The following is a 57,007-nucleotide window of genomic DNA, read 5'->3' as shown; positions in this document are numbered from 1 at the left end:
CAGACAAAAGCACCCATTTCAATCTTGTCCTCAGATTGCCAGTCGGCCCCCCAGGCTGCGCCCTTGGCTAATGTTTTAGCCAGCCCTGCAATGCCGGACTGCTGGCCGAGGCCGCTGGAGTACAGCCGGTTACGGAACTGTTCAATAACGGCCTGCTGGGTTTGCTTAACGGCCTGGCGCATGGGGCTGCGGTCAGACAGATCGGAGTAGCGGCGGTCAGTCCGGTTACCGGACCGGCGGGCCTGGTTTTCCGGCCGGTTGGCCTGGTCTTCTATAGAGCCACTCTGTGGCGGGCTGGGGCCGATGGAAGAGCCCCCCGCGTTAATGCCGTCTTCATAAGGATTGCCCGGTAGCACGCCCCAGAGGCCGTCCCCGCGGGTTTCGCCCCGGCCGGTGGGCGCATCGTCTTCGTAGGGATTGCCGGGTTGCTCCCAGGCTTCCGGTCGGTCGGGCGCCTTGCCGCGTTTGCGCATGATTTCCCGGCCACTTTCAGAGCCGGCTTCACGGGCGAAAATGAGGGATGAACCGCCGGTTTTATCGATAGCGACCTGAGCCATACCTGGTAAAGCGGGAGGCACAAAGGGCGGTGTGCAAGGTGGCGTGACGTAGACATCGAGGCGATCATCCGCACCAGGGTTGAGGGGGATTGGCGCCAGCGGCAAGAGGCCCGGGGGCGTGGGCACCATCTGGAAGCAGGCCCGCCAGGCTCTTTCCCACACCATGAATCTCTCATCGTCGTAGAAGGTGATAGACCCGTTGATCAGGCGATGCATTGGGCTCAGAGACACCCCACTTGCTCGTTTCAGGGCACCTTCGCCGCCGAGAGCGCCCAGAGCGAGCCTTGATACTATCCCTGCGATGCCACCGAGCGGATTGCCCGTGGAGACCGCCCGGTCACCAATATGTTTGCCGAGGTTGAACTTGAAGGTTTTGGGAATGCTGATGCCAAAGCCGTCGATGCCGGGGCGCACAGGCAGCATCCAGGCGTAGATGTCCGAGGTATTGTCATCGGTTACCAAAATGTCGTCACCGTAGCCTGCGGCGACCTGAGTCATGGTGCCATTGACGGCATTGCTAATGGCTGCGTATTCGGCCAGTTGGATACCGGCGTAGGCGGTGTTGAGCAAGTCGGTCAGCGGAATGGTGCCGTACCCGATGGTGGTGGCGAGCTTGTCGAGCACTGCGCCACCAAAGCGTCCGGCGCGCTGGAACTTGTTGCCCGCTACGCTGTTATTGTCTTGCTGGGTCTGGTTGGCTTCGTTCTGCAACTGGTCCTGCTGAGCCGCATCGGGGCCGAAGGCCGGATCATCGGAGCGCGGGGCGTCCGGGTCCAGCAGGGGTTCCAGCATCGGGTCCTGGACGTCGTCGTTGGTGTCATCGGCTTTGAAATCTGCAATCCCGGTGACCTGTTCCTTGAACGAACCGGCGGCAAAACTGGCCACTTTGGCCAGCAACTGTCTGGGTTTTGTGAGTTCATCAATGCCGGCAGCCAGGTGTCGTAGATGGCTGATGTAAGAGACCAGATAGCCAGCAGCGATGGTGTTGGCGATCATACCCCGACTGGTATAGGCCATGAAATTCATCGATCGGGCGGTTTGCAGGGCCCCGCTGTAGGCGGCGCCATCGGCAGCATTGATCAGTTCCATTTTAGAGACGGTGGCCCGGGAAGCATTGTAGGAAACCACTGCCACTATCAGCACCGCCAGTACCACAAGCAACAGCACTGGCATTACCTGTCCGTTCTGGATTTTTTTCATTGATTGACCCCGCCGATTTGCCTTGATATGAGGTTAGCGGAATGGTCTCGTTACTGCTGTGCAAATATTGTTCAATGCTTATCAAAAATTGACCGGACGTCCTCAATTAATCATGCATTGCAATCATCGGTGTTTTGTCAGCTACCCGGAACTCGGAGGGTGCTTTGTTCAAATATTTTTTGAAGTTCCGGTTAAAATTTGAAATATTGCAGAATCCGCATTCGTAACCTATTGACGAAATTGCTTTATCTGTCTTGGTAAGCAGCAAGCACGCCTTTTCAACTCGGAGTTTATTTACATAGTCCAGAAAACCGATATCAAAACATTTTTTGAACACCCGGGAAAAGTAAGATGGGCTCATATTTGCGAATTCAGAGACTGATTCGAGAGAGATGCCCTCATGAAAATGGTTGTTTATATAATCGAGAGCCTTGTTCAGAGCTTCACTGGCTGTATTGTCTTTTCGATGGATCAGCCGAGACGAAGCAAGTTTTTTATAATCACACTGCATTAATTTATCAAGTATCGAGAAGAACTGAACAAGCTTGGCGCAACCCTCCGTTTTGTTATTCAATTCCATCATAAGCTTACCCACTTCTATCACATTGGGGCAGTTGACAAATTCGATGCCAAATTTCGCGTCTTCTAGCATGCCTTCAAGCTGGCTAAGCTCTGGAAATATTTGATATGCATTTGAAATCATGACTTCGGAAAATAAAATAAGGAAGTCTGATGGGGGGCTTTCCTGGCCTGTATCTGCGTTGGCCTTTCTGATCCAGCTGTGTGGCAATTTTGGTGCGATAAGAAACAATGTTTTTGGCTGAACGGGACCGACATAATCACCGACGTAAGACTCTCCTGAGAATTCCAGGAAGTAATGCAGCTCAAATTCTTCGTGGTAATGCCATCGCTTTATCAAGGCATTATCATTACAGTTTATATAATGAAATGAAGCTTCATCTCCCCACCGCAATAGTTCATATTTCGGATGCATTTTTTCACCAATATTCTAGTTCTTATTACAGTTAAAAATCGAAATATAGAGTGTTTGTAATACGTGAATCTGCACTTTTCATTGGTGGAATCCGTTCTCAGGAAAATTTGTTTTTATAATTATCAACTTTAAGCTAAAAGAAAAAGCCGGGTAGGGGAATGCAAAAACCTCCTGAATATTTACAAAAAGCTCCGATTCTTCGTCACACAAAGGGGCATTATTTTTATCCTCTTAAATCTTTGTATGCTGCCTAAAATACTTTCCATTCTGTCAGGCGGCTTTTTTTCAGTTGGGAATGCTATTTTTTTATGTTGTGTATCAGCAGTCTGACAGGGTTGTGGTGGGTACGATCTCCGTTCTTTTTATGCTTTCGGTAAGGTCTTAAAAAAATGCATGTCAATTTTTCGCAAGCATTGGACAAATTTTGTGTAGCTGCGTGACCCGACAATTGCCTAACCTTTAGATACGGAAAATGCGCAATGGCTTACATGAAAATACGAGATGTTACGTAGTCATGAGGCATGAGCTTTTGTTCCGGAAGTGGGTGCCGACTTCCCCCAGGGCTCTGGGAGCGGTTGGCAACAATGTCAGGTGGTCCTCCGGGTCACCTGAAATACCCGAGGAAACTCAGGAGTTCAACATGAAAAAGACTCATAACCATAAAATCGTGGGCGGGCAGGCCGGTCAAGGAATGTCCGAATACATCATTGTGGTGGCCCTCGTCGCATTGGCTGCAATTGCGGTGGTCAGCATGTTCGGTGGTGTTGTCAAAGGCCAGTTTTCAAATATGGCCGCAGCATTGTCGGGTGACGGTACTGGCGAAGCGGTTGAAAGCGAACGCGACGATGAGGCTTCAGACCTCACGGACTATTTCGACGGCGACTAGCATTAGCCTGTAACGGGCGCTGGAGGTTTTCGTGGGGTCAACCTCCAGTGTTTTTTGACAGTTTGGCGGGGTAACAGAGATGTACCGACAACAGCATGGTCAGGCTCTGGTTGAAATGGTCGTAGTAGCGCCTCTGATCATTGCAATTGCAGCCGGTATTATGGCTATAGCGATGTATCTGCAGGCCAAGACCACAACGGTTACCACTGCCCGATACTCCGTCTGGGAGCGCGCTGTCTGGGCCGACCCGGAGCACCCGTGGAGTGGCGGGGACAGCGATGAATTAGGCGGCAGTGCCAGCACCGTGATTCGATCTGAATTTGATATTTTTCAGGCGGGCCTGGCTTATACCACCAACCCCAACCTTCGAATCCGATCCGATCGCAATATGGCTGAAGTGGCGGCTTACAGCGGAAGCGATAATGACAACCCGGATGTTCTGTCCTGGGGCGGAACCACACACTCCGGGTATAGGACTTTTGGTGGCAATGTCGGTGCTTTTGTTCAGGGCACACGGGGAGATGACAGCCGGTCGGCTTGGGAAGGTCTGCGTTCGCGGTACTTTCACACAATGGAGCGGAATGAACAGGACGTGTACCTGGCCTCTGATTCGCTCCAGAATTTCGGTATTGAGCCGCTGGCCAACCGGGGGCTGAAGTTACCCCAGGATTCTGTTATCAGCGCACAGGCTACTCTGGCCTTGCCTAATGTTTTTCACGCTTTTTGGTCATTGGGGTGGCTCGATTTTAACGAGGCTGACGGTCAATCCGAGTTGAGGATCAGCTCAACCGCGTCGTTATTGACGAATTCCTGGGCGCCGAAAAATGAAGACGTTTTCGTGCGCAAAGTGCATGGGTTGGACGTCAAGCCACTTGCGGATTACATCACCGTCGCCAATCAGGCGATCTTCGACGGCATAAATTCAAGAATGGGTGCGCAGAGCGATCTTCTCACGTGGGTGCCAATTTTCGGTGACATTTTGCTGGCAAAGAACCCATTGCTCGACGCCAGTTCCGTGGCCTTGCCCTTCACACGCGCCATTCCGGAAGTGGATAGCGTCAAACCTGAGGTTAACCCGTTGAAATGTCAAGACTCCTATCTCTGTTAGTTATCGTGGGCCTGTGGTCCGCCTCGATATTGGCGGCGCCATTCCCTGGAGGCCGGGTGCCGGAGTTGAGCTTTCCATCCTCGGTTGAAGTAACCGAGGTATCACCGGACCTGATCAAGAATGGCATGCCGATGCGAATCTACGGTTTTCGTTCGCACCGGCGCATTGACGACGTAATGGTGGAGATGGGTTTACACCTTGAAGAGCGGGATTTCCTGGTAGGAGACGTTATGACCCTGGGTGATCTGCAGACATTGGGCGTGTCAGACGCCAGGCATTTCATCAATGTACAGGGTCAGCGTTCGGAATACGGCCAGGGTAGTGCTGGATTTGTAGTGATTACGCCACGCCCCGATCTTTTCCAGCCCGAGATGTCCACGCCGACGGTGCCGGTGCCAGACAGTGTAGACATACTCTCCCACGAGTTTTACCGGGACGGTCAAAGAGTGGGAGAGGCGGTTCTCGGAGTGTCACCGCAACGGGCAGTGGATGTGGGTAGTGCCTTGGTAACAGGTTTTGAGGATGACGGCTGGAAGCCAGCGCCGGACGAGGTGAAGGTGGGGTCGGAGGAAATCGCCGTTTATCGGGTTTTGAGCAAAGGGGAGCGCTTATGTCGACTGATCGCGATGGATCAAACCATCGATGGCAGTGCAATGGCCACCGTCAACGTCAATTGCCACAACTGAGCCGCAAGCTCATGAGCGGGCGCCAGAGTGGGAATGTGATGGTGGAGTACATCGTCATTACCTCATTCTTGCTGATGAGCTGGTTTACGGTGGATCTGTTCATCAGGGGGGCTGAGAGTTATCAGCGAGGGTATTTTCAGGTGCTTGGGGGCAGTTAATTCTGACCCGACAATAACCGGCCGGGCCCCGCCCCGTGAACGCCAATAGCAAAGGTAAATAACAACAATGAAGCTGAACCCGAAACGTTCATTAATGATTATCGCAGTCGTATCGGTGCTGGTGGGCAGCGTGGCGGTCTGGTTGTCGGCGGACTACATACAGGGGCGGGTGTCGGGCATACGTACACAACTTGAAAGCGAGTACGAGATGATGCCGGTGGTCGCTGCCAGTGTCGACCTTGCCAGAGGGGGGGAGGTTGCCCGTAGCAATCTTCGGGTAGTGCACCTCCCCAAGCGTTTCGTCCCCAGCCAGGCAATTCATCCCAAACAACTTAACCGTATAGAGGGGGCCAACCTGGTAGTCGATGTGGCCGCAGGCCAACCAGTGTTGACCAATTATGTGACCCGAGGGGTGATCCGGACCGGAACTTTCTCAAGCCAGATTGGCGAAGGAATGCGCGCTGTCACCTTTCCAGTAGATATGGTGTCTTCTGTGGGTGGGTTGCTGAACCCCGGGGACAAAATTGATTTGTTAGCTACCATGCGAATGCAAAACCGGGAAGGACTCGTGACACTGCCCCTGCTGGACAACCTGGAAATTCTCGCCGTTGGTGAGGTCTTTCAGGGTGCCAATGACCGTCGCTACCAGCACATCACTCTTGAGCTTTCCCCCAAAGATTCTGCACGGCTTTTGCAGGCCCGGCAGGAAGGTTCGTTGACAGCCGTGTTGCGCTCGCCTGAGGACGAAAGCGAGGGCTTTGCAAAAGCAATGACAATGGAAGGGCTGTTTGACGATCCTTTCGGTCGCTATTTTGATGCACCTTCACCACCGGCTTCAAAGTTGCCACTTCAACCAATGATGCCTACCAGGCCGCCGATCGTGCCACCCAGAAATATTCACGTGATTATTGGAGGGCGAGGTTGATGAGATATCCCGTCAAGCAGTTGGGCAACCAACTGGGTTTTCTGACTTGTGTTCTGATTGCCTCATTTCTGTTCTCGACAGTGGTGGCCGCACATCCACTTAAGGTATCCGTTGGGTTCACAACGCTTGTTGATGCGCCTGGTGTTACCCGGGTAGCGCTAGGAAACGGTGAACTCGCTGAAGTACACGCGCTGAGTGAAACCGACGAGGTATTGGTTATCGGTCTGGTGCCCGGTTCTACCGATCTTCGGGTATGGACGGATGATGGCAAGCAACATCGATATAGCCTGACGGTTGGATCGTCTCGTGTGAAGATCGCGGAGGATGAGCTCGCCGCTCTCATATCGGATCTGGAAGGTATTGAAATGCGGGCATTGGGCAATGGCGATCTGCTGCTTTTCGGTCAGGCATTGCGGCCCAGGGATGCAGCATTGGCAGAAGCTTTGTCTGAGCGTTACAGCGAAATCATCAGTGAGGTGACGATATCGAAGGTGGTTGCCCTCCCCACCATTAACCTGAACGCCCGCATCGTCGAAGTACGCCGTAGTGGCCTGACCGAAATTGGTGTTGACTGGGCCGATACCTTTGCGGGGCCTGAAGTTGGACTGATCAGTGACTGGAGTACCAGTTCGTTTTTTCGTCCGGTCTTGCCAGACGGTTTTGAATCGACTAACGGCATGATGCTGCCATTGGATATTGGTACCCAGACCTATACAGGTTGGGGAACGCGAATTACCTCAGCTATTGATCTGCTGGCGCAGGATGGTGTGGCACGGTTGTTGGCTGAACCCCAGGTATCGGTGGTCAGCGGACAGGAGGCCCGGTTTGTGGTCGGTGGAGAATTACCGGTTAGTTTTCTGGATGAGAACGGGCAGCCCAGAATCGAATATAAAGATTACGGCATCATTCTGGAGATCGAACCCATTGCAGACGGGGCAGACGGCCTGATCAATACCCGCATTGCTGTTGAGGTAAGCTCCATCGACCCGTCTGTGTCAATCAACGGTATCCCCGGTTTCGTGTCCCGCAAAACCAATACCCATGTGAGCCTTCTTAACGGAGAGAGCTTCGTGGTGTCGGGCCTGTTGAGTAATGAATCATCCAAGGATGTGAGCAAGGTTCCCGGGTTAGGGGACATCCCCATTCTTGGTGAGTTGTTCAAGTCCAGAGCCTTCCAGAATCGTGAGACTGAGCTGTTGGTGATGGTTCGTCCAACGTTGGTATCGGCCATCGATGAGGTCAACAAACGCCGGCTTGAACAGTTTGAAAATCTGTTGACGGAATCCCGTAAAGCGGTCCAGTTCAGTCTGTTTGACTGATTTTACTACTGAAGGCGCTCAAATAGGGAGCGTTTGCCAAGCCTGAAAGGAACGACGTATGTGGTCGATCAAACTGTACTCTTCAACCGGCAGTGTTTTGCATTCCTGCCAGCTCGACAATGGGGCGTATGTGTTGGGTAAGGCCCCGGAGTGCGAGCTGCAGATCGATGATACGTTTATCTCTCGTCAGCACGCTCGTCTTAGGATTGAAAGCGATGGGGTAACGATTGAAGATCTCGGCAGTACCAACGGCACCTGGCGTGGCAAGGCTCAGATCACGAGCGCTGAGGCGATTATAGAGGAGGGTCGGTTTTTGTTGGGCCGCCAAGTTCAGTTGCATGTGCAATCGGTGAACGATGTGACAGCACAAACTGGCGTTGGTGCCTGGGATGAGCCTGTGCCCTTCGAGACCGCGAAGGTTACTCGGGAAGCTCAGGAAAAGATTCTTGAATATCTCAATCTGCGTAAGCGGGGGGATCTCAGCAAGCTGGATTACAACCAGCTCCGGGACGAAACCCGCAAAGCGGCGGAGGCGTTGATCAAGTCCGGTGATATACATTTGCCACCGAGAGTGGACCGCGAAGTTCTGATCGCCGATATCGTGTCTGAGGCCATTGGTTTTGGGCCCATTGAGCCCTTTCTGGAGGACGAAGAAGTTACCGAAATTATGGTGAATGGCCCGGATAAGATCTACCTCGAGAAGCGGGGAAAACTTACCAAGTCCAATGCCAGTTTCTCCAGCGTCCAGGCGTTGATGAATGTTATCGAGCGGATTGTCAGCCCCCTCGGGCGGAGAATTGATGAAGGCAACCCCATGATTGATGCCCGTCTGCCGGATGGCTCCCGGGTGAATGCCATTATTCCTCCCCTGTCGCTCACCGGGCCCACACTTACCATCCGGAAGTTCGCCAAGGAACGATTTGTTATCAGTGATCTGGTGGGCTTCGGGTCAATGAGTGAAGAGATGGCCCAGTTTTTGGAAATTTGTGTGAAGTATCGCCAGAACCTGGTGGTCAGCGGCGGTACTGGCTCTGGCAAAACCACCACACTGAACGTGTTGTCTGATTTTATCTCCGCTGACGAGCGCATCGTTACGATTGAGGATTCAGCTGAACTTCAACTGGCACAGCCCCATGTTGTTTCGCTGGAATCCCGCCCCAGCAACGTTGAAGGCAAGGGCGAAGTCGCCATTCGGGATCTGGTGAGGAATTCACTCCGGATGCGCCCGGACAGGATCGTGATAGGGGAATGCCGGGGCGGTGAAGCTCTGGATATGCTGCAGGCCATGAACACGGGCCATGATGGCTCCCTTACAACCGGTCACGCTAATAACCCCCGGGATATGTTGGCACGTCTTGAAACCATGGTGTTGATGGCTGGTCTTGATCTGCCATCGAAAGCCATCCGGGAACAGATTGCCTCAGCCATACAGATCATTGTCCAGCAAATGCGCATGAGTGACGGTCGTCGTCGCATTGTGTCTGTCGTGGAGGTGGGCTCGTGGGAGGGCGATATCATTGCGCTTCAGGAGATATTCCGTTTTCGCCAGAAAGGTCTGGATGCCGAGGGCAACGTGTTGGGCGTGTATGAGGGCTGCGGTTATGCGCCGTCGTTCTACCAGACCCTGAGCGACGCCGGAATCAGCCTCGACTGGGATATTTTTGCGCCGGAAAGCACAGAGGAGAAAATCCTCTCATGATTCTTGTACTGGTATTGATCGCCATTACGGTGGTCACTCTTTGTTTAACGATTTACCTACTAGGCCGACAATCCCTCGACTGGTATAGCCGCAAAGTTGTCAGCACGGCGGTATCAGACCTTGAGGGTGCTTTCATGTTTGTCAGCCCCGCCAAATTGTTGGTGATCTGCGGTGTCGTCACCGTGATTGCCACAACTGGCGGCTTTTTATTGATGTCTGTTCCGGGGGCCTTGTTTGGTTTCGTAGGCGGGGTTGTTGCCTTACCTGTGTTTATTATCCAACTCAAGAAGCGACGCCGTGATCAGTTTATTTATCAGTTGCCCGACGCGCTGCGTTCTATGGCCGGGGCCATGCAGGCCGGGGCCACCGTGGTCCGGGCAATTGAGCTGGTGGGAACCCGTCAACCCAAACCTCTGGGCCAGGAATTTTCCCTGGTGTTGTCCGAATACCGGATGGGGCGTGATCTGGAAAAGAGCCTTGAAAACCTGAAGGCCCGAGTGGATTGCGAGGAGTTGGAGCTGCTCAACGCTGCGGTGCAAGTCAGCCGCACGGTTGGCGGTAATCTGTCGCAAAGCCTTGAGTCTCTTGCCTCAACACTGCAGAGCAAAGCCCAGACCGAGGGCAAAGTTCGGGCCCTGACTTCCATGGGCAAAATGCAGGGGTGGGTGCTGTCGATGATGCCGGTGTTCGTGGGTATCGCGCTGTATGCCCAGAAGCCGGACGAAATGAGTCTGATGTTTACCACCGGGATCGGCTGGTTGCTGTTGTTTGTAGCAACCCTGTTGTTGATCTCAGCCATTTACACCATCCGTAAGATCGTAACGATTGACGTGTAGCTGGAGCGAGCATGTTTGACGGTGCCAATATCACAATTCTGGGTTGGATATTGCTGGTTGTTTTCGGGCTGCTCGCGGCTGCCTCGACGGCTATGTTGCTAAAATTGTATGCAGTTGTTCCGGAGAAAACCGAAGCCCAGGCTGAAATAGACGATCTCCGTGATTCCGCACCCGCAGGGTTTCGTATGGCGCTGGCGGTGGCAGATCCGTTTGTAGGCCTGATTGATCGTATGTCCTCTGCGCGTCAGCGAGATTACGTTCGGTCCAGACTGGCGATGGCTGGTTTGAGTTTTTCGCTGCGCCCTGAAGACTTCCAGGCCACCCGTGTCGTGGGCCTGTTGTGTGGCATTTCATTTTTTGCCGTTGTCTCAATCAGCCTTGAACTGACCGGCACCAGCTTCGTTATGACGCTCATCTTTTTCGTGCTGATGGGAACCTTCTACCCTGATATCGCGCTTAACGATCTGATCAAGCGACGGCGCAAGAAAATCACCAAGTTGTTTCCCTTCTTCCTCGATTTGCTGGTGCTTTCCCTTCGTGCTGGTTTGACGTTTACCGTGGCGCTTCAGCAGTCAGTAATCAAGCTCCCTGCCGGGCCGTTGAGGGTTGAACTGGACCGGTGTCTCAGTGATGTTCGGGCTGGTATGCCCCGCAGCGGTGCCCTGGTGAAATTGGCAGACCGGGTGCAAGTGGCTGCCGTCAGCAATTTTATGGCTTCGGTGAACCAGGCAGAAGAAACCGGGGCAGCTATAGCTAAATCCCTTGAAATACAGGCAGAGCAACGCCGGGTCGAGCGCTTTCTGGAAGCGGAGCGCCTTGGCAATCAGGCGCCTGTTAAATTGATGTTTCCATTGGTGGTTTTCCTATTTCCGTTGACTTTTCTGATCATATTTTTCCCGATTGTTGTTCAGGTCATGCAGTCGGGCGGCATGGGGATGTTCGAATGACACGGGCGCTAATACGTCAAAGAGACAGACGGGTGATTGCTATGTCCTTGTGTTTAGCAGATACCTTCTGGACCCGCCTACGTGGACTTCTTGGACGCAGCGGACTGGAGCCCGGAGAAGGTTTGCTGATTTCCCCCTGCCGGGATGTACATACCTGCGGCATGCGATTTCCGATTGATATTGTGTTCCTTGACGGAACTTTGACGGTGATACGTCTGCGAGCCGCCTGCACCGCTTGGCGATTTTATTCCGGTGGAAACGAATGTCGTCATGCCCTTGAGCTCGCCGCTGGTGCGATTGCGGAATCGGAATTGGGTGTGGGGGAGAGATTGGAACTGAGAGGAGCGCCAGACAATGTCTGATACCGACAAGCATCATCCGGACAAGACACCTGTATTCGGATTGGATGATCTGGACCGGCCAGCCACTCCCTCTGACGAGGCAGGTGGTGACGCGGTAGCCCGCACCACAAAACCCAAACCTGCCGAAGGGGCCGGGCCAGCCATCGTGCTCTATGACAAATTGTCTGGGGTGCACGTGGTGACCGACAAGTTTCCGGTTGAGATTGGAAACGGCCGCCGGTTCGATATGGCGCTGAGGGGGCCGGGGCCGGATGGTCTTTATGCCCGGATTGAGCAGGATGCCGGTGGCCTGGCAATTGAATGCTGTCATCAACGTGTTTTCATGGCTGTCGACATGGTGGAAGCGCCCCGGCACCGGCTTATCGAGCCCGCCTCAATTCAACTTGGGGATCACCTGATCAGTTTCAATTTTTCAGAGGAGACACCAGCCAAACCTCGCCGAAAACGACCAAAATGGACCGTTCTGGCGGCGGCTGCCTTGCTGGTTCTTGGGCTTTTTCTGCTGCGATTATTATTGGTCGCGGATGAGGCTGAATCCCGGGTCACGGTGGTAGTGCCTGCAAAAGAGCAGAGGCCAGTCGACGCTCTTGAAGCTCAGCCGGGGCCAGATGGTGAGGTGGGTGCGTTGGTTCCGATTGTAAATCCCCCGGTAAATGTTGAGGCTAAAATACCGGAACCCGATGCCCAGCAGATGGCTGGGGCATCTCAAGCGGAGGATGAGCCCGAGACATTCCAGCCCGCGCCGCTCGCAATATTCTTTATGACCACGCGGGCGCTTCCTGTGGCGGTTGCGCCCGAGTCGGTCGTTGGATCGACGGAACCGGCGAGCCAGGCGAAGTCAGAATCCACGACGCCGGGTGCGCAACCCCGTTTGTCAGGTGCCCGAAATGTTGCGCCCACCCTTGTTGAGCGTTACCAGCGGGGCGAGCCAATCATGACAGCTGATGCTCCACCTGCTTTAAGACAGGCGCTGACGGCCATCCGTGAGTTCTACGATAGTGAAATTCTCAATACGCAAGTGGATGCCTGGGAGACCCTGGTGGCTGCTGAAAAGCAGCTCGGGCTGGATCAGCCTTCGGCTCGTCGGGAGCAAATTCGGGCTTCGCTTGGAAGTGCTTTGTCCAAGGCTGCTGCGGAACAGGCGGTACTGGATAATGCCCGCCTGGCTTATGGCTATTATTACCTGGCGGCAGAGCTTGGGCATGGGAATGCCCAGGGAAGTGATCTCATGACGGCCCTTGATGACAAAGCCGCCCGGCTTTACCGGTTCGGTTACCGTTTAAAGTATGCCGACCCTTCTACCGCCGGGGCGTACTGGACTCGGGTGATGGATGAAGTGCCATCTCAATCCGCGTGGCACAGAAAAGCAAAGCTTGCCCTGAATCAAACCAAAGGAGTACGAGGATGATGAGTTGGCCTGATCAATTGCGGGGCCTGTCAATACGTCAGGGCGCAGCAGTGTTGTTGGCGGTGATTCTTGTCTCTGGTTGTGCCACGCCAGGAGCCCGCAGCGGTGGTGGGCCAGCTGCCACCGAAGTTTTGTCCGAGTGGAAACGGGCTGACCGGTTGTACGCCCGGGGGGAGTTTCCCAAGGCCCGTGAAAGTTACCAGGTGGTGCTGGAGCGAGAACCGGACAATAACGATGTGCTGTTCAGGTTGGCGAACATCGCCTACTACATGCAGGACAGGGAGACCGCCCGGGAGCTTTATGCCAGGGTAGTGGATTCCGGGTTGACGGACCCCCAGTTGTTCTATAACCGGGCGGCGCTGAACCTGACGGAAGCCTACAACGATCTTGCACGTTATCGGGACGAGGGTGGGCCTTCGACGCTGACATCAGAGATACGAGCCGTTATGGCGGCGATTGAGCGAATGTCTGACCGACGCCCGCCTGTCGATACCGAAAGCAGAACGGTGCCCGCACAGGGGGAGGGGGAACGGTGAAACCTCTCCGGCTAGGTCGTTATCAACGTGGGGCTTTGCACGCGACCTCAGCGGCGATGATCACGGTTATTGCCATGGTGGCGGGTATTGCAACTACCCAATTGGCTCTCACCAGTAATGCCAAGACGACACTCGATTACGCTGCGCTGATGGCTGCTCGCGCCGGGGCGGTCGCCCACGGAGATGAAAAAGTCATTATGGAGGGGCTGTTTCAGGGGCTGGCCCCGCTATACGGTTCGAGCTCTGCTCCTCTGGGTGCTCCGGCGGACGGGGCGACCGGCGTTGATTGGGTAGTGCCGGATCCTTCAACCGTAGATAAATTCAGCCAGACCCTGATGGGTGAAAACAGCAACTTCAGCACTCAATACCGTGCCGATATACAACGTACCGAGCGCGGGGATGCTTCGGTGGACGCGGCTGTGACGGCGGCTCAGAATGATCTCACTGGTGGTGCGGGGAATGGCGCCATGATAGGTGTCGCCATCATCAACCCGGTGAGAGAAGTTTTTGCCGATTTCGGTCAGATGAAGGACGGCCTTATGGAGTTGCCCAATAAGGGTATCTGGCGTCGCACTGGCAATATCAATAATGCGGGTACCAGCAATATTCAGGTCTGTACGGCGGTCGCGGAGCCTTACTATGAAGACCCCACTACACCGCCCTCCTTTAACGAACCGTCCGGCGAAACGGTAAGAACCATCTTTCGAACCTTCACCTGGGATAGAGACCTACTGAAACAGGAAGATGCCACTGATTGTTCGTCTCCCACGGCCCTCGGGTGCGGCTTTTTCGGCGGGGAGTCGATGCGCGATCGTTATATTAATGGCATCAGCGGCCCCTATGGCGAGGCGTTGGAAAGCGATATTGACGGTATTATTAATGAGTACATCAACGCAGAAATTGACTCGACTGCCATGTACCGCCGAATTCGTGAACGTGCTGAGCGCATGAAGGCGGAGTTCGAAGCAGCCGATGTCGAGTCAGTGCGCTACTGCAGGACAAACTTGGGAGCGATATGCTTTAGCAGGAGAACGTATACTCCCGAATCCAAGGATTGGGGTCCCATGTCGCGCATTGATGAGCTGATTGAGGTCGCCCGGATGCTCGAGAACGGCACCGGCGAAGTGCCCCTTGGCGGTAGCTTACCTCTCGATTCGTTCGAGACCGCTATTGGTGACTGGCGGGAGCGAAACCAGAAGGACGGAGGGGCATCCTCGGAATGGGATAATTTTGTGGGCACGGAACTTGAGCCATTGTGGAAAGAGTGGATTGAAGATCAGCCCGTGCCGCTCTACAAAAACTTCATGGAAGAGGCTAGTAAAGCCGCACAGGCGTTTCAGGGGCAGAGTGGTTTGACAGAGTCGCAAAAACGCTATTTGGCTTACCTGCAAGCAGTTAACGGCGGCGTTTATGAGCCTGATATTGACTACGTCCAGTCGGAAAACTGCGAGACTAAACAGGTGGCCGGTTACGTGGCGCCCACCATTGGTGCACAGAGCGATTTGAACATCCAGGATGCTAATGTTCTTCGCCTCTACGTACTTTATGGGCATGAACCGTTCTTTGATTTGCCGGAATCCTTTTATAACGCCATGGGTTGGACCAGCCGTTTAACCCCGACCGGTCGGGATGCGGTGCCCAGCTCTTTGCAGGATGAATACACGGCCATTGTGGCAGCAGGTCGAATTCCCCTGATGTCCACCGCCCTGGTGCGTATGCAGAGTGAACTGAGGGAAAGCCCACTACTGATCAGTCGCAACGACTCGTTCTTCAACTGGGACACCCTGGGTGTGGAGTGATCGTTATGAAACGCAATGAGGAGCGCTGCAAGGTGTTGGGTATGGCCGGGAGCTCTGCTGAAGCTCGGCGTTACGAAGCGGAGATTCGGATACTGCAGCTACTGAATCATGCGCCTGGTTTTCCCGGCTATCGTCATGATGGTTTCACCCGTTCGGGCGAGCGCTTTGTGGTCTATCGGGAGGTTGCGGGCGAGCCTGTGCGTCGTTTGTTCGAGCCGGATGAGACCAACACCTATTCTGGGTATACGGAGAGGCTCGGCTGGTTCGATCTTACCCGACGGTTGCTAACCCGGGTGAGTTTTCTGCATGAACAAAAGTGGCCGATCTATCATGGCGATATTAGTGCGGGTAATGTCGTTATTTCGTCCGACGGCGACGTCGGCCTCATTGATTTCGGCATCTCACGCAGCCGTTCCTTGCCCGGTAAACTCAGATTTTCCAGCCACCGGAGTGTCGCGGCCCCCAGGTATATGACTCCCGAACAGGCTCGAGGTCGCTTTTGGGGCAGTGCCAGCGATATCTATCAGGTGGGCCTTCTGGCACTGGAATTAAAGCGCCGTGAGCCTCTTGGGCAGGGGCTGACGGTAGAAGAGCTGCTAGACCGGCTGCGCACCAATCCGGGATACGCCTGCCAAACTGCGATGAGGCAACCTGGGCTGGCAGGTCGATTTCTGCCTGCCCTGCTCGAACCAAACCCCAGATGCCGCCCCAGCGCGCGAAAGGTACTTGCGATTCTTGACCTTCTAGCCTGAAGCCTCCGAATGGGTCGGTCGGTCTGTGAACGTCTATAAATTAGCCTCGGCATACTCCGCCAAGGCGGAACGCGGCACGCCCTGCAGGTGGATGTGCCCCCCGTGGCGGAAACCTTTGAAGCGTTCGGTCATGTAGGTGAGGCCCGAGCTCAGCGGGCTGAGGTAGGGCGTATCTATCTGAGCCAGGTTGCCCAGGCAGATAACCTTGGAGCCATTGCCAGCACGGGTGATGATGGTCTTGATCTGATGCGGCGTCAGGTTCTGGGATTCGTCAATGATGATCAGGCTGTGCTGGAAGCTGCGGCCCCGGATGTAGTTCAGGGATTTGAAGTGCAGGGGCACTTTGCTGAGGATGTAATCGACGCTGGCGGTCATGTTCTCGTCGTCTTCGTGGAGTGCCTCGAGGTTGTCGACGATGGCGCCCAGCCAGGGCTCCATTTTCTCGGCTTCGGTGCCGGGCAGGAAGCCGATGTCCTCATCAAGGCCCTGGGTGCTTCTGGTTGCAATGATGCGTTTGTACTGTTTACTGGCGACGGTCATTTCGATGCAGGCCGCCAGCGCCAGGATAGTTTTACCGGACCCTGCGGAACCGGTCAGGTTGACCAGGTGAACGTCCGGGTCGAGCAGCAGGTTCAGCGCCATGGCCTGGAAAATGTCCCTCGAGACCAGCCCCCAGACTTCCTCACTCATCAGGTCGCGCTGGTGCAAGTCCTGCAGTACCAGGCGGTCGCCGTCGATATCCACTACCTTGCCGATAAAGCCTTGTTCATCCACCACGAATTCGTTGATGTGCAGGTTTGCCAGTTCGCCCTCTTTTTTCAGCAGGTGCTCGGTTACGCCTTCCCGTTGCACGGTTTCCACCTTGGCAATGTTGTCCCAGAACGAATTCTTGAACTCTTTGTAGCCCCTGGGCAGCAGCTCGATGTCATCCACCAGTTGATCGGTGTGGTAATCCTGGGCGTCGACTCCAAAACCCCGGGCCTTGAGCCGCATGTTGATGTCTTTGCTAACCAGGATGATGTCCCGGGACTTGTGCTGAGCTTGCAGCGCTGCCAGATTGTTGATGATCTTATTATCGTTCAGGTGCTCCGGCAGCGAGTGGCTTCCGGTGTGTTCGGTGCTCATAAGGATGGAAAGGGTGCCCAGAGGGTCCGACTTCTTGGCCCGGATGATGGGTACGCCACGTTCAATGTCCTTGGGTGAGGCATCTCCCAGTAGTTTATCGATGTTACGAATGGCCTGGCGGCAATCCGCTGCAACCGATTGCTTGCCGGTCTTCAGACCATCCAGCTCTTCGAGGACCGTCATCGGGATGATGACATCGTGTTCTTCAAAATTCAGGAGGGCGTTGGGATCGTGGATCAGGACGTTGGTGTCGAGGACGTACATTTTTTTCCGAGCTTGCGGTGCTCTTGGCATAAGGCTCGATACCTCTTGGGCTGTGTGGGTCGGTTTGACCGGTCTGGATAGTTCGGGCGCTGATCAGGCTGCGTCAGTTGCCATTGGCACAACGCTGGGTCAATGCCGTGTCGGATATCAGTTTAAGCATGTCATAAGTGGTAATAATACCGGTTATTTTCTTGTTTTGTGTGACGAAAATGCGGTGTAGATGTTCTTTCATCATCACCTTGGCGATTTCGCGAACCGGCGTCAATTCGTCTACGCAAAGCAGGCTGGGCGTCATGATGTCACGGACCTCAACAGGCACCTTGCCCATTTCCTCAAAAATCATCATGCGCAGTCGTTTTGCCTCCCGCTCTTCTTCGGGCGTCAGGTTGGCTTCGGCGGATTCGGCCCGGCTGGAGGACCAGCGGAATTCGGTAATGTCCTTGAGGGTCGCAATGCCGACAATCTCGCCGCCTTCATCGATAACGGGGCTGCCGGTGATTTCATTGTCGGTGAGAAACCGAGCCAGTCTGTCCATGGTCCAGGATTGGGGAACGGCTTTGACGCTGGGGGTCATGATTTCATGGGCGAGAACAGTCATGCTTTACGGTCCTGCGTTGAATGCTCCTTTAGACTTTGAGCTTAGCTGTTCCCACCGGCTTAGGAAACCTTCGAATCGACTTATTATGTCCGGGCAGACCGCGCCTTGGAGCGGGCAACATGGCGATGTCCACCGGCAGCGAGTTGGTCAGCCCGGACACCGCTTTGAGGCGATGTCCGGGCTAGCGTTCAGGAATGCTCTGGCAGGGTTACATTGAGCTCGAGCACAGAGCAATTTTCGTTGCGGTCCAACTCCACCTGCACCATGTCATCCTCTATCTGCACATATTTGCGAATCACCGCCAGGATCTCCTGTTGCAGAGCAGGCAGGTAGTCCGGCTGGTCCCTCTGGCCACGCTCATGAGCGACGATAATCTGCAGGCGCTCTTTGGCGACATTGGCAGAGGAATTTTTCTTGGTTTTGAAGTAATCGAAGAAACTCATCCGTTTTTACCCCTTGAACATCCGTGAGAAGAATCCCTTTTTCTGGGATGTCATAAACCTGTGCTCACGTTCTTCACCAAGCAGTCGGGCCACAGCATCCTCATAAGCCTGGCCGGCATCGCTATCATCTTCAAGAATGACAGGTAAACCCTGGTTGGATGAATTCAGCACGATCTGGGATTCCGGAATCACGCCCAGCAGCGGGATCGCCAGAATTTCCTCTACGTCAGCGACGGAGAGCATTTCGCCTCTCTCGACCCGCACCGGATTGTAGCGCGTCAGCAGCAGATGCTCCTTGACCGGGTCCTGGCCGAGCTCGGCTCGCCGTGACTTGCTCTGGAGAATGCCCAGTATGCGGTCCGAGTCCCTGACTGAGGACACTTCCGGATTGGTCACCACGATGGCTTCGTCGGCGTAGTACAGGGCCATCAGGGCGCCGTGTTCAATGCCAGCCGGTGAGTCACAGACGATGTAATCAAACGTCCGGGACAGTTCGTTGATGATCTTTTCAACGCCTTCCCGGGTCAGGGCTTCTTTCTCGCGGGTCTGGGAGGCGGGCAGAATGTAGAGCGTGTCCACCCGCTTGTCACGAATCAGCGCCTGGTTAAGGGTCGCTTCGCCCTGGATGACGTTGACGAAGTCATACACCACCCGGCGTTCGCAGTTCATGATGAGGTCAAGGTTACGCAGGCCCACGTCAAAATCGATAACCACTGTCTTGTGGCCCCGGCGTGCGAGGCCGGTGCTGATCGACGCGCTGGTTGTCGTTTTGCCAACGCCACCCTTTCCTGAGGTAACGACAATAATTTTAGCCAAGGTAGTCGTCCTGTCTTCTGTGTTGAGGGGTATCCAGGGGGATACGCTCATTGAATTTGGGTAAATCAGGCTTTTTCCAGCGGCGTTACCACCAGCAAATCGTCCCTGAGCTGGATCTGGACTGCAGTTTTCCAACCGTGGTCCTGAAGATCTTCGGAGATTTTATAGTGTCCAGCGATAGAGACAAGCTCCGCTTCCAGCGATTGGCAAAAAACACGGGCTGATTCCTGCCCGTGAACCCCTGCCAGAGCTCGTCCACGCAGCGGTCCGTAAACGTGTATATTGCCCGCCGCCAGTACTTCCGCGCCCGCTTGTACCGGCGCCAGAATGACCAGGTCGCCCTCAGGCGCATAGACCTGCTGGCCGGACCTTACGGTTTGGTTAATTATTTTCGCAGCCACCGGCCCGGTGGTAACAGTGGCCTCGTCTGCAGATGCTGCCGCTGGCTCTTCAGGTGCCTCGGTGGCCGCGGGTTGCTCGCGCTGGGTCGTCGCGGGCAGTAAGGCCAGCGAGGCATTCCGTGCGAGGCGGCGCTGGTCGTCGTTACCGCCCCGAATCGCAACCACATGAATACTATGGCGTCGGCAGATGCCGATGATCTGGAAGAAGTCGAGTTCCGTGGTCAGGCCTTCATACTTCTCGAGTGCGAGAATCAGGGGGATATCCCGGAAAAAACCCGGAGCCTGGCGGATTTTGTCCCGCAGGGTATCCTCGAATGCCTCGGTATCGAAAAAATGCAGTTCCAGGGCCGTCATCGCGACGTTGGCACCCTTAAGCTGAAAGCAGTGTTGAGTGCCGGTGGCGGCGGAGTCTGTCATGACGTCACTTCTTCCTCAAGATTGTCCGCTACGCCTTCTGGTCGGGGGCGTAACGGCGATGACTCAAAATGGATGCCGGACCAGCCGGTGCCGATAAACTGGCGAATGTTGCCATGGCTGGTGCCAGCGGGTTCATCAAGTACGTTTCGGTAGTGGCGCCCGAAACACTGCAAAGTCTCGGCCTCGGTCAGATTGCCGTACTGGGCCAGTGCAAACAGTTTGCAGGAGCCTTCATTTTCACCCGCCGCGTTGAACAGAGGCCCGTTTTGGAATCCGCAAGGCGTGTAGTGGAAGTAACGCTCCACCAGTGCCAGGGTATCTTCAAAGTCACCGTGGCCCGCGCTCAGGGCGGCCAGGTGAATCTGCAACGCTCGGGTGAAGGTCATGACTGTTCGTGGCCTTTATGAGGCTGCTTTTCGCCTGTCTGGTAGTGTGCCTTCCATTCTTCATAGGGCATGCCGTAAATGCGCTCCCGGGCTTCGGGGTCGGTGATTTCAAAACCCCGGTCGGCAGCTTCGGCCCGGTACCATTTGGATAGGCAGTTTCGGCAGAATCCGGCGAGATTCATCAGGTCAAGGTTCTGTACCTCCGTGTGATCACGCAGGTGGCTGATCAGGCGCCGGAATGCGGCAGCTTCGATGTCGGTCTGGGTCTGTTCGGGAATTTGCTGGGTCATGATGTCTCGCATGCGTTTGTGAACGATCCTGACATTCTCGGCATGTTACAGTAAGATACAAGGCTGTATGAATGTACAGGATATGGGCACACCTGGAAGAGGCGGTTCAGAGGCCACCAACGATCATGACACAGCGCAAGATTATTCACATCGACTGCGACTGCTTTTATGCAGCGGTTGAGATGCGTGATGACCCGTCATTACGGGGCGTCCCCCTTGCTGTGGGCGGTGAGGGCGGCCGGGGTGTGGTTACCACCTGTAATTATCGGGCTCGGGAATTTGGTGTGCGTTCCGCTATGCCCGGAGCTGAAGCGCGGCGCCGATGCCCGGATCTGGTCACCGTGCCGCCGGACATGGCCCGTTATCGGGCGGTCTCCCAGCAGGTGATGGCTATTTTCAGGGACCTGACCGATCAGGTCGAGCCATTATCACTTGATGAAGCCTTCCTCGATGTCAGCGACGTGGAGTCACATCATGGCAGTGCGACGTTGATGGCGGAGTACTTGCGCCAGCGGGTGCGGGATGAGGTTGGGATTACCGTCTCGGCGGGCGTGGCCACTAACAAGTTTCTCGCCAAGATCGCCAGTGACTGGAATAAACCGGACGGAATGTTCGTACTAACGCCCGACAAAGTCGATGAGTTTGTGCGGTTATTGCCAGTGGAAAAGCTGTTCGGCGTGGGCAGGGTGACAGCAGGTAAGCTTCACGCACTGAATATCCGGACTTGCGGTGACCTGGCGCAGCTAAAACCCGAGGTGCTGGTGGACCGCTTTGGACGCCAGGGCCTCAGACTGTTCCAGATGGCCCAGGGGCAGGACGATCGGCCGGTGGTAGTGACCCGAAACGCCAAGTCGGTCAGCGTGGAGCGCACCTTTTCGAAAGATCTTCCTGACAAAGCAGCCTGCGAGACGGTTATGACCGCTCTGGTAGATGATCTCGCCAAACGTCTGGCCCGCAAAGGCGCTCGCAAGCCCATCCACAAGCTGTTCGTGAAAATCCGCTACAGCGACTTTTCCACCCACACTCTGGAGCGGGTAAGGGAGCAGATTCTGGTTCCGGAACCCGGTGATTACGCGCCACTGCTCGATGAGCTGATCATCAATACGGAGCGGCCGGTCAGGCTGCTGGGGTTGGGTGTCCGGTTTCGCAATGACGAAGCGCCGGTCACGCAGCTGAGGTTGTTTGATTGAAGCACGGGGCGTGAATAAGATGACCGCCGGTAACCGGGATCGCGGTTGAAACCGCTCTGCAAAAGCATGCGGCTGGTCAGGCGAACCAATAAAGAAACTCCGCGCCCATTCCAACAGTCGCACCCAGCCCCAGGCTGGCTCCGATAAGGGCTCCGGCTGCGACATCGCTGGGGTAGTGAAGCCCCAGCACTACTCGGGAGGCCGCAACGCTGAGCGTAAAGGGCAGCAGGGCCAGCGCCATGGTCGGGGCCATCAGCGCCAGCACGGTATTAAAGCAGACTGCGTGGAGTGTGTGGCCGGAGGGAAAGCTGTAGCGGTCCAGGGGCGGGATGCCGCAATTAATGGAAGGGAAGGAGATAAATGGCCGCTCGCGAATCAGCTTGTGCTTCAGCAGTTTGTAGGTAACGGTGCACACCAGACCGGTAGCGGTCATCAACAGCGCGATGGCCAGGCCCTCTTCGGGCCGCAGCACCGGCATGGCGAGAATGATGGTGTACCAGAACCAGCCATCCCCCAACCGGCTGGTAAGCCGGAAGTAACCCTGGACTGGTCGGAACCGCAGCGACCGGTTAATTGCCTGGCAAAAGGCAAATTCGCGCTGGTCGACCCGACTAAAGAAGCGAGAAGCTTTGGTTGACGGCATGGTATTTGGCCTTTTGTGGAGTATTGAGCACAAGTTGCTCGAACTGGTCAATTTGCCGGTGCCAGTTCAGGTCTAGTGCATCCAGGCGTGCCTGCGCCCTTATACGGTTTAACAGGGTGGGCTGGTCGGCTAGTTTGAGGGCATGGTCGATGAACTTGCTGTCGTCATCCAGGGCGGCCTTCATACCATTCTCGTCCTGCCGAATATGCTCACTCGCCGCGGCATCATCATAAGCAACGACCGCAAGACCGCTGGCCATGGCTTCAGTTACCACGTTGCCGAAGGTGTCTGTTTTGCTGGGGAACAGGAAGATATCGCCGGAAGCGTAGTGCCTTGCTAGTGCCTCTCCCTGTTGGATACCACAGAAGATGTAATCCGGATGCCGTTCTGCCAACCGTTTCCTGAGCGGACCATCTCCTATGAGCACAAATCGAGACCGGGTGTGCAGCGCCCTGAGGCGCTCAAAACAAGCTACGGCCATCTGCAGGTTCTTTTCGGAGGCGAGTCGTCCCACATACATAACCGCCCGGTCCTGCGGCGCCAGACCCCAGGTCGCCCTGAGTTCTGCATTCCGCTTGTGAGGCGCGAACCGGTTGCAATCAACGCCACGGCTCCAGACACCGGTAGGAGTGATGCCCATGGTTCGAAGAGTTTGCTCCATCTTTCGGGTCGGCACGAGTGTGATGGCGGTACGGTTATGAAACCAGCGGCCATAGGCGCAAATCAACTTCGCCAGAAAGCCTGCGCCGTAGTATTTACTGTAAGTGTGGAAGTTAGTATGGAAGCCGGAGCTCACCGGAATGCCCAGTTTTTTGGCCGCGGTGACAGCAGCGATACCCAGCGGCCCCTGGGTCGCGACATAGAGTGCATCTGGCTGTTTCTGCTGCCACAGTTTTCGGAGTGTGGCGGCACGGGTGATTCCCAGTCGCAGGTCAGAGTAGCCAGGCAGGGGCAAGCCAGTGACAACGTATTCATCCGAAAACAGCGCGGTCCCCGCACCCGCCACTGGGCCGCGTGCCTCGTTCTGTTGACGGGGGCGCACAACCGACACCTGGTGCCCCCGCTGCATCAGGCCATGGCACAGGTGCTGTAACGTATTCGCCACGCCGTTAATCTCGGGCGTAAACGTTTCGGTGGCGATAACAATGTGCTTCATGTCGGTGGGTGCCTGGTTGCCTGTTTTCATGGGCTTTCCCGTGCTGGATGAATCCGGCGTATGGGTTACTCTCGTCGTACTCTCGTCCTGTTACTCGCGTCCTGTTACTCTCGCTTCTCTACCACTATGAAAAGCCATCATGACAGTCAGAAGTCAGTCAGATGACAATCCTTTTAAGAAGTTACCGGCTTTGTCGCACGACTCATTAAATACGACGCTTTGGAGAACACATGCAGACACGTAAGCTTGGCCGCACTAATCTCGACGTCAGCCTCATTTGCCTGGGTACCATGACCTGGGGCGAACAGAATTCGGAGCAGGAGGCTTTTGAGCAATTGGATTTAGCCACCGGAGAAGGCATCAACTTTATTGATGCTGCCGAAATGTACCCGGTACCTCCGCGTGCCGAAACTCAGGGCCTCACAGAGACCTATCTCGGTAACTGGTTGGCTCGTCGGGGCCGCCGGGATGATCTGGTGATCGCTTCCAAAGTGGCCGGCCCGGGAAACGGACTGGCGTACCTGCGGGGAGGACCACGCCTGAATGCAAAACAGGTGCGCCAGGCTTGCGAGCAAAGCCTCCGACGCCTGCAAACTGATTATATTGACCTTTACCAGGTGCATTGGCCGGACCGTAGCACCAATTTCTTCGGTCAACTGGGCTATCGGCACAATGAGGATGAGACGGCGACGCCCATCGAAGAGACGCTTGAAACGTTGCATCGTCTGGTTGAGGAAGGAAAGATTCGCCAGATAGGCCTGTCTAATGAAACGCCGTGGGGCATGATGCAATACCTGCGGTTATCCGAACTTAAAGGCTGGCCCCGGATTGCCAGTATCCAGAACCCCTACAATCTACTCAATCGCTCTTTTGAAGTTGGGCTGGCGGAAATGGCGCAGCGTGAGCAGGTTGGTCTGCTGGCTTATTCGCCTCTGGCCTTTGGGGTGCTTTCTGGTAAATACCTTGGCGGTAAACGTCCGGAAGGCGCCCGCATGACCCTGTTTGAGCGTTTCAGTCGGTACGCCGGAAAGCAGGGTGAAGAAGCCACTAAAGCCTACGCAGACCTGGCGAAAGCACATGGATTGTCGTTGGTCCAGCTTGCCCTGGCCTATGTGAATAGCCGCGGATTTGTGGCGAGCAACATCATCGGCGCTACCAGTCTTGAGCAACTGCGAGAAAACATTGGTTCGGCGTCCGTCGAACTTGAAGATGAGGTGCTCAAAGCGATTGAGGAACTGCATGCCATTTACACCTATCCCTGTCCCTGAGCCCGCGGAATAGCTCACCCGTAAATGAATGTCCTCACCTCCCCTGGCTCGTTGTCTGGGGGCGGCATTACATGCCGTTACAAACAGTGTCCGAAAATTGACAATTTCCTACCAGTCCAGTGACAAAAAACCGGGCGAAATGTGTGCAAAATCACAGTTGTAAGCGCGTTTCGTATTAGACTTTAGAGTAAGACACTATTAGAATTCACAACCTAATTTCAGGCTTGGCAAATCATGATAATTCGTATCTTTCTGGTTCTTCTCGCACTCAATATGGTGGCCTTTGTGGTTCGCGCCGAAGCGAATGAGCGGGCAGCGATTATTGAAGAAATTTATCCGGAAGATGTTTATACATTACAGGATCGTATGTCCGGAGATTTCGAAAGCCGGGATGAAGATGCACTCACCGATCTGGGTACGCGTCTCCTGAGCTGGCGGTTCAGCAGCGGCAGTGATGACTTGCGCACGTATGCCTCTGATGCTGCGATCGCGGACCATGGTGTGGCATTGGTGAATGAGGGCGCGTGCCTGAACCTGAAATGGAAATTTTGATTCGCTGCTACAAACTGACCGTTCGCTCTGCCGATTCCGCTTTTACCTGTCCCTACTCTCTACTTACTCTTTTCGCGCTCATTCTATTCTGACGTTACCCGTTTACCCGTAAGGAAATACCTAAAGGCGCATTGTCTACCGGCGTATCCCGTGTGATCATCTCTCCAATTCTGGCGTAAAGCCGGGGAAGTAAACCGGAATCAGGGAGAGTGATTGACTATGGCCGGGACTCCTATAACGCTGAGCGATGCTGATGCTTGTGTCGATGCATTAATCCAAAAAGTAGGCAAAGACATTACCCTTGGGCTACCGTTGGGTCTCGGCAAGCCTGTTCGACTGGCCAATGCGTTATATCGGCGCGCCTGTCACGATAAAACTCTGAACCTGCATATTGTCACCGCGATCTCCATGCTGGCGCCTTCGGGCAGCTCTTCCCTGGAACGTCGTTTCATGAAGCCGTTCGCTGAGCGACTATACGGTGACATTCCCGAGCTCGCTTACGCGGCAGACGTGGTAAAGGGCTTGCTCCCGGACAACGTTCAGGTCTCCGAATTCTTCTTTAAAGCGGGCAGCTTTCTTCACCATAACAGCCAGCAGCAGAACTACGTGTGCACAAATTACACCCATGCGGTCAGGGACTTGCTCGCTCAGGGTGTCAATGTGGTGGCGCAGATGGTGTCGCCGCCCGAAGAAGTCGGGGGCGATTTGTTCAGCCTTAGCTGCAATCCGGATCTGACTCTCGACCTTATTCCCGAACTCAACGCGATGGAACGCGAGGGCCATCCCATCGCGTTGATCGCCGAGACTAACCGGAATCTGCCGTACTTGGGGCGTGACGCAGAAATTCCTGCGGACACCTTTGATGTCGTTCTTGACCAGCCCGAACAGGATTACCCGCTGTTTTCCGTACCTCAGATGGCCATCAGCCCCACGGATCACCTGATAGGTTTCTATGCCAGCACTTTATTGCGAGATGGGGGCACACTTCAGGTGGGCATTGGATCCCTGGGCGCGGCGCTGGTACACAGCACCATCATGCGCCACCGGAATAACGACGCCTGGCATAGGACTTACCAAGCGCTGAATATAGAACAGAGTTTTCCCATAGCGTCCCGTTGCGGTGGCACTGGCGTGTTTGAGGAGGGGCTTTACGGCTGCAGTGAAATGATGGTCGATGGCTTCATCCATCTGATGAAGGCCGGAATATTGAAGCGTGAGGTATATGATCACGTCGGGTTGCAGTTGCTCATCAATCGGGGTCGGATAAGCGCCACCGTGACTCTGGCTACATTGGACGTGTTGCGTGAAGAAGAGTGGATTGACTCGCCTTTAAGGGCCAGGGATGTCCGCTGGCTCAAACGCTATGGCATTCTGAATGATCAGGTGATTTTCAAGGGTGGCCGGTTGACGGTGGGCGAGTATTCCCTGGATCCGGATCTTGACGATCCGGAAGCTCGCGAGCATTTGGCGTCCCTGGCGCTAGGCTCCCATCTGACCGGAGGAGTGGTGCTCCACGGGGGCTTTTACCTGGGACCGGAGAGCTTTTATCAGGCCCTTAGAGATTTGGCGCCGATCCAGAAAGACCGCCTCTGTATGACAAGTGTGAACTTCATCAATCACCTCTATGACCACCGGTTTGGCGATCAGAAGCTCAAGGTGGCGCAACGTAAGGACAGCCGTTTTATCAACTCAGCGATGATGCACACGCTCAATGGCGCAGCGGTTTCGGACGGGCTGGAGGATGGCCGGGTCGTAAGTGGGGTGGGTGGGCAGTACAACTTTGTTGCCATGGCTCATGATTTGCCGGGTGCGCGGTCCATCCTGACGCTGCGCAGTACCCGCCAATCTGATGGCAAGGCGGTATCCAATATTGTCTTCAGTTATGGCCACTGCACGATTCCCCGTCATTTGAGAGACATTGTGATAACCGAATATGGCATTGCGGATGTGCGGGGCAAGACGGATCAGGAGGTTTATCTCGGATTGATTCGTATCGCTGACTCCCGTTTTCAGCAGGAATTGCTAAACCGGGCTCAGAGCGCTGGCAAGGTGGCGTCCGGCTTCCGTCTGCCAGCGGAGTGGTGCCAGAACACCCCTGAATTGGTTCAGAGCGCCCTGCAAGCGGCTGGTGAAAATGCCTTCCCGGCGTTTCCGTTTGGCTGCGACTTTACCGAGGAAGAACTGACGCTTGGTAAAGCACTGCGTGGCCTGAAGGCCGCAACGGCAACCCGTCGTGGTAAAGTGGCAACTCTGTGGCGGGCGTTGAGGACCAGTACCGGCGACGAAGTTGTGCAGCCACTGCTCGAGCGCATGTCACTGACGGCCCCGTCGGGGTTCAAAGCCAGGTTGGACAGGCGCCTGCTGGTTCACGGTCTGCGCCAGTCGGGCCATTTCACATCATCTGAGGATAACGCTGACTAATGCAACGACCGGCTGTTTATACCGTTCATTACCGTTTGAAAAATCGTACCGGAGAAGTCGTCGATACATCGGAAGGTGGCGAGCCACTGACCTTCATGGAGGGTTCCGACAGCGTCATCAAAGGTATCCAGGAAGCTGTGAAGGGGCGCGGGCCGGGCGACTGCCTGGAAGTCACGGTGCCACCTGAAATGGGTTATGGAGAGCACAATTCAGAGCTGGTTCGCCGGGTGCCCCGCTCGATGTTCGAATACGTTGATGACTTGCGTATCGGTATGAAGTTCCAGACCAATACCGGCGATGAGGCCCAGGTGATCAAGGTAGTCGGCATTGACGGCAACCTTGTTCATGTGGATGCCAACCACCCGTTGGCCGGTTTCACGTTGTATTTTGATCTCGAAATTGTTCAGGTCAGGGAGGCCAGCGACGACGAGCTGGGTTCCGAACCACCTCGGTGAATGTCCGCAAGTCCGTCGGCTACGGTTTCTTGGAGGCGATCGGCGAGGTCCGAAATGGTTTCCTTGGCCGTTGCCCGAACCGGCTCATGAAAAACCAATGAGACTTCAACGGCTGGCTGCTTCAGCATTCTGATCAGGTGTGAGTGGAACCCGTCGTCACCGATAAACGGCGCCAGGTGGTCCGGCCTGCTGTTCCTGCGATAACCAATGCTGACCGGCTGGATGGGTACGCTGGCCTCGAGAGCCGCGCTCAGGAGCCGCCCGTGAAACGGCAGGACCGTAATGCCGACGGTCGTGGTTCCTTCCGGAAAGACCAGCACCGACTGCCCAGCCTCCAGAGCGTTCCTGATATCAGTGCGGCTCTGGTTTGCCCGACCGCCCCCTCGTTGGATAAACAGGGTGCCAGCCTGAACCGCGAGCCAGCCGATCACCGGCCACCGGGCAACCTCCGCTTTGGACAGGAACCGAAGCGGTGCCGTGCCACCCAGGATGGGAATATCGGACCAGGAGATATGGTTACTGACGAACAATACCGGCCCTTTCGCAACGCGGCCGTGGTGCCGGACCCGAAATCCGAGGCAGCGCGCCGCCCCGCCAAAACAGAAACGCGCCCAAGGGCTGCGGTCTACGGCTTTACCTCTGCTCTTTTCTACGCTCCGCACGCCAACGGCGATACCAGCGGTCAGCAGAAGAAACAGTATAAACAGGGTGAGCCTGCTGGTCAGGCGGATAGCGTGCATCATAGCGGCTGCTTCCAATGGTTTTTAATCACAGGCGTGCTGGCGTTGCTTGATGAAGTGTCGATTGTAGCGGTCAGCGAGGCGCGATACCTCAAGCAGTACCAGTAGGTCTGCACAGCGGAATTCCGGGTCCCAGCAAGGTTCACCACAGACCCTGGCGCCCAGTCGCATATAAGCTTTGATCAACGCGGGCACTTCAACTGCGCGCTCTTCGTTGACAGCGTGGGTGAGGTGGGGCAGTTCGCGTATCGGAAAAACCCGGCAGCGCTCTTCGGTCAGGTATTCCCGCTGCAGGTGCCGGGCTATGCGCCAGGCTTTAAGACCACCGTCAGACATGCCAATGCTGGCACAACCGATCAGGTAATCGATTTTCTGAGTGACCAGATATTCCGCTACTGCCGACCATAGCAATGTAATGGTGCCGCCGTTGCGATAAGCCGGATGCACGCAGGTGCGGCCCAGCTCGGCAAGGGTGCCGGGCAGGTCATACAGTTGGGAAAGGTCAAACTCGCCTTCGGAGTAGAATCCACCGGCTTTCCAGACCTGCTTCTGATGGAGTATCCGGGTGGTGGCGACCAGTTGCCCGCTGGTTGCATCCCGCACCATCAGGTGATCACAGAGTTCATCAAACCGGTCGGCATCAATGCCCGGCACCGTGGCGCCAAGGTTCGATCCGTATTCCGCCGAAAACACCGAGTACCGCAAGCGCTGGGCTGTTTCGATTTCGACTGGGTTACGGGTAATGCAGGTAGTCAGTCGGCGGGCGGGGCGAGCAGAGCGAACAGTTTGTGCTGTCATGGCTATTTCTCTTTATGTCCATTTTCAGACAAGCCTATGAAGCCGCTGTGACACCCAGATGAAACTAAGGTGACGAGCCCATGACAACTGGTGATAAGCCGACTACCTTTAGAACATGTCACGGGGTGTAACGAAAGGCGCGTTCCCTGTATATTTCTGAATGGCGTGTATAATTGCTGTTACCGGGCGTTGTCTGTATCGTCGCTCTGGCACACTGCAATTTCAGACGCTTCGTTCTGTGTAAGCGGTTTCAGTGAGATACCGGGTAGTGGAGTACGAGGCTTGATAAGCTTCGGTAGGCTCGGGAAAAGGGCCGGGTCCATCGCGAGGGTGGTGGCCTGCAACGGGAAAACAAGATCAGAGATGGACTGCGTGGAACAAACAAATAACGAAGGTTGGCGAATTCTCATCGTCGAGGACGATGAGCGACTGGCAGACTTGACGCGAGAGTATCTGGAGAGCAATGGGCTCACAGTGACCCTTGAAAGTCACGGTGGTCAGGCAGTAGAGCGCATCAAAAATGAGCAGCCCGATCTGGTGGTGCTTGACTTGATGTTACCCGGAGAAGACGGGCTCTCTATTTGCCGCAGAGTTCGGCCATTTTTCCCGGGTCCGATTATCATGTTGACGGCTCGTACTGATGACCTTGACCAGGTCCTTGGTCTTGAAATGGGTGCTGACGATTACGTTGGTAAGCCAGTCAAACCCAGGGTGCTACTGGCTCGTATCCGGGCGTTGTTGCGCCGGGTGAGCGAGAATGCGGCGTCGGCCAAGGAGCCCGAGAGCGCCGATGAGCCCGTCAGGCTTCAGTTCAATGACCTGATTGTTGATCGTGCGATGCGAGAGGCCTGGCTGAACGATGCCAGTATCGACCTTACCAGCGCCGAGTTTGACCTGCTGTGGCTGCTGGCGAGCAGTGCCGGTAGGGTGCTAAGCCGTGAAGAGATATTCACGGCGCTGAGGGGTATCGAATACGACGGTCAGGATCGATCTATCGACGTGCGAGTTTCTCGCATTAGACCCAAAATCGGGGATGATCCTGTTCATCCGCGGCGGATCAAGACTGTTCGTAGCAAGGGCTACCTTTTTGTAAAAGAAGCCTGACAGTGATTTCCGGACGCGGGCCGCAAGGCCTGCGCCCGCCTTCAATACCACGGTAGGGTCCGATGCCCCTGAAGTTCTTCCTGAAGCTCTACGCGCGCCTGATAGTCCTCACCGCACTTGTGCTTATTCTTTGTCTCGCTCTGTTCTGGGGCGTGAACTCGGTTCGCAGTCAGTCATGGCAAGAACAGTTTCCCGGACCGATGATGCGTTGGCTGGCTTCGGTGCCTGCGCCTGCCGGGCATTACAAATGGCTTGAATCCTTTTACGATTTCCGTGTGATCAGCCCGGACGCGCTGACTTCAGTGGTTCAGGAAAGGCTCGCCTACGGCCAGGTTGTGGCGTTGGCAAGCACCCTGGGGCCGGAGGTTCTGGTTCAGAAGATTGGTAATGACGCCGTTCTCAAACTGCGGTTCCGCGATGTTTACAGAGACGTTTCCGAGGCCACAGCGCTTATCGTGCGGAGTCATCTGAGTGGGTTGTTACCGCAAGAGCGCGATGCTGCAATAGAGCGGCTTTCGAATGCGTTTGCAGTGCAGTTGGCTTTGCTTTCCGACGCTGAATCGCTGCCGGAAAGTGCTGTACTGGAACGGGTTTCAGAACGGGGGCTATCTTACTATCAGGCCAGTCGATACAGCGCTGCAGAAGTCCTCATCCGTCTTGATGATGGCACTCTTGCGCGCTTAGAAATGCCTGAACCTTTCAATCCCTGGGCCTGGCCGGTGATTTTATTGCTTGTGGCAGTGGCCGGGAGTGTACTGGCTGGCGCCTTACTGCTGTTGCTTCGCGGTGTCGATCATAATCTGAGAGCGGTAGAGTCGTTGGCTGTGCGCATTGCCCGGGGTGAAATGGAGGCGCGGGTGCAGGCTGGTGAAAGCCAATTGGTCTCGCGCCTGGCGACGGCGTTCAACAGTATGGCAGAGCATATTCAACGTCTTGTGGGTGTGCAGCGGGAGATGATTCACGCGGTATCACACGAATTACGCACGCCTGTTGCCCGGATACGGTTCGGTGTGCAGATGATAGAAGACTGTGATAACCCCGAAGATCTTCAAAAGCAGCTGAACGGAATAGATGGAGATATCCAGGAACTTGATGAACTGATTGATGAAATTCTCACCTACGCCAGGCTGGAGCAGGGTGGGCCGGTGTTTGCGCTGCATGAGTCATCGGTCACCGACATCGTTCATCAGGTGGTGGGCGAACAGCGGCTCATCCATACCAAGGTTGCCATTGACGCAGTGGTGCCGGCAGAAGCTGACGTCTGGGCGCTATCTGATGTGGAGCCGCGCTATCTTCATCGGGCGATCCAGAATCTGGTGGGAAATGCCGCGCGCTATGCCAATGACCGGGTTCGGGTTACCTGCCAGTTGGATGAACACACCTGCCGGATAGATGTTGAGGACGACGGCTCGGGTATCCCGGAAGAGGACTGGGAAAAGGTATTCACTGCGTTTGCGCGCCTGGACGACAGCCGTACCAGAACATCAGGCGGCTACGGCCTGGGGCTTTCTATCGTGCGTCGGATCCTGTTTTGGCACGGTGGTCAGGCATTCGTGGCTCGCAGTGGTGATCTGGGTGGTGCAAAGTTCAGTCTGGTCTGGCCCCGTAAAAAGGTGGAAGAGTGTGATGAGCTGCTCAAGCAATGACGCGATGTAACAAAGTTACAACACAATCCACACAGACCTGTGCCGGGAACTGTCCGATACTTCAAAGCGTAAGGGATGACTTTTGAGGTTGTAGTTCTTACGAACTTTCCTTGTTTTATTCGTCATTTGAGGGCCGGTTTTCCGGCCCTTTTTTTGTTTTTTCAACCCCCGGTTTTGGCCCTCCTGGAAGCTTCTTGTCACCCCTCCCACTGCCGTCAGTGCGACCGGGCGAATGCGATAAGATGCTCAGCTTCTACCCGTATCGGCACATGCTCTCCCAGATAGAAGTCGAGATGGCTGCGAAACAGCGCTTCGAATTCGGTTTCTTCCGACAGTTTGAAACGGTAGAGGGTGGAGGTGCCAGCGAAGGTTTTCTCAATTACCTTCGGTCGCAAGTTTGACTCCGGATCGTGAACGATATCGTCAGGCCGTATCAGGATGTCTACCAGGGTACCTGAGGACCAGTTGTAGGTGCGGTTGCCCCTGATTACGCCCAGTTCTGATTCAATGGTGTCCGGCCCCAGGGCGGTACCCGGTATAAACCCCCCCTGACCGACAAAACCAGCCACAAAACGGTTGGTGGGTTCGTGGTAGAGGTTGTAGGGCACGTCCCACTGTTGAACCTGGCCATCTTTGAGCACGGCCACCTGATCGCACATCGCAAAGGCTTCCTGCTGATCATGGGTGACCAGAATGGCACTGATGCCCAAGGTTTTCAGGATATCCCGCACGTCCAGACTGAGCCGTCGGCGCAAGTCGGTGTCAAGGTTCGAGAAGGGTTCATCAAGCAAAATCAGTGTAGGCTCCGGGGCCAGTGCACGAGCCAGGGCAACACGCTGTTGCTGTCCGCCGGAGAGCTCATGAGGGTATTGATTGGCAAGGTCCTGTAAGTGCACTAGCTCCAATAGCCCCGCAACTTTCTGGATACGGTCTGCCTTGCTCTGATGCCGGAGCCCGAAGCCTATGTTATCCGCGATGGTGAGATGCGGGAATAAGGCGTAGTCCTGAAATACCATGCCAATTCGCCGCTTTTCCGGTGTCATGGTCCGGCCGGGCAGGCTGATAGTGGCGGATTCCAATCGGATTTCGCCCGTACTGATTGGTAAGAATCCGGCCAGGGCTCTCAGTATCGTGCTTTTACCACATCCGCTTGGACCCAGCAGGCATCCAATGTCACCTTGCCCAAGAGAAAAACTAACGTCTTTCACAACAGGCACTTCGCCATAGCCACATGAGAGGTTGTTGACTGTTAACAGCCAGTTATCTTTTTCCGAGGATACTGGGCGGTCGGCCACCTCGTTTTGTGGGTATGTAATCGATGTCCCATTATTGTCCCGGCTGTTTTCAGTTTCAGTGCTGGCGGTCGACATTGCAGGATCAGCCCAGTTGCCCAAGAATCAGAAATTCAAGCAGCGCTTTCTGGGCGTGAAGCCGGTTTTCGGCTTCATCCCACACGACAGAGCCAGGGTGTTCCAGCATGTTAACGGAGATTTCTTCACCGCGATGGGCTGGCAGGCAGTGCATGAAAAGAGCGTCCCTGGCAGCCAGAGACATCAGCTGTTCATTAATCTGGTAGCTGGCAAATGTTTTGGCCCTGGCGGCCTGTTCGTCTTCCTGCCCCATGGAAGCCCAGACGTCTGTGACCAGCAGGTGGGCGTCTTTTGCAGCCGTGGCGGGCTCGTGAAAGACGGTTACCTGATCGCCCGCTTCTGCGAACATGGTCTGGTCCGGCTCGTAGCCTTCAGGGCAGGCCACGTTGAGATGGAAACCAAACAGCTTAGCCGCGTTGATATAGGAATTGCACATGTTGTTGCCATCTCCTATCCAGGCCACCGTGGCGCCCCGGATGCTGCCGCGGTGTTCTCGATAGGTCTGCATGTCGGCCAGTAACTGGCAGGGATGAAAGTCGTCGGTCAGCGCGTTAATGACCGGTGCGCCCGATACTGCCGCAAACCGCTTTATCGTTTCGTGTTCAAACGTCCTGATCATCACTGCGTCAGCCATGCTGGAAATAACCCGGGCAGAATCTTCGATGGGCTCCCCACGGCCGAGCTGGGTGTCACGAGGTGACAGGAACAGGGCGGCACCTCCGAGTTGGGTCATTCCTGCCTCGAAAGAAACTCGTGTGCGAGTGGATGACTTTTCGAAAATCATGGCCAGGACGCGATTCTTGAGTGAGTCCCGCACCATGCCGTCGCGCCAGCTGCGCTTGAGTTTGCTGGCATGATCCAGCAACCGATCCAGTTCATCGGTGGTCAGGTCATTCAATGTCAGGAAATGTCTAACTGGCATGTTTACGCCCTTTTAATGAAATATGGCCTGCGGTAATAATTTAATATAGTAGTCGGCGATCTTTGGCATCTGGTAAGGCTCAGTGGCGTGGACGCCAATTTGTTTTGGGTCTGGGTATGGAAGAGATTGGAGCAGTGCAGTAGCGTCGCAGACTGGTTACAAATAGCCTCGGTGACTGCGAGGTGTGCGTGCCCAAGACCACACACCGCGATACCGCAAAAAAAGTATCGTAATATCGGAGGCAAGATTTAAGTCTAGCGGTTAACCCCTATGATGACAATGGCGGCTGGAGCTGAGTCGTGAGGTCGTTTAATGGGTTTGGTGCGTATTTGAACAGGCGTGTACAATGAACCCAGTCAGATACAAATTTTGTGATGTCATTGTTCCTGGAGAGGCGAGTTTTATGGATATTAACGAAACGATTAAAAGCCAATTGGCTGACAACCCGGTCATCCTCTATATGAAAGGTTCACCACAAGCTCCACAGTGTGGCTTTTCGGCGAAAACGGTTCAGGCTCTCATGGCGTGTGGAGAGCGTTTCGCCTTCGTGAACATTCTGGATAATCAGGAATTACGTGAAGGGCTGAAAGTTTACTCGAGCTGGCCTACCTACCCGCAACTGTATGTAAGCGGGGAGCTGGTCGGTGGTTGCGATATCATTCTTGAGATGTCAGAGAGTGGAGAGCTGGCAGAAGTGGTAAAAGCTGCCGCCAATAAAACGGAAGCCTGATATTTCGCGATGCCTTATATCCGCTCCGGCGAGAATTTCACTTCGATCCGGAAGCGGAGATTTTCCCCCTTATCACCAGAATCACCAGAGTGGGGGGCGGACCGGCCTTAACCCGAGTTGCGTCGTAAGCTTCCCATGACGGCATCCAGTGCGCGATCGACGAGGGCTCCTTGCTCAAGCGTCGTTAACCGACCTCTTCGCATCTCATGAGCTAGTTCTATACGGGTTTTCTCGATCACCTTCAGTCCCATCCGGTTCACAAAAACAAAACAGTCAGCTTCCTCGATAATGGCAGAGAGCTTACAGCGGAAGCTGGTTCCGTTAACCAGGTTAAACTCAACCCAATTCCCAACATCAATGGCGTCTACCTGAGTCACGTATTCGGCAACCGCAGCGTCCTCAAGCTCTTGCTGTCGCTCTATGGCCGTTTGCTGGACCACCGGTATATCTTCTTGCAGCTCCAGCTCGGATGGAGTCTCTTTAGCTTCGGCAAGCGCGTGAGCCCGGAAAGCTTCAGTCAGCTCATGCTTGAGCTCACCCATCATCTCATCGAGATTGGTTGAGTTGTAGGAAACTTCCTCGAGTCCCGCTCGTAGAGACTTAAGCAGGCCGGGAACGACCCGCACCCACTGATCACGTTCATCATCTTCAAGATGGGGATGCAGGCACCAGATTAAATCATCGACCACTTTGACGGATTGATTCCAGCGATGCTCGACATCATTTCTCAGATACGCCAGAAACATGACGCGACTCCACCCATGCAGAAGGATATGGCGGATAGAGTCGGGTACACGATGTTTAGCCAGTTTGTCCTGCAGTAACTGGTCAACGGTTTCCTGCGCTTTCTGGGACTTGATACGACCACGTTCGGATTCGCGGGTACGTTGTTCAACCAACGACGATTTGCGATTCTCTCGCGACAGAAACTGATCGAATTCTTCGCTGAGCTTTTCGAAAAGTGTGATGTCGCCGTCAAACTCATTCAGTATTCGGAGCACAATTGTGTGGATATGCTCGTAAAGCTTATCCCGGGTTTTCTCGTCACTTTCACTCCAGCCGATGCCTGCCCTCGCCAAAGAATTCAACAACTTACGCGCTGGATGGTTAGCCTTGCTGAAAAACGATTTATCCTTGATGACCACTTTGAGAATCGGGATCTGCAGCCGGCTGATCAATACCTGAATGGGTGCAGATAGGTTGTAATCATCAAGAATGAATTCGAACAGCATTGAAACGAGATTGATCAGATCTTCGTCCACCTCATTCAGTGCGGGCTTTTTGCCATCCGTTGAAGAGGTATTGCGCAACAGGTGTTCGACCACCGAGCGTAGATCCACGACCAGTGGCTCGCCAGCGCTCAGGTTTCCGCTGGTATAATTGGTCGACTCTCGGGGTAGGGATGTCAGAAGTTGAAACAGTTCGGCGGCACCAACCAAATGAAGATTGGGGTCAGCAGAACGTGGTGCGTGTCCGCTTCGTTGTTGTGCGAGCAGTTGGCCGATCTGTTCAAACAGAGCTTCATCGCCCGGAGAGCCAGTTTGCGGCTGGGCGTTGTAGTCTGCGTTGTTTTCCCGGGTCTGTGCCTGGCCGCCGTGTTCTTTTTGTTTGGCCTGTTCACTTGTTTTGCCGTGATAGCGAAAGTTGGGAATGACCCCCGCCTGGATAAGGATCCGGTTGGCTTCATCAAGCAACATGCCCAAATTGGAGACCACATAACGATCGAACTGCTTGAGGACGATCAGGCGTTCCCGTATCTGGATTTCCAGGGCCTGAGCGGCTTCTACAAAAGCGCCACATACGTGCTCGGGGGCCAAAGGGTTAACGGGATCTTCGGCGGTAGCGCCAGGGTAGACGACACTGAATCGGGTCTGTAGTTGAATAAGTGGCCCCTGAAAATAAGCGCGGGACTTAGTGACCATCGCATTCAGGGCAACCTGTTCTTCAAGATCGTCGTTATGAACCAACGACAGGCTATCGGCAGTCTGCGGGTTACCCTGCTCGGGTGCGGCTATGGTTGCACTGCTTCTCGGGGGATGACTGAAAAGATGAGCAACGGCGGTCTGGAAATGCTTTTCCACACCCTTACGCTTGATGCGAATTTCCCTCATCGCTTCAAAATAGCGGTTCTGCTCATTGTTACTACGGGCATTATTGGCGAGTTCAAATAGAGAATCGTCCACAGCGTCAAATGCGCCCTGGAGCAAATCTCCAAGTCCGGCCACAACCGTATCGCGGATGCGGACAACTTCTTGTGGTAGGGGCACAGCCGCTCCCGGGCCTTTGTGCTCGTGGAGATAATGTATGCCGGACTGCTTATTCATGGCCGACTCCTATTACGCCTCAACCGGATACATGACCGAGCTTACCTGCTTTAACTCTTATTATTTGTGTAATCTACCGCAATTCTACCACGGGAAAGATGAACAAACGCTAACGATTCTCCTCCAGACTATCAGTTTCGAATAATTGATAGCCTGTAAGATTCTCATTTTTTTAGAGTGTGCGGACCGAGGCGGTTGCTTTAGGCCTCGGGTGCTGCGTTCTGCCTACATGGCAGATTAGCTGGTATAAACTGGACCTACCCCCATACTCCATACAACGACGCTTATTGCAAGCAGCCCGACAAACATGACCAGGCCGACCGTCAGTACGGAGGAGGCGAACATAAACCCTCGATCTTCAGGGATTTTCATTAAAATGGGTAGCCCTTCGTAGAGCAGATAGACGGAATACGCTATTGCAGCAAGCCCCACGACCATATTGACCCAGATGTTAGGGTAGGCTGCGATAATCCCTAGCAGGAACACCGGAGTTGCGGTATAGGCCGCAAGAATAACGCCCCTGGGTTTATCATTTTTTACTTCATAAGTGGCAGCAAAGAAATCAATAAAGCGACCAATTATATAGATTCCCGCCAGCATCGCCGCGTAAAACAACATGCATAGTTGCAGTGCACTGCTTGAGGTGAGGCGAATTACCTGACCATCACCGATTTGCCAGCCCACTTGAGTCGTGCCATAGAATCCAGCAACAGCGGGTATCAATGCCAATAGTAGAACGTGTCCGAGATAAAGCTTGCCGATCGATTCGGAGTCATTGCGGATTGATTCCCACTCCCTGTCCGGGTGGGTAAGCAAGCCAACCGTGTGACTAAGACTCATCTAGTAAACTCCTGTTGTTGTTATGGTGTTATTGAGGTCAGTGTTGATTTTAACCGCAGGCAGGTCAAGCAGGGATTTAAATCTTGATACTCCCAATATCCTTCAGCTTACAGGGAAGCTGTATATGAGTGATGGATTTCAGGCACGGCTGGCTCGTTTTTTGCGTTTTTTCGGGGGGTGAACAATGGCGGCTTTAACCACGTTATCCTTGATCTGTAACACCTCGATACGATGACCTTTCAACTTCATGCAGACGTTGGTCTCTGGAATTGTTTCCAGGTGTTCGGTAATCAGTCCGTTTAGCGTCTTCGGTCCATCCGTTGGCAGTTTCCAGTCAAGTATTTTATTCACAGTGCGTATCGCCGCGGCACCATCAATAATAAAGGTGCCATCATCCTGAGGAATGACATCGGGGCTGGTTGCCGCGTAATCGGTGGTGAACTCTCCGACAATTTCCTCGAGGATGTCCTCCAGCGTTGCGATTCCCAGCACATCCCCGTATTCATCGACCACAATGCCGATGCGCCGCTTGGCTTTCTGGAAATTGATCAGCTGCGTGTTCAATGGTGTGCTTTCAGGGATGAAATACGGCTCCCGGCAAAGCTGCATAATCATTGCTTTATTGATGTCTTCCTGAAGCAGCAGCTTTGACAGGTTCCGGAGGTGCAGCATGCCCTGGATGTTGTTGATGTCATTTTTAAAAACCGGTAGGCGTGTATGCTGGCTGCTACGCATCTGACGTAGGATGGCGTCTATATCATCTTCCAGATCAATGCCAACCACCTCGTTCCTCGGCACCATGATGTCATTCACCGTTACTTTTTCAAGATCCAGTATGCTGACGAGCATGTCCTTGTGTTTGTTAGGAATAAGCGCGCCAGCTTCATTAACGAGGGTCCGCAATTCTTCCCGGCTAAGGTGATCGCTAGCCGCATCTTCAGGTGAAATACGAAGTATTTTGAGGATAAAGCCAGTAAAAAGATTAACAAGCCAGACTATCGGATACAGAACTTTGAGCAGCGGCCCGAGTATGTGGCTGGCAGGGAAGGCGATTTTTTCCGGAAAAAGAGCAGCCAGGGTTTTCGGGGTGACTTCGGCAAATATCAGAATGACCACTGTCAGCAGGACGGTTGCGATCGCGATGCCTGCGTCGCCCCAGATTCGGATAGCAATGACAGTGGCAATAGACGAGGCAAGAATATTAACGAAGTTGTTGCCGATCAGAATGACGCCAATCAGCTGGTCTGTTCGTTTGAGCAGTTTGTTAGCTCGAAGGGCACCCTTATGGCCGTTCTTCGCCAGATGCTTCAGTCGGTAACGGTTCAGAGACATCATTCCGGTTTCGGAGCTGGAGAAGAACGCAGAGAGAATGATGAGTCCTGTTAAGGTGGAAAACAGCGCTGTCAGCGATGCCTCGTTCAAGAAGAATAATCCTTATGTTGCAAACAAGTAGCGAAAGTAGGGGTGTCGGGCGGAGGTGTCAAGAGTTTGCTGAAGCGCTTTATCCGCCGCGTTGAAAAATAAGCTCAAGAACCAGCTTGCTGCCGTAAAAACCGATCATCAGAAGCATGCAGCCAGCCAGCGTCCAGCGGCTAGCGGTAATGCCACGCCACCCCTGGGTATAGCGACCGATCAGCAATCCAACGAACACCGCCAACGATATCAGCGAGAAAAGAGTCTTGTGAGCAAGGTCCTGGGCAAACAGGTCATCGACAAAAATAGCGCCGGTGATAATCGACAGAACAAGCATGATAACCCCTGCCCAAACCAGCTCGAACAGCAGGGATTCCATGGTCTGTAAAGGCGGCAGGTTGCTGACCAGCAAACTGTTGTAGTTCTGCTTTAACTGCCGGTTTTGAAAATAAAGCAAAAGCGCCTGGGCTGCCGCCAGGCTGAAAAGGCTGTAGGCGGTAACGGATAGTGCTATATGAGAGAGCATGCCCCAGTTGTCCTGCGCTACGAAGCGAGGCGGGGAGTGAAAAGTCAGGATAAAAATAACGGTTATCGCAGCGAGGGGGTAAGCGCAGAGAAAGAGGCTCTGCACCGGCTTACGTAGGTTCAGTATCAATAAGAGTGCGACGATCAACCATGAAATCAGCACGGAACTTTGAAAAAAGCCGAGATTAAAGGCACCCTGCGAGCGAACTGTTTCCCAGATCAATACGCCATGGCTGGTTAACGCCAGGGCACCAATAAGTGTGACAATGGCAACGCTGGTGTTGACCCGGCCCCTGAAGCTCAGAGCCTGCAGCGCGGTTCCAATGCTGTAAAGAAAAAGTGTGGTTACCGCGAGAATCAGGGTTCCCATGACATCCTTTGCGTCGAGTTTCCGGTTGCGGAGTCAGGAACCTTCATTGAATTCCTGTAGTCTGGTGAGCACTGAATTGACTGTGCTGGTCGTTTCAGGGCAATAGTCTGGGTATAATGTCTTGATTGTGCAACCGGAATCAACCGGTTCCTCGTTCACACGCTAACTATTCAGGGGCACGGAATAACGCCATGTTTGAGAACCTGACCGATAGACTGTCTGGCAGCCTGCGAAAGATTTCCGGCCAGGCCCGGCTGACCGACGACAATATTAAAGAAACGTTGCGGGAAGTTCGCATGGCCCTGCTTGAGGCCGATGTTGCACTGCCTGTGGTAAAAGCCTTTATAGAAGGTGTCCGTGAACGCGCCATCGGCCAGGAGGTCATGCGCAGTCTGACGCCAGGCCAGGTCTTCGTGCGCGTGGTGCAGGAAGAGCTTGAGCGGGTGATGGGTTCGGGCAACGAAGCCCTGAACCTGGCAACGCGGCCCCCCGCAGTCATTATGATGGCGGGCCTTCAGGGCGCGGGTAAAACGACCACCGTGGCAAAGCTGGCACGGTTGCTGAAGGATCGCCATAAGAAGTCGGTGTTGGTGGTGAGTGCGGATATATACCGCCCCGCGGCTATTAAGCAGCTCGAAACCCTCGCTGCCGAAGTAGGCGTCGGGTTCCATCCGAGTTCGGCGGACCAGGACCCGGTTGCGATTGCTGAAGGTGCCATCGATGCAGCCCGCAAAAAGCATATTGATGTAGTGATTCTGGATACTGCCGGTCGTCTGCATGTCGATGAGCAGATGATGGGGGAAATCGGTCGCTTGCATAAAGCGGTTAACCCGGCTGAGACCCTGTTTGTTGTCGATGCGATGACGGGCCAGGACGCTGCCAACACGGCCAAGGCATTTAACGATGCGTTGCCGCTGACCGGTGTGGTGCTGACCAAAACCGATGGTGATGCGCGCGGTGGCGCGGCGTTGTCGGTCCGGCATATCACCGGCAAGCCCATCAAATTCCTGGGTGTAGGTGAAAAAGTCGATGCTCTGGAGCCGTTTCATCCTGATCGCGTGGCCTCACGCATTCTGGGTATGGGTGATGTGCTTTCTCTTATTGAGGAGGCAGAGCGCAAGATAGACAAACAGAAGGCTGACAAGCTCACCAAGAAAATCAAGAAAGGCAAAAGTTTTGACCTTGAAGATTTTCGCGACCAGCTTCAGCAGATGAAAAGTATGGGCGGTGTCGGCGGTTTGCTAGACAAGTTGCCGGGCATGGGGCAAATGGCTCAAGCAGCTCAGCAGCAGGTCAACGACAAAAGTATGGGGCAGTTGGAGGCGATTATTTGCTCCATGACGCCAAAAGAGCGCCGCTACCCTGATGTGATCAACAATTCCCGTAAAAGACGCATAGCAACAGGCTCTGGCACGCAGATACAGGATGTTAACCGCCTGTTGAAGCAGCACAAGCAAATGCAAAAGATGATGAAAAAGTTCAGCAAAAAGGGCGGTATGGCCAACATGATGCGTGGTATGCAAGGTATGATGCCGCCCGGTGGCGGAGGTGGCGGCATGCCACCATTTGGCCGTTAGTAGAAATCAGGATAGTTTGCCTGTTTTCTTCGCCGGGGATTTAGCTTAGAATAGCGCCCCTTTCGAGTATGGGTCTCCGCGTTAGCCTTTGGCTAGCTGGCGTGAGTCGTACAAAGTTCGTATAACAGAACAGGATATTGGTCGAAATGGTAACAATCCGTTTGGCTCGTGGTGGCTCTAAGAAGCGCCCGTTCTACCATCTGACAGTCACTGACAGCCGCAAATCCCGTGACGGCCGCTTCATTGAGCGTGTTGGTTTTTTTAACCCTATAGCCCGTGGTCAGGAAGAGCGTCTTCGCGTTGATCGTGAGCGCGTTGAATTCTGGGTAGGCCAGGGCGCACAGACCAGTGAGCGCGTAGCGCAGCTGCTGAAAGGCACTGCTGAGTAATTGAGTTTATGAGCACTGGGGTGAAAGGCATGGCGCAGCGTCCGCAGGAAACTGTGATTGGCCGGATAACCGCGGTGTTTGGGATCAAGGGATGGGTTAAGGTTTACGCCTACACCGATCCCCTGGACGGTATTCTTAATTACCGGAACTGGACGGCTGTTTTCGAAGGTAAGCGTATCCCGCTTGAGCTGGAGGAAGGTCGTCGGCAAGGGCCGGGAATCGTCGTAAAGCTCAAAGGCGTCGACGACAGGGATACTGCAGCAACTTACTGTGGGTTCGATATTGTCGTTCCTCAGAGTGAGTTGCCGGATTTGCCGGAAGGTGAATTTTACTGGTACCAACTGGAAGGTCTGCGTGTGGAGACGGTCTCGGGAGAAATTCTCGGAGTCGTCGGGCATATGATCGAGACAGGTTCCAACGATGTTCTGGTGGTGAATTCATCTCCGGAATCCATTGACCAGAAAGAACGTTTGATTCCCTATCTGCCTGATCAGGTTGTGAAGAGCGTTGCTCTGGATTCGGGGTTGATCGTTGTAGACTGGGATGTGGAGTTTTAACGGGTGTGGATTGGTGCGGTCAGTCTGTTCCCGGAAATGTTCAGTGCTGTAACTGACTACGGTGTAACCGGCAGGGCGACTCGAGAAGGTTTATTGACTTTTACGAGCTGGAATCCTCGGGATTTTACCTTCGACCGGCATCGAACGGTGGATGACCGGCCTTATGGTGGTGGCCCGGGGATGCTGATGAAAATTCAGCCTCTGCGTGACGCCATTCAGGCAGCAAAAGCGGCGTCCCCCGGTCAGGCTTGCGTAGTGTATCTTTCACCGCAAGGCGAGACTCTGACGCAGGCGGTTGTTGAGTCACTGGCATCGGAACAGAGGCTGATTCTGGTTGCCGGTCGCTATGAAGGTGTGGACGAGCGGCTTATTGCGACCGAAGTTGATAGAGAAGTGTCACTGGGGGATTTTGTTCTTTCTGGTGGTGAAGTGGCAGCCATGGCTGTCATTGATGCGGTTACCCGCCTCATCCCCGGAGCGCTGGGTCATGCGCAGTCGGCAGAGCAGGATTCGTTCGCCGATGGTTTGCTGGATTGTCCGCATTACACTCGGCCTGAGATTTATGAAGGTGAGTCAGTGCCGGATGTGTTGTTAGGCGGTCACCATGATCAGATCCGGCGTTGGCGGCTCAAGCAGTCGTTGAGGCGAACTCGGGCGCGACGCCCCGACCTGTTGGAAAAGCGGGTGTTTACGGATGAAGAGCGTGAGCTGCTGGAAGAACTTTTTAATGAACCGGGTGCCTCTGAAACTTCAGGGCATTAAAAGATTGAGTATCAGGAGCATACGATGAGCGGTAAGAACAACATCATCAGTCAGATTGAAAACGAACAGATGACCAAGGAAATCCCGGTTTTTGCACCAGGCGATACTGTGGTTGTCCAGGTTCGCGTAACAGAAGGCAACCGTGAGCGATTGCAGGCGTTCGAAGGTGTTGTTATTGGTAAGCGCAACCGCGGCATGAATTCCTCCTTCACTGTTCGTAAAATTTCTTACGGTGTCGGCGTCGAGCGTACTTTCCAGACTTTCAGTAAGCTGATTGATAGCTTGGCAGTGAAGCGTCGTGGTGACGTTCGTCAGGCTAAGCTGTACTACCTCCGCGATCTGTCTGGTAAGGCGGCGCGTATCAAAGAAAAGTTGGGTTGATTGCCCGCCTTCGGGCGACTGTTACCTGGTTTTTCAGAGAGCGAGTAGAAAGGCAGCCATATGGCTGCCTTTTTTTTTGGTGGTGCGCCAGGCGTGGGCATGTTGGTGCCCGATGGCAATCTTGCCGGATATCCGTCAAGGTGTTCTCCGGGTTAACCGATAACAGAAGGAGGCACCGTGGCCGACCAGCCATTTGACCTGAAGCGCATCGAGCGTTATGACGACCTCACCAGCGAATATACCCTTGCCATCATAACTGATGAAGACCACGCATCTCGGGTACAGTTGGACGACGGCCAGACTGCCTGGCAGTCCACCCTCAGATACGACAAGCTCTACCGCGAAGTCGATCCGGCCACAGGCAACGTAAGCTATCGCATGGAGGAAATTCCGAAAGCAGACGGCGGTGAGCATCAACTCATCAGCCTGATTGCCGAGGGTGGCCGCGGCGCTGAGTTCTCTGAGCTGGTGTTGTTCGGTAAGCGTCTGGTTACCTTTGACGACCGTACGGGCCTGGTGTGCGAAATCCGTAATCAGAACCAGTTGGTGCCCCGTCATATATTGATGACGGGTAGCGGTGACGAAAAATTCAAAGGTTTCAAAAGTGAATGGGCCACCTTGAAAGACAATGACCTGATTGTCGGCAGTCACGGGAAGAAGTCCCAGGAAGAATGGGTCAAGGTACTCGACCGTCATTATGGGCTGAAAAGTATTGACTGGAGAGACAACTATCAGCGGATCCGGGACGCCTTGGCCGTTGGCCCGGAGGGTTATGTGATCCATGAGGCCGCCGAATGGCACCCTCACCGTCGGGAGTGGTTGTTTTTCCCGCGCAAGATCTCCCACAAGCCCTTCGATGAGCCGGTGGACGAACGTGAACGGGGCGCTAACACTCTGATCATTGCCAATGAGGATTTCACCAGCATTCGCACCCTGGAGATCGGAACGCGTGTTCCGGAGCGGGGCATTTCCTCGTTTAAAGTCATTCCTGGCCATCCGAATGAGTGTATCGGGCTCAAAAGCGTGGAGATCGGAGACCGAACCGAAGCCTGGCTATTCAGCTTTAATCTCGACGGAGAGGTGTTGCAGGAAGACACATTGATTGGTCATTACAAATGCGAGGGAATAGAAATACTTTAGTGCCCGTCATACCTAACGAAACTAAACGCGACCGCGGCGCTCTGGTCGACGCACCAGTATCGGGTGGTCTGGCAGGGGTCGGTCAGCTATCGTGATTGCCCTGATGCTGTTTTTTCTCATCCACGGTGGTCGCTGCAATGAAAACCAACGGTCTTGATCCCGATGACGAGCAAGTGATTGCGCGTTTTATCGATGCTCTCTGGCTGGAGGACGGTCTGGGTGAGAAAACCCGGTCCGCTTATCGCAGTGATTTAACCCAACTGGCTCGCTGGGTGTCCGGGCGCGTCAGGAATGGCGGGCTGATTGACGTCACTCGGATGGATGTGCTGGATTGGATATCCCGGGGGCTGGCCGAGGGCCGTAAAGCCTCCACTGCTGCCCGTCGATTGTCTGGCATCCGTCGGTTTTATCGTTATCTCCTTAGAGAAGGCGCTATTCAGGAAGACCCGACACTTCGTATTGACAGCCCTCATCTGCCAAGGCGTTTACCGGACAGTCTTTCAGAGGAAGATGTCGATAATTTGTTGCAGGAGCCGGACACTGGAATTCCGCTCGAACTGAGAGATCGGGCGATGCTGGAGATCCTTTACGGTTGCGGCCTCCGGGTTTCCGAGCTGGTCGAGCTACGGGTGGATCAGGTGAATCTGCGACAGGGTGTTGTACGAATCATCGGCAAAGGTAATAAAGAGCGGCTGGTCCCCCTTGGAGAGGAAGCCGTTGACTGGCTTTTGCAATACATGCGCTCTGCTCGCCACGAACTCTTGAAAGGTAGGCCCTCTGACGCGCTGTTTCCGGGTAACAGGGCCCAATCCATGACGCGACAAACGTTCTGGTATCGTATCAAACATTACAGTCAACGCGCTGGCATAACCAAACATTTATCTCCACATACTCTGCGCCACGCATTTGCAACGCACTTGCTGAATCACGGTGCGGATTTACGGGTGGTGCAAATGCTGCTGGGGCATTCGGACTTGTCCACAACCCAGATTTATACCCATGTTGCTCGCCAGCGTTTGCAGGCACTGCATCAAGCTCACCATCCCAGGGGCTAAGAGGCTCCCTAAGGGAGAAGCATAAGCGTGGACAGGGACGAATTGGTACACTGAACTTTTCTGACCGACATAGGTCGGAACGTTCTTGTAGGCGGCATTGCAATAATTCTGGTCAGACTGTCGCTATCATTACTCTAAACGGATTACAGGATACGGTATGAGCAATCGATTCAAGTGCCCCAGCACATGGCTGTCTTTGGTGGCCGCCTTAGTGTTGGGTTTATCCAGCTCTCTCGTGCTGGCGGATGAAAATGAAAAAGCTATTTCTGACCGCCTGACGAAGAATATTCCCGGACTCTCCGTTGCAAATGTCCGTAAATCAGACGCTCCGGGTTTGTACGAGGTTCAGACCAGTACTGGAGAAACCGTTTACGCCACCGAAAACGGAGATTTCCTTTTGACAGGTGATCTGCTCCAGGTGACCGATTCCGGTATTGCGAACGTAACAGAAACCCGGCGTGCGACGCGTCGCGCGGACGTGTTGGCGGAGTTTGGCGCCAGCGGTGTGATCAGATTTCCTGCCGAGGGTGAGGAAAAAGCGGTGGTTGCAGTATTTACCGATATTGACTGTCCCTATTGCCGCAAACTCCATGACGAAATGCCCAAACTCAATAAAATGGGAATCACGGTCGACTATTACGGATTTCCCAGATCAGGGCCTGGCACCGCATCGTTCAAGAAGTATGAATCGGTTTGGTGTTCAGACGATCAGCGTAAAGCGATGGATGCCGCCAAGCAAGGGCGCCAGGTTGCTGCAAAGACCTGCGAGAATCCTGTCAGAGCCCAGTTTGAGCTCGGCGGCCAGATTGGTGTTACCGGCACGCCTGCCATTGTGCTTGAAGATGGCAATATGGTGCGAGGTTACGTGCCAGCGGAAAAACTTGCCGAGGGTTTAGGGCTGCTTTAAGGGCTAAGCGGTTTTATGAAACCGGTGAAACGTTATACTATGCCCGCGCTCGGTCATTCATAAGAAAAGAGGTGTCAGCTTGAAAGAAGTCAGGGTCGGAATCTGTGGATTGGGAACAGTGGGCGGCGGTACATTTAATGTACTGACTCGAAATGCCAGCCTGATTGCCGGGCGTGCCGGATGTAATATCCGCATTACCCGAGTGGCTACCCGAACACCCCGAAAAGATATTGATCTGGGCGATATCCCGTTCAGCACCGATGTCTTCGATGTGGTGAATGATCCCGACATTGACATAGTGGTGGAGCTGATTGGTGGCTATGAGACTGCTAAAGAGCTGGTTCTGGCGGCTATCAAGAAAGGCAAGCATGTGGTGACAGCCAACAAGGCGCTGATTGCCGTACACGGTAATGAGATATTCGAAGCGGCCGAAGAGAAAGGCGTCATCGTTGCCTTCGAAGCCGGAGTTGCGGGCGGCATTCCCGTTATTAAGGCTATTCGTGAGGGCATGGCCGCTAACCGGATAGATTGGATCGCGGGGATCATCAACGGTACTGGCAATTACATCCTGACCGAAATGCGAGCTGGCCGAGAGTTTGCCGAAGTCTTGAAGGAAGCTCAGGATCTTGGTTACGCCGAAGCCGACCCGACATTTGATGTGGAAGGTATTGACGCAGCGCACAAACTGACCATCCTGGCTTCTACCGGTTTTGGGGTGCCACTTCAATTTGAGCGCGCTTATACCGAAGGTATTTCAGAGATTACACCCTACGACATCGCTCACGCTGAGTTGCTTGGCTACCGTATCAAGCATCTGGGTATTGCCCGGCGCCGTGATAACGGAATTGAGTTGCGGGTCCATCCGACCCTGGTGCCCCGCAGCCACCTGATCGCCCAGGTTGATGGCGTACTCAATGCGATTCTTGTAGATGGCGACGCGGTTGGCCAGACCTTGTATTACGGGCCGGGCGCAGGCGCGGAAGCGACCGGGTCAGCGGTTATTGCAGATATTGTCGATGTCGCGCGCTCGGTGATGTATCAAAGCGGGCAACGGGTGCCTTACCTTGGTTTCGATCCTTCAGCGATGGATCTTCTCGAAGTGTTGCCGATGGAAGATATTCAGTCGGCTTACTACTTGCGTATCCAGGCACTTGACCGGCCAGGCGTGTTGGCCAATGTGGCCTCGATTCTGAGTGAACACGGCATCAATATTGAGTCCATCATGCAGAAAGAATCCGAGCTGAAAGATGGCAGGATCCCGGTGATTATTCTGACTCACACCGTTCAGGAACGTCAGATTAACCGGGCCATCGAAGATCTTGAAGCTCTGCCGGATATTGAAGGGCGGGTAGTTCGCATTCGTGCTGAAAACTTCAATTAACAGGGACGTAACGTGAGATATATCAGTACGCGCGGAGCCGCACCGGCACTGGGTTTTGAAGATGTGCTCCTGACGGGGCTCGCCCCTGATGGCGGGCTCTATGTGCCTGAGTCGCTGCCACACTTTACACTGGAAGAAATCCGTAGCTGGCGGGGCTTACCCTACAGCGAGCTGGCTTTCAACGTGATGTATCCGTTTGTGGAAGATGCGATCGAAGCCGATGATTTCCGAACCATGCTGGGCGAAACCTACGATGTATTTGCCCATGGAGCGGTAGCCCCGCTGGTACAGCTTGACAGCAACGAGTGGGTGCTTGAACTGTTTCGGGGTCCCACGCTGGCGTTCAAGGATTTCGCTCTGCAACTGCTGGGCCGTTTGCTGGATTACGTGCTCGAGCGGCGCAACCAGCATGTGGTGATTATGGGAGCAACTTCTGGTGACACCGGCTCTGCAGCCATCGAAGGTTGCCGGCGTTGTAAGCATGTGGATATTTTCATTCTTCACCCCCATGAGCGGGTATCGGAAGTCCAGCGCCGCCAGATGACTACAGTCAAAGGCGATAACATCCATAACATCGCGGTACGTGGCAATTTTGACGATTGCCAGCGCATGGTTAAAGCGAGTTTTGGTGATCAATCGTTCCTGGGCGGGAAGACCCAGTTGGCAGCCGTTAATTCGATCAACTGGGCGCGAATTATGGCCCAGATCGTTTATTATTTTCATGCGTCCCTGGCCCTCGGCGGGCCTGATCGAAGTGTATCTTTCTCGGTCCCCACGGGTAATTTCGGTGATATTTTTGCTGGCTATCTGGCACGTCAGATGGGACTGCCGATTAATCAGCTAGTGATTGCTACCAACCGCAATGACATTCTGCATCGCTTTATGAGCGGCAACCGTTACGAGCGGAAGACGCTGGAGCACACGCTCTCACCTAGCATGGACATTATGGTCTCCAGTAATTTTGAACGCTTACTATTCGATCTTTACGGTCGTGATGGGGCAGAAGTAAAAACATTGCTTGAAAACGCCCAGAATGGTCCGGTCAGTATTGATGATTACCGCTGGAAACACGTGCGCAAGCTGTTCGACAGTGCTGCTGTTGATGATAAGGCCACCAGCGAGATGATCCGCGAGATTTATCAACAGAATGAGTACCTGCTAGACCCTCATACCGCCATTGGTGTTAAAGCGGCTCGGGAATGCCGCCGAGACAGGAGTGTGCCCATGGTCACGCTCGGTACAGCTCATCCCGCCAAGTTTCCGGACGCCGTTAAGCAGTCCGGGGTGGAAGTTAGACCGGAGCTGCCTAAACACTTGTCGGATTTGTTCGAACGGGAAGAGAGGTTCACCGTGCTGGACGACGATATTGCAACGGTTCAGCAGTTCATTGCGGAGCATTGGAAACATGCCTGACCGCTTGATCGCAGGGTGATGACCCCGAAAAAAATTCTGCGCAGAGCCGTGCCAGAGGCTTGCCCCACCTGGGGTGAGCAGTTGCCGCCGATCCTGCGGCGGTTATACGCCGCCAGGGGGGTCACCTCGGAGGACCAACTCAGCTATACCCTCAAACATCTTGCGTCACCCATGACCTTGCGCGGTATTGATCGCGCAGTCGAGATGCTGGCTGACGCCATTCGGCAACAACAACGGGTGTTGGTTCTCGGTGATTTCGATGCGGACGGTGCCACCAGTACCGCGGTCGCTATGCTGGGGCTACCGATGCTGGGTCTGCAGGATATTGATTTTCGGGTGCCCAGCCGATTCGCTGACGGCTACGGACTGACTCCGGGGATTATCGAGAGGTTGAAGGAGGAGGGCAGTCTGCCGGATATTCTGATTACCGTGGACAACGGTATCGCAGCGGTAGACGGGGTCAGGGTTGCCAAGGCTCTGGGAATAAAAGTCGTGGTAACAGATCACCATCTGCCGGGGGCAATACTGCCGGATGCTGACGCCATCGTTAACCCGAATCAGGAAGGTTGTCCTTTTTTAAGTAAAAATGCTGCCGGTGTCGGTGTGATGTTCTATGTTTTGACGGCATTGCGTCGTCATCTAAGGGACACCGGGCAGATGACGGAGGCTCAGCAGCCGAATCTGGGCGTATTATTGGATCTTGTGGCTCTGGGCACGGTGGCTGACGTAGTGCCGTTGGACCATAACAACCGGATCTTTGTTGAGCAGGGTTTACGTCGTATTCGCCAGGGGCAGGCGCGTCCGGGCATACTTGCGTTACTGGAAGTTGCGGGTCGAGACCATCGGGAAATCAGCGCTACAGATCTTGGTTTCGTGGTGGGCCCCCGTTTGAATGCGGCGGGCCGCCTGGACGACATGAGCGTAGGCATCGCCTGTCTATTGGCAGACAGCCCCGACGAAGCCCGCCGCCTTGCCTCGGAGCTTGATAGTTTGAATCGTGAGCGCCGGAGTATTGAGACCGGTATGAAAGAACAGGCGCAGGAGTTACTGGCCTCCCTGTCGCTGGATATCGAAGGTTTACCCTGGGGGTTGGCACTGTTTGATCCACAATGGCATCAGGGTGTAATTGGTATTCTGGCGGCCCGGATCAGGGAGCAGACTCATCGCCCGGTGATTGCATTTGCGCCCTCCGATGATGGTATCGAAATCAAGGGCTCCGCGCGCTCCATTCCGGGCCTGCATATTCGCGACGTGTTGGCTGTCGTGGATGCCCGTCATCCGGGTATGCTCAGGAAATATGGCGGCCATGCCATGGCCGCAGGCATAACCATGGCGCTGGAAGATCTGGAGCCGTTTTCAAAGGCCTTTGATGACGCTATCCGCAGTACTATTTCGTCGGGCGATCTTGATGCCGCAATTACCACTGATGGACCGCTATCGCCTGCGGAGCTCAATCTCGATACGGCCGCTTTGCTTAAACGCGCCGGACCGTGGGGGCAGCACTTTCCGGAACCGTTATTTGACGGTGAGTTTGAAGTCATCCGGCAACGGATTGTGGGAGAGAACCATCTCAAGCTGGTGCTGAAACACCTTGACGGTGGCGACATCATTGACGGTATCGCGTTCAACACTGGCGCCAGCGTTCCCGACTATACCCGGACGGGGGCTCGAGTGGTTTACAAGCCGGATGCCAACACATTCCGGGGCCGCACCAGCCTGCAGTTGCTGATTGATTATCTGGAGCCGGTCGAGGCCATTAACCCAGGCTGATTTACCCGGCAATTTCCGGTAAAATGTCGCGTTCGATTTCACTGCGGGACGCTTAGGGCGTTGCGCACCATCATTTCGAGAAGGTGAGAAACGATTTCATGGAAATCAATCCGATTGTATTGACCATAAAAGATCTTCGCGAGCGCACTGATGCGCTTAGGGGGTATCTTTGACTATGATCAGCGCAGCGAACGGCTGGTTGAAGTAGAGCGCGAACTCGAAGATCCCAAAGTCTGGGAAGACCCTGAGCGGGCGCAGAAATTAGGGAAGGAGCGGGCGGACCTCGAACTGATCGTCAACACCATAGATAACCTGACGTCAGGGCTGGACGATGCCGAAGGGCTGCTCGAAATAGCCGCTGAGGAAGAGGATCAGGGTACCGCAGACGAAATCGTTGCGGATCTTGAAAGTCTCAATAAACAGCTTGAAAGGCTGGAGTTTCGCCGGATGTTCTCCGGTGAAATGGATGCCAACAATGCGTACGTTGATATTCAGGCCGGCTCAGGTGGTACCGAAGCTCAGGATTGGGCCAACATGCTGCTGCGTATGTACCTCCGGTGGAGCGAACGCCGTGGCTTCAAGTCGGAAATAGTAGAGCTTCAGGATGGCGAAGTCGCAGGCATAAAAAGTGCCACCGTCCACATTCAGGGCGAGTACGCCTATGGGTGGCTTCGAACAGAGACTGGCGTACACCGTCTGGTCCGCAAGTCACCGTTTGATTCCGGCAATCGCAGGCACACCTCTTTTTCATCGGTGTTTGTGGCACCGGAGGTGGATGACAGCTTCGAGATCGAAATCAATCCTGCTGACTTGCGAGTGGACGTTTATCGGGCCTCGGGCGCAGGTGGTCAGCATGTTAACCGCACCGAGTCAGCGGTACGTCTTACCCATAATCCGTCCGGGATCGTGGTGGCCTGCCAGGCAGGGCGTAGCCAGCATGCGAACAAAGATCAGGCCATGAAACAGCTCAAGGCCAAACTGTTTGAAATGGAAATGCAAAAGCGCAACGCTGAAAAACAGCTGCTTGAAGATTCCAAATCGGACATTGGCTGGGGCAGTCAGATTCGCTCCTACGTTCTGGATGACAGTCGCATCAAGGACCTCCGTACTAAAGTCGAGACCAGCAATACCCAGGCGGTACTTGATGGCGACATCGACAAGTTTATTGAAGCCAGCCTGAAAATGGCCCTTTAAACCCATACATCACCGATTCTATTCGCCAGCGAGAGACCATGACTGACCAAACCCCAAATGCCGTCCCGCACGATGAAAACAAGCTGATCGCCGAGCGCCGCGCCAAGCTGGGCGAGTTGCGGGAACAGGGCAATCCGTTTCCGAATGATTTTCGCCGTGACAGCACCGCCGAAAGCCTCAAGACGGCCTATGGTGATAAATCCAAAGAGGAGCTGGAAGGACTAGGTATTACAGTGGCCATTGCTGGTCGCCTGATGCTCGACCGGAAAGCGTTCAAAGTGGTTCAGGATATGTCTGGCCGGATACAGATTTACGCCACCAAAGACGTCCAGAAGGACACCAAACACTGGGATCTCGGTGATGTGGTAGGAGTGCGCGGGGTATTGTGCAAGTCGGGCAAGGGCGATCTGTATGTGGCGATGGATGAGTATGTGTTACTCACCAAATCTCTGCGACCGTTACCTGAGAAGCATAAAGGTCTGACCGATACCGAGGCCCGATATCGCCAACGCTATGTCGACCTGATGGTTAACGAGGATACCCGTCGGGTGTTTCATGCCCGTTCCAAGATCATCAACTGCATCCGTAATTTCTTTACCCAGCGCGATTTCATGGAAGTCGAAACGCCTATGCTGCAGGTGATCCCGGGGGGCGCGACAGCGCGACCTTTCGTGACTCACCACAATGCTCTGAACATCGATATGTATCTGCGGATTGCACCAGAGCTATACCTCAAGCGTCTGGTAGTGGGTGGTTTCGAACGAGTGTTCGAGATTAACCGGAATTTCCGTAATGAAGGTCTCTCCACCCGGCATAATCCTGAATTTACCATGCTGGAGTTCTATCAGGCTTACGCTGACTTTAATGACCTGATGGATCTCACTGAAACAATGTTGCGCGAAACCGCACAGACTGTTTTGGGCACCACGATGGTGGTCAATACCAGACCCCTCAAGAGTGGTGAGATCGAAACCATTGAATACGACTTCGGTAGCCCATTTGCCCGCATCACGGTGGTGGACTCGATTCTGAAGTTTAACCCGGATATTAAGGCCGAACAGATTAATGACGAGTCGGGCGCCCGGGCGATAGCCAAAGATCTGGGTATAACCGTGAAGGCTGGCTGGGGCCTGGGGAAGGTTCAGATTGAGATTTTCGAGAAAACCGTCGAGCATCGCCTCATGCAGCCAACATTTATTACCGAGTATCCGACGGAAGTCTCCCCTCTGGCTCGCAGGAAGGACAGCAATCCGTTTGTGACTGAACGTTTCGAGTTCTTCGTGGGCGGTCGTGAAATTGCCAATGGCTTCTCCGAGTTGAACGATGCCGAAGATCAGGCGGAGCGCTTCCAGGAGCAGGTGGCTGAGAAAGATGCCGGTGATGACGAAGCCATGTTCTATGACGAAGATTACGTTACAGCGCTGGAATACGGTTTGCCGCCAACCGCCGGTGAAGGCATTGGCATTGACCGTCTGGCGATGCTGTTGACGGATTCACCGTCCATCCGGGACGTCATTTTGTTTCCCGCCATGCGTCCAGATCATCGCTGAGTCATGAAACCGGTCGATGTGCTCGCCAGTCAGCTCAAGCCCGGCCGGGGCTGGTCTGAGCATCTGGAAGAGACCTTTCGTCAGCCTTACATGACGTCGCTGGCGGAATTTCTGGCGGCTGAAGAGCAGGCGGGAAAGGTGCTTTATCCTGCAAGCCAGCATTGTTTTAATGCGCTTAATAGCACGCCGCTGGATAAGGTCTCGGTGGTTATACTGGGGCAGGATCCCTACCACGGCCCAGGCCAGGCCCACGGTCTGTGCTTCAGCGTGCGACCGGGTGTGACGCCGCCTCCGTCTCTGGTTAATATGTTCAAGGAGCTCGACACAGATGTCGGCTTCAAAACGCCAGACCATGGCTGTCTTCAGCCCTGGGCTGAGCAGGGCGTGTTGCTTCTTAACAGTGTCTTGACGGTGGTTCAGGGTCAGGCTGGTGCCCATCAGGGCAAAGGCTGGGAAATGTTTACCGATCGCGTTATTGACATCGTTAATCGCGAACGGAAAGGTGTAGTTTTTATCCTATGGGGCAGCTACGCCCGCAAAAAGGGTAAGGCCATTGATCGACAGCGTCATCATGTTCTTGAGGGCCCCCACCCGTCACCGCTGAGCGCCTACCGGGGATTTTTTGGTTGCCAGCACTTCTCCCAGGCTAATCAGTGGCTGCAACAACAGGGTCTGCCCACGGTCGAGTGGCAACTGCCCTCGAAGCAAGCTCTACTTGAACAGTACAAGGCCTCCCGATAGCCCATACCGATTCGCGACTGAAGTCGCTCCTTCAATCACAAGGTTTGGAGTTACTGTAACAGCGCCATGGCGGCTGCCATCTGAGCGTTCAGGTCTTCTTCGTCGTTCAGATCTTTTTCCGGATCCATGCCGAGTCGGTCAAAGGCTGAAATGGTGGTCCAGTCCATTTCTGTCAACGGATGGTCAGAACCCATGACTAACTGCAGGTTTGCCACCATAACCAGGTCAGCGTAATCAGCGGAGGGGACTTCGCGCTGGAATCTGGAATATTCGAGCGGAACTTGTTGCAATTCAGGGGGGAAATCCCATTTTTTCAGGATTTCACATCCGAGAATGGGATGGATTTCGTTGATGACATTGTCCAGCATGATACCGCTGATCTGAATGTCCTGATCTTCCACATAACGCAAAACCGGCAGTATTCCGATCAGGTGAACCAGTCCGGCCAGAGTCGCCTGATCTGGCTTGAGCTTGGTGTAATGCTGGGCCAGAACATGGCATATACCCGCCACTTCGGTACTGGTCTGCCAGGTCGAGCGGAGGCGGGTGTCAATCAAGTCCGAGGTGGCCTGGAACATTTGCTCCATCGCCAGACCCATTGCCAGGTTGCTGGTATAGGCCATGCCAAGACGGCTGACCGCCATATTGAGATTTTCTATCGCCCTCGAACCCCGGAAGAGGGGGCTGTTACAGACCCGTATAAGCCGTGCAGATAGTGCGGTGTCAGTACTGATGACCTTAACAAGATCAAGGATGGACGAATCGTCTGACTCTGCAATTTCCCGAACCTGCAGCGCAGCCTCTGGCAGGG

General features: G+C 54.4%; 56 protein-coding genes (2 of these 56 only partly in view). 36 read left to right on the top strand and 20 right to left on the bottom strand.

Going from position 1 to position 57,007, the window contains the following annotated elements; genetic code table 11:
• Positions 1-1,757: the 5' portion of a pilus assembly protein TadG-related protein gene (locus tag WEB64_RS11760; RefSeq protein WP_368065619.1), read on the bottom strand. 646 nt of this gene lie to the left of the window's left edge; only the first 1,757 of its 2,403 coding nucleotides appear in the window; the start codon lies at positions 1,755-1,757; the stop codon falls past the left edge of the window.
• 106 nt (positions 1,758-1,863) lie between these two features.
• On the bottom strand, positions 1,864-2,751 hold the full coding sequence (locus WEB64_RS11755; RefSeq protein WP_368065618.1) for an AraC family transcriptional regulator: 888 nt from the start codon (positions 2,749-2,751) through the stop codon (positions 1,864-1,866).
• Between the two features lie 640 nt (positions 2,752-3,391).
• Between WEB64_RS11755 and WEB64_RS11750 the strand changes: the two genes are divergently transcribed.
• The 14 genes from WEB64_RS11750 to WEB64_RS11685 all read left to right on the top strand — a co-directional run bounded on the left by WEB64_RS11750 (position 3,392) and on the right by WEB64_RS11685 (position 16,172).
• Entirely contained in the window at positions 3,392-3,637 is a 246-nt protein-coding gene (locus WEB64_RS11750) for a hypothetical protein (protein WP_368065617.1), read from the top strand.
• A gap of 79 nt (positions 3,638-3,716) precedes the next feature.
• A complete protein-coding gene (locus WEB64_RS11745; protein ID WP_368065616.1) occupies positions 3,717-4,745 on the top strand; it encodes a TadE/TadG family type IV pilus assembly protein in 1,029 nt (342 codons plus the stop codon).
• Positions 4,721-5,431 (top strand): hypothetical protein, encoded by a 711-nt coding sequence (locus WEB64_RS11740; protein ID WP_368065615.1) that lies wholly within the window; start codon positions 4,721-4,723, stop codon positions 5,429-5,431. Before WEB64_RS11745 ends, WEB64_RS11740 begins: the two co-directional genes overlap by 25 nt.
• An 11-nt stretch (positions 5,432-5,442) precedes the next feature.
• Entirely contained in the window at positions 5,443-5,589 is a 147-nt protein-coding gene (locus WEB64_RS11735) for a hypothetical protein (protein WP_368065614.1), read from the top strand.
• 67 nt (positions 5,590-5,656) lie between these two features.
• A complete protein-coding gene (gene cpaB, locus WEB64_RS11730; RefSeq protein ID WP_368065613.1) occupies positions 5,657-6,514 on the top strand; it encodes a Flp pilus assembly protein CpaB in 858 nt (285 codons plus the stop codon).
• On the top strand, positions 6,514-7,833 hold the full coding sequence (locus WEB64_RS11725) for a type II and III secretion system protein family protein (RefSeq protein WP_368065612.1): 1,320 nt from the start codon (positions 6,514-6,516) through the stop codon (positions 7,831-7,833). The genes cpaB and WEB64_RS11725 overlap by 1 nt, the downstream gene beginning before the upstream one ends.
• 58 nt (positions 7,834-7,891) lie before the next feature.
• Positions 7,892-9,532 carry an ATPase, T2SS/T4P/T4SS family gene (locus tag WEB64_RS11720; protein WP_368065611.1) on the top strand — a complete coding sequence of 547 codons (1,641 nt, stop codon included), beginning with the start codon at positions 7,892-7,894 and terminating at the stop codon, positions 9,530-9,532.
• Positions 9,529-10,368 (top strand): type II secretion system F family protein, encoded by an 840-nt coding sequence (locus WEB64_RS11715; RefSeq protein ID WP_368065610.1) that lies wholly within the window; start codon positions 9,529-9,531, stop codon positions 10,366-10,368. Before WEB64_RS11720 ends, WEB64_RS11715 begins: the two co-directional genes overlap by 4 nt.
• 11 nt (positions 10,369-10,379) lie before the next feature.
• Complete coding sequence (locus tag WEB64_RS11710; protein ID WP_368065609.1) at positions 10,380-11,315, top strand: type II secretion system F family protein; 936 nt, start codon at positions 10,380-10,382, stop codon at positions 11,313-11,315.
• A gap of 41 nt (positions 11,316-11,356) precedes the next feature.
• Complete coding sequence (locus tag WEB64_RS11705; protein ID WP_368065608.1) at positions 11,357-11,677, top strand: DUF192 domain-containing protein; 321 nt, start codon at positions 11,357-11,359, stop codon at positions 11,675-11,677.
• Positions 11,670-13,085 carry a hypothetical protein gene (locus WEB64_RS11700; RefSeq protein WP_368065607.1) on the top strand — a complete coding sequence of 472 codons (1,416 nt, stop codon included), beginning with the start codon at positions 11,670-11,672 and terminating at the stop codon, positions 13,083-13,085. Before WEB64_RS11705 ends, WEB64_RS11700 begins: the two co-directional genes overlap by 8 nt.
• Positions 13,082-13,621: a tol-pal system YbgF family protein gene (locus WEB64_RS11695; protein WP_368065606.1), complete on the top strand. Its 540-nt coding sequence runs from the start codon at positions 13,082-13,084 to the stop codon at positions 13,619-13,621. Before WEB64_RS11700 ends, WEB64_RS11695 begins: the two co-directional genes overlap by 4 nt.
• A complete protein-coding gene (locus WEB64_RS11690) occupies positions 13,618-15,420 on the top strand; it encodes a hypothetical protein (RefSeq protein ID WP_368065605.1) in 1,803 nt (600 codons plus the stop codon). The genes WEB64_RS11695 and WEB64_RS11690 overlap by 4 nt, the downstream gene beginning before the upstream one ends.
• 5 nt (positions 15,421-15,425) lie before the next feature.
• Complete coding sequence (locus tag WEB64_RS11685) at positions 15,426-16,172, top strand: protein kinase (protein ID WP_368065604.1); 747 nt, start codon at positions 15,426-15,428, stop codon at positions 16,170-16,172.
• Positions 16,173-16,205: 33 nt separating this feature from the next.
• On the opposite strand, the gene WEB64_RS11680 is transcribed toward WEB64_RS11685, so the two are convergent.
• From WEB64_RS11680 to WEB64_RS11650, 7 genes are all read right to left on the bottom strand, one after another.
• On the bottom strand, positions 16,206-17,561 hold the full coding sequence (locus tag WEB64_RS11680; RefSeq protein WP_368065603.1) for a PhoH family protein: 1,356 nt from the start codon (positions 17,559-17,561) through the stop codon (positions 16,206-16,208).
• Between the two features lie 103 nt (positions 17,562-17,664).
• Positions 17,665-18,159: an HPP family protein gene (locus WEB64_RS11675; protein ID WP_368061273.1), complete on the bottom strand. Its 495-nt coding sequence runs from the start codon at positions 18,157-18,159 to the stop codon at positions 17,665-17,667.
• Between the two features lie 188 nt (positions 18,160-18,347).
• The gene (gene minE / locus WEB64_RS11670; protein WP_368061274.1) at positions 18,348-18,602 is read right to left on the bottom strand and encodes a cell division topological specificity factor MinE; all 255 of its coding nucleotides are present in this window, start codon (positions 18,600-18,602) and stop codon (positions 18,348-18,350) included.
• 6 nt (positions 18,603-18,608) lie between these two features.
• On the bottom strand, positions 18,609-19,418 hold the full coding sequence (minD, locus tag WEB64_RS11665; protein ID WP_368061275.1) for a septum site-determining protein MinD: 810 nt from the start codon (positions 19,416-19,418) through the stop codon (positions 18,609-18,611).
• 65 nt (positions 19,419-19,483) lie between these two features.
• Positions 19,484-20,236 (bottom strand): septum site-determining protein MinC, encoded by a 753-nt coding sequence (minC, locus tag WEB64_RS11660; protein ID WP_368061276.1) that lies wholly within the window; start codon positions 20,234-20,236, stop codon positions 19,484-19,486.
• On the bottom strand, positions 20,233-20,622 hold the full coding sequence (locus WEB64_RS11655; RefSeq protein WP_368061277.1) for a HopJ type III effector protein: 390 nt from the start codon (positions 20,620-20,622) through the stop codon (positions 20,233-20,235). The genes minC and WEB64_RS11655 overlap by 4 nt, the downstream gene beginning before the upstream one ends.
• Positions 20,619-20,912 (bottom strand): DUF1244 domain-containing protein, encoded by a 294-nt coding sequence (locus tag WEB64_RS11650; protein WP_368061453.1) that lies wholly within the window; start codon positions 20,910-20,912, stop codon positions 20,619-20,621. Before WEB64_RS11650 ends, WEB64_RS11655 begins: the two co-directional genes overlap by 4 nt.
• 125 nt (positions 20,913-21,037) lie before the next feature.
• Here WEB64_RS11650 and dinB point away from each other — a divergent pair, with 125 nt between their 5' ends.
• Positions 21,038-22,102 carry a DNA polymerase IV gene (gene dinB / locus WEB64_RS11645; protein WP_368061454.1) on the top strand — a complete coding sequence of 355 codons (1,065 nt, stop codon included), beginning with the start codon at positions 21,038-21,040 and terminating at the stop codon, positions 22,100-22,102.
• 76 nt (positions 22,103-22,178) lie between these two features.
• Here dinB and WEB64_RS11640 read toward each other — a convergent pair whose 3' ends face one another.
• Positions 22,179-22,745: a phosphatase PAP2 family protein gene (locus WEB64_RS11640; protein ID WP_368061278.1), complete on the bottom strand. Its 567-nt coding sequence runs from the start codon at positions 22,743-22,745 to the stop codon at positions 22,179-22,181.
• Positions 22,714-23,931, bottom strand: a complete 1,218-nt coding sequence (locus tag WEB64_RS11635; RefSeq protein ID WP_368061279.1) for a glycosyltransferase family 4 protein — start codon at positions 23,929-23,931, stop codon at positions 22,714-22,716. Before WEB64_RS11635 ends, WEB64_RS11640 begins: the two co-directional genes overlap by 32 nt.
• Before the next feature lie 200 nt (positions 23,932-24,131).
• Here WEB64_RS11635 and WEB64_RS11630 point away from each other — a divergent pair, with 200 nt between their 5' ends.
• The 4 genes from WEB64_RS11630 (at position 24,132) to WEB64_RS11615 (ending at position 28,597) form a co-directional block, all read left to right on the top strand.
• A complete protein-coding gene (locus WEB64_RS11630) occupies positions 24,132-25,169 on the top strand; it encodes an NADP(H)-dependent aldo-keto reductase (protein ID WP_368061280.1) in 1,038 nt (345 codons plus the stop codon).
• Positions 25,170-25,403: 234 nt separating this feature from the next.
• Entirely contained in the window at positions 25,404-25,721 is a 318-nt protein-coding gene (locus WEB64_RS11625) for a hypothetical protein (protein ID WP_368061281.1), read from the top strand.
• 219 nt (positions 25,722-25,940) lie between these two features.
• Positions 25,941-28,142, top strand: a complete 2,202-nt coding sequence (locus tag WEB64_RS11620) for an acetyl-CoA hydrolase/transferase C-terminal domain-containing protein (RefSeq protein ID WP_368061282.1) — start codon at positions 25,941-25,943, stop codon at positions 28,140-28,142.
• Positions 28,142-28,597 (top strand): peptidylprolyl isomerase, encoded by a 456-nt coding sequence (locus WEB64_RS11615; protein ID WP_368061283.1) that lies wholly within the window; start codon positions 28,142-28,144, stop codon positions 28,595-28,597. The genes WEB64_RS11620 and WEB64_RS11615 overlap by 1 nt, the downstream gene beginning before the upstream one ends.
• Here WEB64_RS11615 and WEB64_RS11610 read toward each other — a convergent pair.
• Together WEB64_RS11610 and WEB64_RS11605 are read right to left on the bottom strand one after the other, a co-directional pair.
• Positions 28,546-29,340: a lysophospholipid acyltransferase family protein gene (locus WEB64_RS11610; RefSeq protein WP_368061284.1), complete on the bottom strand. Its 795-nt coding sequence runs from the start codon at positions 29,338-29,340 to the stop codon at positions 28,546-28,548. The genes WEB64_RS11615 and WEB64_RS11610 overlap by 52 nt on opposite strands.
• Before the next feature lie 21 nt (positions 29,341-29,361).
• Entirely contained in the window at positions 29,362-30,135 is a 774-nt protein-coding gene (locus tag WEB64_RS11605; RefSeq protein ID WP_368061285.1) for a GNAT family N-acetyltransferase, read from the bottom strand.
• Positions 30,136-30,498: 363 nt separating this feature from the next.
• Between WEB64_RS11605 and WEB64_RS11600 the strand changes: the two genes are divergently transcribed.
• On the top strand, positions 30,499-31,239 hold the full coding sequence (locus WEB64_RS11600; RefSeq protein ID WP_368061286.1) for a response regulator: 741 nt from the start codon (positions 30,499-30,501) through the stop codon (positions 31,237-31,239).
• 62 nt (positions 31,240-31,301) lie between these two features.
• A complete protein-coding gene (locus WEB64_RS11595; protein ID WP_368061287.1) occupies positions 31,302-32,885 on the top strand; it encodes an ATP-binding protein in 1,584 nt (527 codons plus the stop codon).
• A 215-nt stretch (positions 32,886-33,100) separates the two neighbouring features.
• On the opposite strand, the gene WEB64_RS11590 is transcribed toward WEB64_RS11595, so the two are convergent.
• On the bottom strand, positions 33,101-34,180 hold the full coding sequence (locus WEB64_RS11590) for an ABC transporter ATP-binding protein (RefSeq protein ID WP_368061455.1): 1,080 nt from the start codon (positions 34,178-34,180) through the stop codon (positions 33,101-33,103).
• 82 nt (positions 34,181-34,262) lie between these two features.
• On the bottom strand, positions 34,263-35,177 hold the full coding sequence (argF, locus tag WEB64_RS11585; protein WP_368061288.1) for an ornithine carbamoyltransferase: 915 nt from the start codon (positions 35,175-35,177) through the stop codon (positions 34,263-34,265).
• Between the two features lie 403 nt (positions 35,178-35,580).
• On the opposite strand from argF, the gene grxD reads away from it, so the two are divergent.
• Positions 35,581-35,907: a Grx4 family monothiol glutaredoxin gene (gene grxD, locus WEB64_RS11580; RefSeq protein WP_368061289.1), complete on the top strand. Its 327-nt coding sequence runs from the start codon at positions 35,581-35,583 to the stop codon at positions 35,905-35,907.
• 107 nt (positions 35,908-36,014) lie between these two features.
• Here the strand turns inward: grxD and WEB64_RS11575 are convergent, their stop codons facing one another.
• The 4 genes from WEB64_RS11575 to WEB64_RS11560 all read right to left on the bottom strand — a co-directional run bounded on the left by WEB64_RS11575 (position 36,015) and on the right by WEB64_RS11560 (position 41,379).
• Positions 36,015-38,231 carry a DUF1631 domain-containing protein gene (locus tag WEB64_RS11575; protein WP_368061290.1) on the bottom strand — a complete coding sequence of 739 codons (2,217 nt, stop codon included), beginning with the start codon at positions 38,229-38,231 and terminating at the stop codon, positions 36,015-36,017.
• 237 nt (positions 38,232-38,468) lie between these two features.
• The gene (locus WEB64_RS11570; RefSeq protein ID WP_368061291.1) at positions 38,469-39,071 is read right to left on the bottom strand and encodes a Yip1 family protein; all 603 of its coding nucleotides are present in this window, start codon (positions 39,069-39,071) and stop codon (positions 38,469-38,471) included.
• Between the two features lie 138 nt (positions 39,072-39,209).
• Complete coding sequence (locus WEB64_RS11565; RefSeq protein WP_368061292.1) at positions 39,210-40,493, bottom strand: HlyC/CorC family transporter; 1,284 nt, start codon at positions 40,491-40,493, stop codon at positions 39,210-39,212.
• A gap of 79 nt (positions 40,494-40,572) precedes the next feature.
• Positions 40,573-41,379 (bottom strand): inner membrane protein YpjD, encoded by an 807-nt coding sequence (locus WEB64_RS11560; protein ID WP_368061293.1) that lies wholly within the window; start codon positions 41,377-41,379, stop codon positions 40,573-40,575.
• Between the two features lie 191 nt (positions 41,380-41,570).
• Here WEB64_RS11560 and ffh point away from each other — a divergent pair, with 191 nt between their 5' ends.
• The 14 genes from ffh to ung all read left to right on the top strand — a co-directional run bounded on the left by ffh (position 41,571) and on the right by ung (position 56,196).
• Positions 41,571-42,956 carry a signal recognition particle protein gene (gene ffh, locus WEB64_RS11555; RefSeq protein WP_368061294.1) on the top strand — a complete coding sequence of 462 codons (1,386 nt, stop codon included), beginning with the start codon at positions 41,571-41,573 and terminating at the stop codon, positions 42,954-42,956.
• 146 nt (positions 42,957-43,102) lie between these two features.
• Entirely contained in the window at positions 43,103-43,345 is a 243-nt protein-coding gene (rpsP, locus tag WEB64_RS11550) for a 30S ribosomal protein S16 (RefSeq protein WP_368061295.1), read from the top strand.
• Positions 43,346-43,374: 29 nt separating this feature from the next.
• Complete coding sequence (gene rimM, locus WEB64_RS11545) at positions 43,375-43,902, top strand: ribosome maturation factor RimM (RefSeq protein ID WP_368061296.1); 528 nt, start codon at positions 43,375-43,377, stop codon at positions 43,900-43,902.
• Between the two features lie 3 nt (positions 43,903-43,905).
• Positions 43,906-44,664, top strand: a complete 759-nt coding sequence (gene trmD / locus WEB64_RS11540; protein ID WP_368061297.1) for a tRNA (guanosine(37)-N1)-methyltransferase TrmD — start codon at positions 43,906-43,908, stop codon at positions 44,662-44,664.
• A gap of 24 nt (positions 44,665-44,688) precedes the next feature.
• On the top strand, positions 44,689-45,045 hold the full coding sequence (gene rplS, locus WEB64_RS11535; RefSeq protein WP_368061298.1) for a 50S ribosomal protein L19: 357 nt from the start codon (positions 44,689-44,691) through the stop codon (positions 45,043-45,045).
• Between the two features lie 177 nt (positions 45,046-45,222).
• Entirely contained in the window at positions 45,223-46,185 is a 963-nt protein-coding gene (locus WEB64_RS11530) for a hypothetical protein (protein ID WP_368061299.1), read from the top strand.
• Positions 46,186-46,322: 137 nt separating this feature from the next.
• Positions 46,323-47,240, top strand: coding sequence for a site-specific tyrosine recombinase XerD (gene xerD / locus WEB64_RS11525; protein ID WP_368061300.1), 918 nt, complete (start codon positions 46,323-46,325; stop codon positions 47,238-47,240).
• 157 nt (positions 47,241-47,397) lie between these two features.
• Positions 47,398-48,147: a DsbC family protein gene (locus WEB64_RS11520; RefSeq protein WP_368061301.1), complete on the top strand. Its 750-nt coding sequence runs from the start codon at positions 47,398-47,400 to the stop codon at positions 48,145-48,147.
• A 79-nt stretch (positions 48,148-48,226) separates the two neighbouring features.
• The gene (locus WEB64_RS11515) at positions 48,227-49,528 is read left to right on the top strand and encodes a homoserine dehydrogenase (protein WP_368061302.1); all 1,302 of its coding nucleotides are present in this window, start codon (positions 48,227-48,229) and stop codon (positions 49,526-49,528) included.
• Between the two features lie 12 nt (positions 49,529-49,540).
• A complete protein-coding gene (gene thrC / locus WEB64_RS11510) occupies positions 49,541-50,941 on the top strand; it encodes a threonine synthase (protein ID WP_368061303.1) in 1,401 nt (466 codons plus the stop codon).
• Positions 50,942-50,959: 18 nt separating this feature from the next.
• Positions 50,960-52,711 carry a single-stranded-DNA-specific exonuclease RecJ gene (recJ, locus tag WEB64_RS11505; protein WP_368061304.1) on the top strand — a complete coding sequence of 584 codons (1,752 nt, stop codon included), beginning with the start codon at positions 50,960-50,962 and terminating at the stop codon, positions 52,709-52,711.
• Positions 52,712-52,809: 98 nt separating this feature from the next.
• Positions 52,810-53,905, top strand: a protein-coding gene (prfB, locus tag WEB64_RS11500) for a peptide chain release factor 2 (protein ID WP_368061305.1) whose coding sequence is annotated in 2 segments (ribosomal slippage) — positions 52,810-52,881 and positions 52,883-53,905 — 1,095 coding nt in all. Because the reading frame shifts where the segments join, the coding sequence is not laid out codon by codon here.
• A 38-nt stretch (positions 53,906-53,943) separates the two neighbouring features.
• A complete protein-coding gene (gene lysS / locus WEB64_RS11495; protein ID WP_368061306.1) occupies positions 53,944-55,455 on the top strand; it encodes a lysine--tRNA ligase in 1,512 nt (503 codons plus the stop codon).
• A 3-nt stretch (positions 55,456-55,458) separates the two neighbouring features.
• The gene (gene ung / locus WEB64_RS11490) at positions 55,459-56,196 is read left to right on the top strand and encodes a uracil-DNA glycosylase (protein ID WP_368061307.1); all 738 of its coding nucleotides are present in this window, start codon (positions 55,459-55,461) and stop codon (positions 56,194-56,196) included.
• 50 nt (positions 56,197-56,246) lie between these two features.
• Here ung and WEB64_RS11485 read toward each other — a convergent pair whose 3' ends face one another.
• On the bottom strand, positions 56,247-57,007 hold the 3' portion of the coding sequence (locus WEB64_RS11485; RefSeq protein ID WP_368061308.1) for an HDOD domain-containing protein. 73 nt of this gene lie beyond the right edge of the window; 761 of the gene's 834 nt are visible here — the last part of the coding sequence; its start codon lies beyond the right edge, outside the window; it ends in the stop codon at positions 56,247-56,249.

Origin of the sequence: Marinobacter sp., from assembly GCF_040882185.1 — a bacterium.
Lineage (GTDB): Bacteria > Pseudomonadota > Gammaproteobacteria > Pseudomonadales > Oleiphilaceae > Marinobacter.
This window is presented reverse-complemented; position numbering and strand designations above follow the sequence as displayed.

Excerpts from the sequence above, each read along its gene's own strand:
- minC (WP_368061276.1), bottom strand. The coding sequence starts at position 20,236 with ATGACAGACTCCGCCGCCACCGGCACTCAACACTGCTTTCAGCTTAAG.
- WEB64_RS11610 (WP_368061284.1), bottom strand. The coding sequence starts at position 29,340 with ATGATGCACGCTATCCGCCTGACCAGCAGGCTCACCCTGTTTATACTG.
- WEB64_RS11745 (WP_368065616.1), top strand. The coding sequence starts at position 3,717 with ATGTACCGACAACAGCATGGTCAGGCTCTGGTTGAAATGGTCGTAGTA.
- WEB64_RS11595 (WP_368061287.1), top strand. The coding sequence starts at position 31,302 with ATGCCCCTGAAGTTCTTCCTGAAGCTCTACGCGCGCCTGATAGTCCTC.
- WEB64_RS11620 (WP_368061282.1), top strand. The coding sequence starts at position 25,941 with ATGGCCGGGACTCCTATAACGCTGAGCGATGCTGATGCTTGTGTCGAT.
- minE (WP_368061274.1), bottom strand. The coding sequence starts at position 18,602 with ATGAGTTTCTTCGATTACTTCAAAACCAAGAAAAATTCCTCTGCCAAT.
- WEB64_RS11650 (WP_368061453.1), bottom strand. The coding sequence starts at position 20,912 with ATGACCCAGCAAATTCCCGAACAGACCCAGACCGACATCGAAGCTGCC.
- WEB64_RS11520 (WP_368061301.1), top strand. The coding sequence starts at position 47,398 with ATGAGCAATCGATTCAAGTGCCCCAGCACATGGCTGTCTTTGGTGGCC.
- WEB64_RS11575 (WP_368061290.1), bottom strand. The coding sequence starts at position 38,231 with ATGAATAAGCAGTCCGGCATACATTATCTCCACGAGCACAAAGGCCCG.
- WEB64_RS11640 (WP_368061278.1), bottom strand. The coding sequence starts at position 22,745 with ATGCCGTCAACCAAAGCTTCTCGCTTCTTTAGTCGGGTCGACCAGCGC.
- WEB64_RS11570 (WP_368061291.1), bottom strand. The coding sequence starts at position 39,071 with ATGAGTCTTAGTCACACGGTTGGCTTGCTTACCCACCCGGACAGGGAG.
- WEB64_RS11675 (WP_368061273.1), bottom strand. The coding sequence starts at position 18,159 with ATGACTGTTCTCGCCCATGAAATCATGACCCCCAGCGTCAAAGCCGTT.
- WEB64_RS11605 (WP_368061285.1), bottom strand. The coding sequence starts at position 30,135 with ATGACAGCACAAACTGTTCGCTCTGCTCGCCCCGCCCGCCGACTGACT.
- cpaB (WP_368065613.1), top strand. The coding sequence starts at position 5,657 with ATGAAGCTGAACCCGAAACGTTCATTAATGATTATCGCAGTCGTATCG.
- WEB64_RS11750 (WP_368065617.1), top strand. The coding sequence starts at position 3,392 with ATGAAAAAGACTCATAACCATAAAATCGTGGGCGGGCAGGCCGGTCAA.
- WEB64_RS11615 (WP_368061283.1), top strand. The coding sequence starts at position 28,142 with ATGCAACGACCGGCTGTTTATACCGTTCATTACCGTTTGAAAAATCGT.
- WEB64_RS11630 (WP_368061280.1), top strand. The coding sequence starts at position 24,132 with ATGCAGACACGTAAGCTTGGCCGCACTAATCTCGACGTCAGCCTCATT.
- WEB64_RS11705 (WP_368065608.1), top strand. The coding sequence starts at position 11,357 with ATGTCCTTGTGTTTAGCAGATACCTTCTGGACCCGCCTACGTGGACTT.
- WEB64_RS11635 (WP_368061279.1), bottom strand. The coding sequence starts at position 23,931 with ATGAAAACAGGCAACCAGGCACCCACCGACATGAAGCACATTGTTATC.
- WEB64_RS11560 (WP_368061293.1), bottom strand. The coding sequence starts at position 41,379 with ATGGGAACCCTGATTCTCGCGGTAACCACACTTTTTCTTTACAGCATT.
- ung (WP_368061307.1), top strand. The coding sequence starts at position 55,459 with ATGAAACCGGTCGATGTGCTCGCCAGTCAGCTCAAGCCCGGCCGGGGC.
- WEB64_RS11725 (WP_368065612.1), top strand. The coding sequence starts at position 6,514 with ATGAGATATCCCGTCAAGCAGTTGGGCAACCAACTGGGTTTTCTGACT.
- WEB64_RS11625 (WP_368061281.1), top strand. The coding sequence starts at position 25,404 with ATGATAATTCGTATCTTTCTGGTTCTTCTCGCACTCAATATGGTGGCC.
- WEB64_RS11655 (WP_368061277.1), bottom strand. The coding sequence starts at position 20,622 with ATGACCTTCACCCGAGCGTTGCAGATTCACCTGGCCGCCCTGAGCGCG.
- dinB (WP_368061454.1), top strand. The coding sequence starts at position 21,038 with ATGACACAGCGCAAGATTATTCACATCGACTGCGACTGCTTTTATGCA.
- WEB64_RS11680 (WP_368065603.1), bottom strand. The coding sequence starts at position 17,561 with ATGTACGTCCTCGACACCAACGTCCTGATCCACGATCCCAACGCCCTC.
- xerD (WP_368061300.1), top strand. The coding sequence starts at position 46,323 with ATGAAAACCAACGGTCTTGATCCCGATGACGAGCAAGTGATTGCGCGT.
- rpsP (WP_368061295.1), top strand. The coding sequence starts at position 43,103 with ATGGTAACAATCCGTTTGGCTCGTGGTGGCTCTAAGAAGCGCCCGTTC.
- WEB64_RS11720 (WP_368065611.1), top strand. The coding sequence starts at position 7,892 with ATGTGGTCGATCAAACTGTACTCTTCAACCGGCAGTGTTTTGCATTCC.
- WEB64_RS11715 (WP_368065610.1), top strand. The coding sequence starts at position 9,529 with ATGATTCTTGTACTGGTATTGATCGCCATTACGGTGGTCACTCTTTGT.
- lysS (WP_368061306.1), top strand. The coding sequence starts at position 53,944 with ATGACTGACCAAACCCCAAATGCCGTCCCGCACGATGAAAACAAGCTG.
- WEB64_RS11755 (WP_368065618.1), bottom strand. The coding sequence starts at position 2,751 with ATGCATCCGAAATATGAACTATTGCGGTGGGGAGATGAAGCTTCATTT.
- WEB64_RS11600 (WP_368061286.1), top strand. The coding sequence starts at position 30,499 with ATGGACTGCGTGGAACAAACAAATAACGAAGGTTGGCGAATTCTCATC.
- WEB64_RS11735 (WP_368065614.1), top strand. The coding sequence starts at position 5,443 with ATGAGCGGGCGCCAGAGTGGGAATGTGATGGTGGAGTACATCGTCATT.
- rimM (WP_368061296.1), top strand. The coding sequence starts at position 43,375 with ATGGCGCAGCGTCCGCAGGAAACTGTGATTGGCCGGATAACCGCGGTG.
- WEB64_RS11685 (WP_368065604.1), top strand. The coding sequence starts at position 15,426 with ATGAAACGCAATGAGGAGCGCTGCAAGGTGTTGGGTATGGCCGGGAGC.
- recJ (WP_368061304.1), top strand. The coding sequence starts at position 50,960 with ATGACCCCGAAAAAAATTCTGCGCAGAGCCGTGCCAGAGGCTTGCCCC.
- grxD (WP_368061289.1), top strand. The coding sequence starts at position 35,581 with ATGGATATTAACGAAACGATTAAAAGCCAATTGGCTGACAACCCGGTC.
- ffh (WP_368061294.1), top strand. The coding sequence starts at position 41,571 with ATGTTTGAGAACCTGACCGATAGACTGTCTGGCAGCCTGCGAAAGATT.
- argF (WP_368061288.1), bottom strand. The coding sequence starts at position 35,177 with ATGCCAGTTAGACATTTCCTGACATTGAATGACCTGACCACCGATGAA.
- rplS (WP_368061298.1), top strand. The coding sequence starts at position 44,689 with ATGAGCGGTAAGAACAACATCATCAGTCAGATTGAAAACGAACAGATG.
- WEB64_RS11740 (WP_368065615.1), top strand. The coding sequence starts at position 4,721 with ATGTCAAGACTCCTATCTCTGTTAGTTATCGTGGGCCTGTGGTCCGCC.
- WEB64_RS11695 (WP_368065606.1), top strand. The coding sequence starts at position 13,082 with ATGATGAGTTGGCCTGATCAATTGCGGGGCCTGTCAATACGTCAGGGC.
- WEB64_RS11700 (WP_368065607.1), top strand. The coding sequence starts at position 11,670 with ATGTCTGATACCGACAAGCATCATCCGGACAAGACACCTGTATTCGGA.
- WEB64_RS11710 (WP_368065609.1), top strand. The coding sequence starts at position 10,380 with ATGTTTGACGGTGCCAATATCACAATTCTGGGTTGGATATTGCTGGTT.